At 61.4% G+C, this 57,412-nt stretch carries 55 protein-coding genes (1 of these 55 cut by a window edge); 32 read left to right on the top strand and 23 right to left on the bottom strand.

Annotated features, from left to right (window positions below; genetic code table 11):
- The 27 genes from fliF to EV688_RS05795 all read left to right on the top strand — a co-directional run.
- Window positions 1–764 carry the 3' portion of a flagellar basal-body MS-ring/collar protein FliF gene (gene fliF / locus EV688_RS05925; RefSeq protein ID WP_117314846.1) on the top strand. Its footprint begins 892 nt before the window's first position, so only the last 764 of its 1,656 coding nucleotides appear in the window; the start codon falls outside the window, past its left edge; its stop codon occupies window positions 762–764.
- Window positions 757–1,773, top strand: coding sequence for a flagellar motor switch protein FliG (gene fliG / locus EV688_RS05920; RefSeq protein WP_117314845.1), 1,017 nt, complete (start codon window positions 757–759; stop codon window positions 1,771–1,773). Before fliF ends, fliG begins: the two co-directional genes overlap by 8 nt.
- Window positions 1,766–2,440, top strand: coding sequence for a FliH/SctL family protein (locus tag EV688_RS05915; protein ID WP_162883781.1), 675 nt, complete (start codon window positions 1,766–1,768; stop codon window positions 2,438–2,440). Before fliG ends, EV688_RS05915 begins: the two co-directional genes overlap by 8 nt.
- Window positions 2,441–2,502: 62 nt before the next feature.
- Entirely contained in the window at window positions 2,503–3,834 is a 1,332-nt protein-coding gene (gene fliI / locus EV688_RS05910) for a flagellar protein export ATPase FliI (RefSeq protein WP_170144465.1), read from the top strand.
- Between the two features lie 157 nt (window positions 3,835–3,991).
- Window positions 3,992–4,441, top strand: coding sequence for a flagellar export protein FliJ (gene fliJ, locus EV688_RS05905; protein WP_117314843.1), 450 nt, complete (start codon window positions 3,992–3,994; stop codon window positions 4,439–4,441).
- 125 nt (window positions 4,442–4,566) lie between these two features.
- The gene (locus EV688_RS05900; RefSeq protein ID WP_131917566.1) at window positions 4,567–5,601 is read left to right on the top strand and encodes a flagellar hook-length control protein FliK; all 1,035 of its coding nucleotides are present in this window, start codon (window positions 4,567–4,569) and stop codon (window positions 5,599–5,601) included.
- Window positions 5,602–5,830: 229 nt separating this feature from the next.
- Window positions 5,831–6,361, top strand: a complete 531-nt coding sequence (locus EV688_RS05895) for a flagellar basal body-associated FliL family protein (RefSeq protein WP_162883779.1) — start codon at window positions 5,831–5,833, stop codon at window positions 6,359–6,361.
- A gap of 12 nt (window positions 6,362–6,373) precedes the next feature.
- Complete coding sequence (gene fliM / locus EV688_RS05890; protein ID WP_117314840.1) at window positions 6,374–7,357, top strand: flagellar motor switch protein FliM; 984 nt, start codon at window positions 6,374–6,376, stop codon at window positions 7,355–7,357.
- 19 nt (window positions 7,358–7,376) lie between these two features.
- Window positions 7,377–7,742, top strand: a complete 366-nt coding sequence (fliN, locus tag EV688_RS05885) for a flagellar motor switch protein FliN (protein ID WP_240624213.1) — start codon at window positions 7,377–7,379, stop codon at window positions 7,740–7,742.
- A complete protein-coding gene (fliO, locus tag EV688_RS05880) occupies window positions 7,739–8,155 on the top strand; it encodes a flagellar biosynthetic protein FliO (RefSeq protein WP_117314839.1) in 417 nt (138 codons plus the stop codon). The genes fliN and fliO overlap by 4 nt, the downstream gene beginning before the upstream one ends.
- Complete coding sequence (gene fliP / locus EV688_RS05875; protein WP_117314838.1) at window positions 8,156–8,908, top strand: flagellar type III secretion system pore protein FliP; 753 nt, start codon at window positions 8,156–8,158, stop codon at window positions 8,906–8,908.
- A gap of 1 nt (window position 8,909) precedes the next feature.
- Complete coding sequence (gene fliQ / locus EV688_RS05870) at window positions 8,910–9,185, top strand: flagellar biosynthesis protein FliQ (protein WP_117314837.1); 276 nt, start codon at window positions 8,910–8,912, stop codon at window positions 9,183–9,185.
- Window positions 9,182–9,970: a flagellar biosynthetic protein FliR gene (fliR, locus tag EV688_RS05865; RefSeq protein WP_117314836.1), complete on the top strand. Its 789-nt coding sequence runs from the start codon at window positions 9,182–9,184 to the stop codon at window positions 9,968–9,970. The genes fliQ and fliR overlap by 4 nt, the downstream gene beginning before the upstream one ends.
- A 21-nt stretch (window positions 9,971–9,991) precedes the next feature.
- Window positions 9,992–11,125 (top strand): flagellar biosynthesis protein FlhB, encoded by a 1,134-nt coding sequence (flhB, locus tag EV688_RS05860; protein ID WP_117314835.1) that lies wholly within the window; start codon window positions 9,992–9,994, stop codon window positions 11,123–11,125.
- 131 nt (window positions 11,126–11,256) lie between these two features.
- Window positions 11,257–13,281 (top strand): flagellar biosynthesis protein FlhA, encoded by a 2,025-nt coding sequence (flhA, locus tag EV688_RS05855; RefSeq protein ID WP_117315225.1) that lies wholly within the window; start codon window positions 11,257–11,259, stop codon window positions 13,279–13,281.
- Between the two features lie 27 nt (window positions 13,282–13,308).
- Window positions 13,309–14,610 (top strand): flagellar biosynthesis GTPase FlhF, encoded by a 1,302-nt coding sequence (gene flhF, locus EV688_RS05850; RefSeq protein ID WP_117314834.1) that lies wholly within the window; start codon window positions 13,309–13,311, stop codon window positions 14,608–14,610.
- Entirely contained in the window at window positions 14,597–15,463 is an 867-nt protein-coding gene (locus tag EV688_RS05845; protein WP_117314833.1) for a MinD/ParA family protein, read from the top strand. Before flhF ends, EV688_RS05845 begins: the two co-directional genes overlap by 14 nt.
- Window positions 15,460–16,194: an RNA polymerase sigma factor FliA gene (locus EV688_RS05840; protein WP_117314832.1), complete on the top strand. Its 735-nt coding sequence runs from the start codon at window positions 15,460–15,462 to the stop codon at window positions 16,192–16,194. Before EV688_RS05845 ends, EV688_RS05840 begins: the two co-directional genes overlap by 4 nt.
- Window positions 16,195–16,245: 51 nt before the next feature.
- Window positions 16,246–16,638: a chemotaxis response regulator CheY gene (gene cheY / locus EV688_RS05835; RefSeq protein WP_117314831.1), complete on the top strand. Its 393-nt coding sequence runs from the start codon at window positions 16,246–16,248 to the stop codon at window positions 16,636–16,638.
- A complete protein-coding gene (locus EV688_RS05830; protein WP_117314830.1) occupies window positions 16,635–17,372 on the top strand; it encodes a protein phosphatase CheZ in 738 nt (245 codons plus the stop codon). Before cheY ends, EV688_RS05830 begins: the two co-directional genes overlap by 4 nt.
- An 11-nt stretch (window positions 17,373–17,383) precedes the next feature.
- Window positions 17,384–19,339, top strand: a complete 1,956-nt coding sequence (locus EV688_RS05825; protein ID WP_117314829.1) for a chemotaxis protein CheA — start codon at window positions 17,384–17,386, stop codon at window positions 19,337–19,339.
- 11 nt (window positions 19,340–19,350) lie between these two features.
- The gene (locus tag EV688_RS05820; RefSeq protein ID WP_117315223.1) at window positions 19,351–20,091 is read left to right on the top strand and encodes a flagellar motor protein; all 741 of its coding nucleotides are present in this window, start codon (window positions 19,351–19,353) and stop codon (window positions 20,089–20,091) included.
- A gap of 11 nt (window positions 20,092–20,102) precedes the next feature.
- On the top strand, window positions 20,103–20,957 hold the full coding sequence (gene motD / locus EV688_RS05815) for a flagellar motor protein MotD (protein ID WP_117314828.1): 855 nt from the start codon (window positions 20,103–20,105) through the stop codon (window positions 20,955–20,957).
- Entirely contained in the window at window positions 20,954–21,745 is a 792-nt protein-coding gene (locus EV688_RS05810) for a ParA family protein (RefSeq protein WP_117314827.1), read from the top strand. Before motD ends, EV688_RS05810 begins: the two co-directional genes overlap by 4 nt.
- Window positions 21,742–22,281, top strand: a complete 540-nt coding sequence (locus EV688_RS05805) for a hypothetical protein (protein WP_117314826.1) — start codon at window positions 21,742–21,744, stop codon at window positions 22,279–22,281. The genes EV688_RS05810 and EV688_RS05805 overlap by 4 nt, the downstream gene beginning before the upstream one ends.
- Window positions 22,282–22,329: 48 nt before the next feature.
- On the top strand, window positions 22,330–22,857 hold the full coding sequence (locus EV688_RS05800; protein WP_117314825.1) for a chemotaxis protein CheW: 528 nt from the start codon (window positions 22,330–22,332) through the stop codon (window positions 22,855–22,857).
- Window positions 22,841–23,074, top strand: a complete 234-nt coding sequence (locus tag EV688_RS05795; RefSeq protein ID WP_131917564.1) for a hypothetical protein — start codon at window positions 22,841–22,843, stop codon at window positions 23,072–23,074. Before EV688_RS05800 ends, EV688_RS05795 begins: the two co-directional genes overlap by 17 nt.
- A gap of 49 nt (window positions 23,075–23,123) precedes the next feature.
- Here EV688_RS05795 and EV688_RS05790 read toward each other — a convergent pair whose 3' ends face one another.
- The 11 genes from EV688_RS05790 to EV688_RS05740 form a co-directional block, all read right to left on the bottom strand.
- A complete protein-coding gene (locus EV688_RS05790; RefSeq protein ID WP_117314824.1) occupies window positions 23,124–23,651 on the bottom strand; it encodes a hypothetical protein in 528 nt (175 codons plus the stop codon).
- Between the two features lie 9 nt (window positions 23,652–23,660).
- On the bottom strand, window positions 23,661–24,746 hold the full coding sequence (locus tag EV688_RS05785; protein ID WP_117314823.1) for a protein-glutamate methylesterase/protein-glutamine glutaminase: 1,086 nt from the start codon (window positions 24,744–24,746) through the stop codon (window positions 23,661–23,663).
- Between the two features lie 18 nt (window positions 24,747–24,764).
- The gene (gene cheD, locus EV688_RS05780; protein WP_117314822.1) at window positions 24,765–25,409 is read right to left on the bottom strand and encodes a chemoreceptor glutamine deamidase CheD; all 645 of its coding nucleotides are present in this window, start codon (window positions 25,407–25,409) and stop codon (window positions 24,765–24,767) included.
- Between the two features lie 14 nt (window positions 25,410–25,423).
- Complete coding sequence (locus EV688_RS05775) at window positions 25,424–26,284, bottom strand: CheR family methyltransferase (protein ID WP_117314821.1); 861 nt, start codon at window positions 26,282–26,284, stop codon at window positions 25,424–25,426.
- Between the two features lie 109 nt (window positions 26,285–26,393).
- Window positions 26,394–28,889: a methyl-accepting chemotaxis protein gene (locus EV688_RS05770; RefSeq protein WP_117314820.1), complete on the bottom strand. Its 2,496-nt coding sequence runs from the start codon at window positions 28,887–28,889 to the stop codon at window positions 26,394–26,396.
- Window positions 28,886–29,419 (bottom strand): chemotaxis protein CheW, encoded by a 534-nt coding sequence (locus EV688_RS05765; protein ID WP_117314819.1) that lies wholly within the window; start codon window positions 29,417–29,419, stop codon window positions 28,886–28,888. Before EV688_RS05765 ends, EV688_RS05770 begins: the two co-directional genes overlap by 4 nt.
- 10 nt (window positions 29,420–29,429) lie before the next feature.
- On the bottom strand, window positions 29,430–29,807 hold the full coding sequence (locus EV688_RS05760) for a response regulator (RefSeq protein WP_117314818.1): 378 nt from the start codon (window positions 29,805–29,807) through the stop codon (window positions 29,430–29,432).
- Between the two features lie 255 nt (window positions 29,808–30,062).
- Window positions 30,063–32,309, bottom strand: coding sequence for a carbohydrate binding family 9 domain-containing protein (locus EV688_RS05755; protein WP_240624230.1), 2,247 nt, complete (start codon window positions 32,307–32,309; stop codon window positions 30,063–30,065).
- Window positions 32,310–32,403: 94 nt separating this feature from the next.
- Window positions 32,404–35,532 (bottom strand): WD40/YVTN/BNR-like repeat-containing protein, encoded by a 3,129-nt coding sequence (locus tag EV688_RS05750; RefSeq protein ID WP_117314817.1) that lies wholly within the window; start codon window positions 35,530–35,532, stop codon window positions 32,404–32,406.
- Between the two features lie 130 nt (window positions 35,533–35,662).
- Window positions 35,663–37,144: an alpha/beta hydrolase gene (locus EV688_RS05745; protein WP_117314816.1), complete on the bottom strand. Its 1,482-nt coding sequence runs from the start codon at window positions 37,142–37,144 to the stop codon at window positions 35,663–35,665.
- 195 nt (window positions 37,145–37,339) lie between these two features.
- Window positions 37,340–38,365 (bottom strand): M14 family metallopeptidase, encoded by a 1,026-nt coding sequence (locus EV688_RS05740; protein WP_240624212.1) that lies wholly within the window; start codon window positions 38,363–38,365, stop codon window positions 37,340–37,342.
- 185 nt (window positions 38,366–38,550) lie between these two features.
- Between EV688_RS05740 and EV688_RS05735 the strand changes: the two genes are divergently transcribed.
- Window positions 38,551–39,750: an aminopeptidase gene (locus tag EV688_RS05735; protein WP_162883778.1), complete on the top strand. Its 1,200-nt coding sequence runs from the start codon at window positions 38,551–38,553 to the stop codon at window positions 39,748–39,750.
- A gap of 20 nt (window positions 39,751–39,770) precedes the next feature.
- Here EV688_RS05735 and EV688_RS05730 read toward each other — a convergent pair whose 3' ends face one another.
- The 5 genes from EV688_RS05730 to EV688_RS05715 all read right to left on the bottom strand — a co-directional run bounded on the left by EV688_RS05730 (window position 39,771) and on the right by EV688_RS05715 (window position 44,327).
- Window positions 39,771–40,637: a D-hexose-6-phosphate mutarotase gene (locus EV688_RS05730; protein ID WP_165876881.1), complete on the bottom strand. Its 867-nt coding sequence runs from the start codon at window positions 40,635–40,637 to the stop codon at window positions 39,771–39,773.
- 67 nt (window positions 40,638–40,704) lie between these two features.
- Complete coding sequence (locus tag EV688_RS17390; RefSeq protein WP_162883777.1) at window positions 40,705–41,058, bottom strand: GGDEF domain-containing protein; 354 nt, start codon at window positions 41,056–41,058, stop codon at window positions 40,705–40,707.
- Complete coding sequence (locus EV688_RS17385) at window positions 41,024–41,479, bottom strand: hypothetical protein (protein WP_162883776.1); 456 nt, start codon at window positions 41,477–41,479, stop codon at window positions 41,024–41,026. The genes EV688_RS17390 and EV688_RS17385 overlap by 35 nt, the downstream gene beginning before the upstream one ends.
- Window positions 41,480–41,648: 169 nt before the next feature.
- Complete coding sequence (locus tag EV688_RS05720) at window positions 41,649–42,710, bottom strand: HEAT repeat domain-containing protein (RefSeq protein ID WP_131917562.1); 1,062 nt, start codon at window positions 42,708–42,710, stop codon at window positions 41,649–41,651.
- Window positions 42,711–42,737: 27 nt separating this feature from the next.
- Entirely contained in the window at window positions 42,738–44,327 is a 1,590-nt protein-coding gene (locus EV688_RS05715; protein ID WP_131917560.1) for a hypothetical protein, read from the bottom strand.
- Window positions 44,328–44,768: 441 nt separating this feature from the next.
- Between EV688_RS05715 and EV688_RS05710 the strand changes: the two genes are divergently transcribed.
- From EV688_RS05710 to EV688_RS05695, 4 genes are all read left to right on the top strand, one after another.
- Entirely contained in the window at window positions 44,769–45,593 is an 825-nt protein-coding gene (locus tag EV688_RS05710; RefSeq protein ID WP_240624211.1) for a ZIP family metal transporter, read from the top strand.
- Window positions 45,594–45,756: 163 nt separating this feature from the next.
- A complete protein-coding gene (gene betB, locus EV688_RS05705; protein ID WP_117314809.1) occupies window positions 45,757–47,226 on the top strand; it encodes a betaine-aldehyde dehydrogenase in 1,470 nt (489 codons plus the stop codon).
- A 63-nt stretch (window positions 47,227–47,289) separates the two neighbouring features.
- Entirely contained in the window at window positions 47,290–48,975 is a 1,686-nt protein-coding gene (gene betA / locus EV688_RS05700; RefSeq protein ID WP_117314808.1) for a choline dehydrogenase, read from the top strand.
- 22 nt (window positions 48,976–48,997) lie between these two features.
- A complete protein-coding gene (locus tag EV688_RS05695; RefSeq protein WP_117315219.1) occupies window positions 48,998–50,221 on the top strand; it encodes a BCCT family transporter in 1,224 nt (407 codons plus the stop codon).
- A 62-nt stretch (window positions 50,222–50,283) separates the two neighbouring features.
- Here the strand turns inward: EV688_RS05695 and EV688_RS17380 are convergent, their stop codons facing one another.
- The 7 genes from EV688_RS17380 to EV688_RS05665 all read right to left on the bottom strand — a co-directional run bounded on the left by EV688_RS17380 (window position 50,284) and on the right by EV688_RS05665 (window position 57,109).
- On the bottom strand, window positions 50,284–50,439 hold the full coding sequence (locus EV688_RS17380) for a hypothetical protein (protein WP_162883775.1): 156 nt from the start codon (window positions 50,437–50,439) through the stop codon (window positions 50,284–50,286).
- A gap of 22 nt (window positions 50,440–50,461) precedes the next feature.
- Window positions 50,462–50,899: a BLUF domain-containing protein gene (locus EV688_RS05690; protein WP_276309850.1), complete on the bottom strand. Its 438-nt coding sequence runs from the start codon at window positions 50,897–50,899 to the stop codon at window positions 50,462–50,464.
- Window positions 50,900–51,324: 425 nt separating this feature from the next.
- Window positions 51,325–51,546: an RNA-binding S4 domain-containing protein gene (locus tag EV688_RS05685; protein WP_117314806.1), complete on the bottom strand. Its 222-nt coding sequence runs from the start codon at window positions 51,544–51,546 to the stop codon at window positions 51,325–51,327.
- 504 nt (window positions 51,547–52,050) lie between these two features.
- On the bottom strand, window positions 52,051–54,546 hold the full coding sequence (locus EV688_RS05680; RefSeq protein ID WP_117314805.1) for a DUF1800 family protein: 2,496 nt from the start codon (window positions 54,544–54,546) through the stop codon (window positions 52,051–52,053).
- A 104-nt stretch (window positions 54,547–54,650) separates the two neighbouring features.
- Complete coding sequence (locus EV688_RS05675; protein ID WP_117314804.1) at window positions 54,651–56,048, bottom strand: DUF1501 domain-containing protein; 1,398 nt, start codon at window positions 56,046–56,048, stop codon at window positions 54,651–54,653.
- Between the two features lie 544 nt (window positions 56,049–56,592).
- Window positions 56,593–56,886 carry a type II toxin-antitoxin system RelE/ParE family toxin gene (locus EV688_RS05670; protein WP_117314803.1) on the bottom strand — a complete coding sequence of 98 codons (294 nt, stop codon included), beginning with the start codon at window positions 56,884–56,886 and terminating at the stop codon, window positions 56,593–56,595.
- The gene (locus EV688_RS05665) at window positions 56,867–57,109 is read right to left on the bottom strand and encodes a CopG family ribbon-helix-helix protein (RefSeq protein WP_240624229.1); all 243 of its coding nucleotides are present in this window, start codon (window positions 57,107–57,109) and stop codon (window positions 56,867–56,869) included. The genes EV688_RS05670 and EV688_RS05665 overlap by 20 nt, the downstream gene beginning before the upstream one ends.
- Window positions 57,110–57,412 lie beyond the last annotated feature (303 nt).

The following is a 57,412-nucleotide window of genomic DNA, read 5'->3' as shown; positions in this document are numbered from 1 at the left end:
AACCGGCTGACGCGATGCGCGGCGGACGGGGCGTTCCCGGCGCGCTGAGCAACCAGCCACCGGTGGCCGAGCCCGAGGTGGCGGGTGCGGAGAACGGCGACGCTGCCGACGAGGAACCCATGGCGACGCGCAGCCTGCGCAATTACGAGATCAGCCGCACAGTGCGCTACGTGCAGGCGCCGGTGGGTGCCATCCGGCGGCTCAATGTCGCGGTGGTGCTGAATCAGCGCACGGTGGCCAATGCCGAGGGTGAGCCGGAATCGGTGCCCTACACGGAAGAGGAAATCGAGCGCTTCAGCGAGCTGGTGCGCAAGGCGGTCGGCTTCGAGGAAGCGCGCGGCGACGCCGTCACCGTGGTCGGGACGAACTTCCTGTATCGCGACAATCCCGACGAGCAGGAGCTGCCCGAGCCCTCCTTCCTCGACGATTTCGATCTGCTGGGGGCCCTGCGCGTGATTGCCGCCCTGGTGGTGATTATTCTGTTGATATTCATGATCATCCGGCCCACGCTGCGTCAGCTGCTCGCGGTGCCGCCGCGGGCGCAGATGCTGCCGCCGGCCTTTGCCCAGGGCTTGCCCGCCGGTGCTGGCGCACAGGGTGACGCGAGCGCTGAGGCGCGGGCGGAGCGCGAGACCCGGGAGGCGCCGAAGCGTGGACCCGCAGAGGAGTTCGAGGAGCGGGTGTCGAATGCGAAGCAGATTGTCAATCAGGATCCGAAGCGGGTTGCGCAGGTGGTGCGCGATTGGGTGAACGAAGGTGAGTGACGAGAAAAAAGGGGGCCAGGAGCCGCTATCTGGCGTCGATCGTGCCGCGATTCTGCTGATGTCACTCGGTGAGCAGGAGGCGTCCACGGTGCTCAAGCACATGGGTGCCCGGGAAGTGCAGAAAATCGGCAACTCCATGGCATCGCTCAGCGGCGTCAGCCGGGACCAGGTGAATCAGGTGCTGGATGCCTTCATCACCTCGGTAGAGGAGAAGACCTCGCTCGGCGTGGGATCGGATGACTACGTACGGCGCGTCATGCAGGAAGCCCTGGGCGACAAGGCATCCAACATGATCGATCGGATTCTGCTCGGTCGCGACAGCAAGGGGCTGGAGTCCCTGAAGTGGATGGATGCGCGCAGCGTGGCGGACATGATCCGCCAGGAGCACCCGCAGATCATCGCCATCGTCCTGTCGTACCTCGACAGCGATCAGGCGGCCGAGATTCTCAGCCTGCTCCCGGAACGCGCCCGGCCCGACGTGGTCATGCGTATTGCCACGCTGGACGGGATCCCGCCGTCGGCGCTCAGCGAGCTGGATGATGTCATTCAGAGGCAGTCGACCGGCAGCGAAAACGTAAAGTCATCCAGCGTCGGCGGTGTGCGCACGGCGGCCGAGATTCTCAACCTGGTGGACGGGCTGACCGAACAGGGCGTTCTGGACGCCGTCAGAAAATCCAATGAGGGCCTGAGTCAGCGCATTCAGGACGAGATGTTTGTGTTCGAGAATCTCGCCGATATCGACGACCGTGGCATACAGACCATTCTGCGCGAGGTGCAGACCGACCTGCTGGTGGTCGCGCTGAAAGGGGCCGATCAGACGGTGAAGGACAAGCTGATGAAGAACATGTCGCGGCGCGCCGCCGAGATGCTCAACGAGGACCTGGAAGCCAAGGGTCCGGTGCGGCTGGCCGAGGTGGAGGCCGCGCAGAAGGAGATCCTGGGAGCGGTGCGCAACCTTGCCGATCAGGGCCAGATAGAGCTCGGCGGCAAGGGCGATGAATATGTCTGACATTCTGTTTCGCGAACAGCTGCCGCCCATGGAGCGCTGGCAGCTGGAGGACGTGGCGATCGCCCGTGCGGCCCGCGTCGGTGGCGCACGACCTGCTGCCACCGCGCCAAAACCGAGCGCCGCCGATCTCGAGGCCATCCAGAAGCAGGCCTGGGATGAATCCTACGCCCGCGGGCTGGAGGCCGGCCGGGCCGCCGGCAAGGCGGAAACCGACCGTCAGGCGGCGCGCCTGGGCAAGATTGTCGACGCCATGGTCAGTCCGCTGCAGGAGATTGACGATCAGGTCGAGGAAGAACTCACCCAGCTGGCGCTGGCAGTGGCGCGCCAGATTATCCGGCGCGAGCTGGCGGTCAATCCCTCGCACGTGATCGCCGCAGTGCGCGAGGCCCTGGCCGAGCTTCCCTCGAGCACCCGCGATATACGGGTAGTGCTCAATCCCGACGATGCCCAGCTGGTGCGCGAGGCCCTGTCCCAGCCCAGCGGTCCCGCTTCCTGGGAAATTGTTGAAGACCCGGTGATTGAGCACGGCGGCTGCCGGGTCATCAGCCCCAATACCACCGTGGATGCCTCGCTGGAGGCGCGCATCCGCGCCGTGGCATCCCGGGTGCTCGGCGGCGACCGGGACGATGATGCCCTGGAGCCGGATCCGCCGCCGGATGCCCAGTGAGTGACATTCCTGTGAGTGACATTCCCGAGAGCGAGACGCGCAACGCCCGCTGGGCCGCCAGGCTGCGGCAGCGCCGGGAAGAGGCGGTGCCGGGCGCTACGCTGTGGGCGACCGGCCGGCTGCGTCGGGTGGTGGGCCTGACGCTTGAGGCCGTGGGTGTCGAGGCCGCATTGGGGGAGCGCTGCTGGGTGTTGCCCGACCGCGGACCGCGTCTGGAAACTGAGGTGGTGGGCTTCTCCGATGACAGTCTGTTCCTGATGCCGGTGGAGGAAATCCGCGGCCTGTCGCCACGGGCCCGTGTGGTGCCTGCGGGGATGGCGCTGGACGCGCCGGTGGGCAAGCGGCTGCTGGGGCGGGTGATAGACGGTGCCGGCAATCCGCTGGACAGGCTGGGCCCGCTGCTGCCGGACGCCCGCTCGCCCATGATGGGGCCGCTGATCAACCCGCTGGACCGCCACCCCATTCGCGAACCCCTGGATGTCGGGGTGCGAACCATCAATTCCCTGTTGACCGTAGGCCGCGGCCAGCGTCTGGGCCTGTTTGCGGGTTCCGGCGTCGGCAAGTCGACGCTGCTGGGCATGATGACGCGCTTCACCGCTGCGGATGTCGTGGTGGTTGCCCTGATCGGCGAGCGCGGTCGCGAGGTGCGCGATTTCATCGAGAACACCCTGGGGCCGGAAGGTCTGCGCCGGGCCGTGATTGTGGCCACGCCGGCGGACCAGGCGCCGCTGATGCGCATGCGCGGCGCCTGGCTGGCGACAGCAATCGCCGAGCATTTCCGCGATCAGGGCCTGAAGGTCCTGCTGCTGATGGACTCCCTGACGCGCTTCGCCCAGGCCAAGCGTGAAATTGCCCTGGCGGTGGGTGAGCCGCCGGCGACCAAGGGCTATCCGCCCTCGGTGTTTGCCAGCCTGCCGGCGCTGGTGGAGCGCGCCGGCACCAGCCAGACCGGCGCAGGGTCCATCACCGCGTTCTACACGGTGCTTGCCGAGGGTGACGATACCAACGACCCTATCGCCGACGCCGCGCGGGCCATTCTCGATGGGCACATCGTGCTGTCACGCACGCTGGCGGAGGAAGGCGTGTATCCGGCGATCGATGTCGAGGCCTCCATCAGCCGGGTCATGGCCGACATCACGTCCGAGGCGCATCAGCTTGAGGTGCGGCGCTTCCGGCAGATTTTTGCCGCCTACCGGCAAAATCAGGATCTGATTGCCGTGGGAGCCTATCGCAAGGGTGCCGATCCGCGGGTCGACGAAGCCATCGCGATGCGACCCGCCATGCTCGAATTCCTGCGCCAGGGCAGCACCGAGCCGGTGAATCTCGACGCCAGCTTCTCGGCCCTGGAGCAGCTGCTTGGCGGCGACTCCGATGCTGCGGAAAATGGCACATGACTTGCAGCCCAGGCCATAAGAGAGGATTCATTGTGCAAGTCGCCACAGCCATGCGCTAGACTGCAAGGGCCATGCGCTAGACTGTCAGCCGAGTCGCCTGACAGTGCAGGTATCGGGACGGGTGACCGCGTCGGGTTCGGACAACAGGAGTTGAGGGTTGAGCACAAAACGCTCGGATCGGTTGAAACGTGTTGCTGAGCATTTCGGCGGGGATCGCGACCTCGCCTCGCGCAGGCTTGGCGAACTGCGTGTCGCCATGGACCAGGCCGACGAGCGCCTGCGGGATCTGCGCAGCTACCTCGATGGCTATCACGCCGAGTTCGATCAGGTTCGCCGCGCGGGAACCAGCGCGGCAACGCTGCAGAATTACAGGGCCTTCCTTACGCAGCTCCAGGGCGCCCTGGAACAGCAGCAGAGGCACGTGGAAAATGCCCGGGCCGCTTTCGAGCGCCAGAAAGACGTGTGGTACCAGGCCCGCACCCAGGTCCGCGCCATTGAGCAGGCCGCAGAGCGCAAGGTCGAGGTCGAGCGCAGGGTGCTGGACCGGGCGGAGCAGCGGCAGCTGGATGAGCTGTCGCTGCAGCGCTTTCTCGGTAGCCGACGGTGATACCGCCGCTAAGTTCTTCGCCCGGCGCTGGGCCGGCACCCGCACGCCTGGCCCCGGCAGAGCCGTCTGGGGCCGGTGCGGAGCACTCGCCCCTGGCGCTGGTGTTTGGTGAGCTGTTGAGCGCCATGAGTACTGGCGAGATGCCGTCTGAGAGGCTGCCTGGGTTCGACCTCTCCACGGCGGAGGAGCTGCCCGGGTTCGACCTTGCCACCGCGGAGGAGCTGCCCGGGGTCGACCTTGCCACCGCGGAGGCGGCGGCCTCATCGGGCCGGGAAGGCGCACCGGAAACCCTGTCCGCCGCTATTTTGACCCTGCTTGCCGGTCTGGACCCCGACCTCACCGCCCTGCCTCACCCACTGCAGCAGGGAGAGGGGGGCAGCGCCCCGACCAACGATCTCCGGCAGTGGTTGCTGCAGCAACGGCTGCCGGCGAGCGAGGCTGCCAGTATGGCCGAGGAGCTGGCAGATGAGGCGGCGGGACAGTCGCCGACGCTGATTGCCGGTTTCGACAGCCGTCTGGCCGCTTCCGAGACAGCAGGGCTGGCGCCGGTGTCGACGTCTGCGGCCGGCGGCGCCCCCCCGGGCCTGCTCGACGCCTTGCAGAGCCTGGCCACGGCCGGCCAGCCGCCGGCGGGCACCGACGCCCAGGCCGGCAGTGCGCTTGCCGGGGGAATGCAGGCCTCCGTCCCTGAGCGGCAGCTGGATGTCGCGGCAAGTCGCCTGCCCCAGCCAGCGCCGCTGCCGCAGCAGGAGTTTCGCGCCACCGTCTCCCAGACGCTGGAGCAGGTGGCCTGGATGAGCCGGGAAGGTGTGCACCAGGCGCGGCTGCAGCTGGAGCCTGCCCATCTGGGCCGGGTGGATATCTGGCTGGATCTCGAGGCTGGCGAGGCCAGGCTGCATCTTGGTGCCCAGCAGGCGCAGGTCCGGGAGGCCCTTGAAGCGGTGTTGCCGCGTCTTCGCGATGCCCTCGCCGAGCAGGGCATGACCCTGACGGACGCCTCGGTGTCGCATTCGGGTCGCGACGATGCCTCGGGCGAATCCGGTCGCGGCGATCGCGCCGGGTCATCGGCCGGGTTTGCGGAGGATGCCGTCGCAGCGGATGAAGCAGCCTCCCCGCTGCACGACCTGTCCGCTTCAGGGCTGCTCGACATTTACGCCTGACGCCGCGGCCGTTACCATCACTCCTCCTGACGCGTCAGGCGCTTGTCGCCGCGGGCATCGTATTCTCATCACAAAGTCAAAAAGCTGACGCTTGACGCGCGGTTCAGTGTACGTGCGTGCCCGATACCCGCGGATTGCGCGACATTCGCGTATGGCACTTCCTGGCATGCCCCTTGCAGGCTAGCGTTTGCAGGGGCTCTTTTTTCATACCCTCAAGGAAATGACATCCATGGCTGACAACGAAATTGATGCAGTGACACCCGGTTCCGGGGCTTCGAAGAACAGCGGTCCCGGCATGGGCAAGCTGCTTGTGGTCAGTCTGCTGGCGAGCCTTGTCATGTCCGGCGGCGTCGGCGCAGGCCTGTATTTCGTGCTGCAGCCGCAGATAGCGGCCCAGCAGGCCGGCGATCCCGATGCCCCGGAAGCCCCCCAGAAGTCCAAGAAACCGCCCATCTATTTTTCGCTGGACGAGCCTTTCATCGTTAATCTGTCAAGCCAGGGCACGCGATTTCTGCAGGTGACCGTAGAGATCATGGCCCGCGAGGACGCGGTCATCGAGGCTGTGCAGAAACATCGGCCGCTGCTGCGCAACAACCTGCTGCTGTTGTTTTCCGCCCAGACCCCGTCATCCATCGGCAGTCCAGAGGGCAAGGAGGAGCTTCGTCGCTCTGCGTTATCAGAACTGCAGTCAATCCTCACCAACCTGGGAGAGCCGGCGGAGGTGGAGGATCTTTACTTCACGTCTCTGGTCGTGCAGTAGGGCAGCGGCCACATGAGCCAGGAAGACATCCTCAGCCAGGACGAGATCGATGCGCTGCTTTACGGGGTCGACTCTGGCGATGTGGAGAGCGGCAACGGCACCGCGGTAGAAGGCGAGGTCCAGTCTTTCGATCTCTCGAGTCAGGACCGGATCGTCCGCGGTCGCCTGCCGACGCTGGAAATGATCAACGAGCGCTTTGCCCGCTATCTGCGCCTCGGCATGTTCAACATGCTGCGCCGGACTGCGGAGATCTCGGTGGTCGGTGTCGACATGGTCAAGTTCCAGGACTACATGCGCACACTGCCGCTACCGACCAGCCTGAACATCATCTCTGTGCCGCCGCTGCGCGGAACCAATCTTCTGGTGCTGGATGCGCGGCTCATATTCGCAGTGGTGGACAGCTACTTTGGTGGCGACGGCAGCTTTTATGCCCGCATCGAAGGCCGCGAGTTCACCCCTGTGGAGACGCGCATCATCGAGCGGCTGCGCACGCAGATCTTCGGCGACCTGAAGGAAGCCTGGAAGCCCGTGATGGATATCGACTTTGATTTCCTCAGCATGGAGATCAACCCCCAGTTCGCGAATATCGTCAGTCCCTCAGAACTGGTGGTGGTCAGCCGCTTCGAGGTCGAGCTTGAGGGCGCCACCGGCGAGGTCCACTTCACTATTCCCTACTCCGCCATCGAGCCGATCCGCGAGGCGCTGGATTCCGGGATGGCCTCGGACCGCATGGAGAAGGACGAGCGCTGGATGAATGCGCTGCGCGAGGAAATTCGCGATGCCACCATGGATCTCAGCGTGGTGCTGTGTCGCAAGCGCATCACGCTCCGTGACCTGGTGCGCATCCGCCCCGGCGATGTGATTCCGGTGGACATGCCGGACCATGCGACCGTGCTGCTGGAGGGAGTGCCCTGCTTCGAGGGCAGTGTTGGCCTGTCGCGGAACAAGTACGCGGTGAAGATTGCCAGACGGCTCAGCCGTGGTAACAACCAATGACACAGATCGGGAGACTGCGGTGACCGCCGACGACGAGAATCAGATGGACGCACAGGAAGACCAGGCCGGCCCGGAAAAGGCCAGCTTTGACAGTTTTGAGCGCAGCGAGCCGCCGGCGCAGGGCGATGTCAACCTTGACCTCATCGTCGATGTTCCGGTGACGTTGTCCATGGAGGTGGGCCGCACCGCTATCAGCATCCGCAACCTGCTGCAGCTCAACCAGGGCTCGGTCGTGGAACTGGACCGGGTGGCCGGCGAACCGCTGGACGTCTTCGTGAACGGCACGCTTGTCGCGCACGGCGAAGTGGTGGTGGTGAATGAAAAGTTCGGCATCCGGCTCACGGACGTGATCAGTCCATCTGAGCGGATCAAGAAGCTGCAATGAACCGCTCCTACCTGCCGCTGCCCTGCCTGTCGCTGGCGCTCGCCGGTGTGTCTTTGCCGCTGCTGGCGGCGGAGGTGCCCGCGGTCGATTCCGCTGCCAACCTGGGGAGGACGATGCTGGGCCTGGGCGTTGTGATTGCGCTGGTGTTCGGGCTGGCCTGGGTGGCGCGCCGGGTGTCGTCGATGCGCGCCCTTTCGGGGAGCGGCGGCGGACCGATACAGGTGGTCGGGCAGCTGGCGCTCGGCACCCGGGAGCGACTTCTGCTGGTCGAGGTGGACGGCAAGCGGGTATTGCTCGGGGTGGTTCCGGGCGCGATTACCCGGCTGGATGCGGGCGATTCCGCCCTGGGAGAGGGGTTTTCATCGCGCCTGTCAGCGGCGCAGAAAGATGCCGCCAGACGGAGCGCTAGCTGAATGCGCCTGCTGATTGCGGTACTGCTGGTGCTGCTCCCGGCGCTCGCCCAGGCGCAGGGGGCCGGCGAGCTGGAGCTGCTGAAAGTCACGCCGGCAGAGGACGGCAGCCAGACCTGGAGCCTGACCATACAGGTGCTGGCGCTGATGACGGTATTGACGCTGCTGCCGTCAATTCTGCTGATGTTTACCTCGTTCACCCGCATTATTGTCGTACTGGCCATTCTGCGCCAGGCGCTGGGCACGGGCACCACGCCGTCCAACCAGGTGCTGATCGGCCTCGCCCTGTTCCTCACCCTGTTCATCATGATGCCGGTGCTCACGGAGCTTTACGAGGGCGCGGTGGAGCCCTATCTCAACGAGGAAATGGCGCTGACGGAGGCGCTGCAAAATGGCGTGGAGCCCCTGCACCGCTTCATGCGGCACCAGGTGCGCGAGAGCGACCTCGCCCTGTTCGCGTCGCTCGGCGGCTACGACGAGGGCTTCAACGAACCCGCTGACGTTCCGCTGACGGTGTTGATACCGGCGTTTCTCACCAGTGAACTGAAGACCGCGTTCCAGATCGGGTTCCTGATTTTCATTCCTTTCGTAATTATCGACCTGGCGGTGGCCAGCGTGCTCATGTCCATGGGCATGATCATGCTGTCACCGATGGTTGTGTCGCTGCCGTTCAAGCTCATGCTGTTCGTGCTGATTGATGGCTGGGGGCTGATCATGGGTACACTGGCCGCCAGCTTCTACACGGGAGTAGTCTGACGTGTCGCCGGATATGGTAGTAGAGATCGGTCGGCAGTCGCTGTGGGTGATCGCACTGCTGGTCGGGCCGCTGCTGATTTCGGCGCTGGCGGCGGGCCTGCTGATCGGCATGTTCCAGGCCGCTACATCGATTCAGGAAATGACGCTGAGCTTCATTCCCAAGCTGATCGTGCTGGCCATCGCGCTGATGTTTGCCGGTTCCTGGATGCTGGACCTTATCGTCACTTTCTCGCGGGATCTGATCCAGAGTATCCCGGAGCTGATCGGCCTGCCATGACGCCATTCGCTGTGGATGAGGCGGCCGTGCTGGAGTGGCTGGGTCAGTTTCTCTGGGCGCTGTTTCGCATCGCGGCAATGTTCATGGTGGTACCGCTGTTCGGTACCCGCTCGGTCCCGGTGCGGATCCGCATGGCGCTGGCCCTGGCCTTTGCGCTGGCACTGTTCCCTGTACTGCCGGATCCTCCCGGCGTAGACCTGTTCTCGCCCTCGGCGGTGGTGCTGGTGCTCCAGCAGGTGATGATTGGGATTGCGATGGGCTTCATCATCCAGCTGGTATTCGACGCCATCGTCATCGGTATACAGACGGTGTCGATGAGCATGGGCCTGGGTTTCGCCATCTTCATCGACCGGCAGAACGGGGTACAGGTGCCGGTGCTGAGCCAGTTCCACCTGATTATTGCCATGCTGCTTTTCCTGTCTCTCGACGGGCACCTGATGCTGGTTCAGCTGCTGGCGGAGAGCTTCCAAATTGTGCCGGTGGATGCCGGCGGTTTTGGCGCAGAGGCCTTCTGGTTGGTGGCTTCCTGGGGTAGCACTCTGTTTCTCGGTGCTCTCAAAGTGGCCCTGCCAGCGGCGACGGCCCTGCTCATTACCAACGTGGCTATCGGCGTGGTCAGCCGCGCGGCGCCGACCCTGAACCTGTTCGCGATTGGCCTGCCTATGACCATGCTGGTGGGATTCGTGGTGCTGTTCCTTACCTTGCCTACCTTGCAGCAGACCCTGTTGTTCCTGCTGGAGGAGGCCCTGGTCAGCATAGACCGGCTGTTGCTGCTGGCGAGCTGAGCGTGAGCGCGAGGACCATCCATGGCTGAAGAGCGCGATGACAATCAGGAGCGAACTGAGGAGCCGACCCCGAAACGATTGCAGGAAAGTCGCGACGAGGGGCAGGTACCGCGGTCGCGTGAACTGACCATGACCCTGGTCATGCTGGTGGGGTCGGGAACGCTGTTGCTGGGAGGACGTTGGTTTGCCGAGCGCTTCGAGGCGCTGATCGCCGCCGGTTTCACGATAGAGCGCGAGTCAGCGTTCGACGATGGTTTTATGATGCGTCAGCTAGTGGATCTGGCCGTAGAGGCTTTCCTGATATTCGGTCCACTGCTGCTGGCGCTGCTGGTGGCCGCGCTGCTGGCACCTGCGTTGCTAGGAGGCTGGTTGTTCAGTCGCAAGGCGATCGCGCCAAAGTTCAGCCGTCTCGATCCGATCAAGGGCCTGAAGCGCGTTTTCGGTACCCAGGGTCTCATGGAGCTACTCAAGGCCATGGGCAAATTTCTGGTGGTGGGAGCGGCCGCCGGGTTTTTCCTCTGGCTGATCATGGACCGCTTCCTGTCGCTGTCCCGGCTGCCGATTCTGCCTGCCATTGCTGAAAGTATCTGGTTGACCGGGCTGGCCCTGTTCGTGACCAGTGCGGCGCTGATCGTGATTGCCGCGATCGATGTGCCGTTCCAGTTGGCCACGCATTACAAGCAAATCCGCATGACCCGTCAGGAAGTGCGCGATGAGTTGAAGCAGACGGAGGGCAGGCCCGAGGTGAAAGGGCGTATCCGCAGCTTGCAGCAGGAAATGTCGAGCCGGCGCATGATGAATGCGGTGCCCGATGCGGATATCGTCATCACCAACCCCACCCACTTCGCAGTGGCGCTGCGTTTTGACGCGACGACAATGGCCGCGCCAGAGGTGGTGGCCAAGGGCTCCGAGCTGGTGGCGCTGGCCATTCGCCGAGTAGCCGAGGAATCCGGCGTTTCCCTGCTCGAGGCGCCGCCGCTGGCTCGCGCGCTGTACCGAAGCGTGGATATCGGCCAGGCCATTCCGGCGGATCTGTACGTTGCCGTGGCGGAGGTTCTGGCGTGGCTTCATCAGGTGCGCACCCGGCCACCGCATGCGCCAACGCCGCCAGCACCGAATCCCGAGGTCGGTGACGCGGATCCCGGCACGGCCTGAGTCGTTGGCTCAATAATTGCTTTACCCTCAGGGAACTTCTCTGACGGTGCCGATTCGTGCTCGATAGTGTCAAATTGCCGGCGTTTTTCCAGCGCTCCAGCCTGATTGGTATTGGCGGCCCACTACTGGTCATGCTGGTTCTGGCCATGGTGGTGCTGCCGTTGCCTGCAGCGATACTGGATATTCTGTTCACGTTCAACATTACGCTGTCCATCGCGGTGATTCTCAGCGTTATCTATATTCGCAAGCCACTCGAGTTCGGTGTTTTTCCCACGGTTCTGCTGCTGTCCACCCTGCTGCGCCTGGCGCTCAACATCGCATCTACCCGGGTCGTGCTGCTGGAAGGCCACACGGGAGGCGATGCCGCCGGCAAGGTCATCCAGGCCTTCGGCGAGTTCGTGATCGGCGGCAACTACGCCGTGGGCCTGGTGGTGTTTGCCATCCTCGTCATCATCAATTTTGTCGTGGTCACCAAGGGCGCCACCCGGGTGTCCGAGGTAACGGCCCGCTTCACCCTGGATGCCATGCCCGGCAAGCAGATGGCGATCGACGCCGATGTCAACGCCGGTCTCATCGACCAGGAGGAGGCCGGCGCCCGACGTGAGGAGATTCGCCAGGAGGCGGACTTCTACGGCGCCATGGATGGTGCCAGCAAGTTTGTCCGCGGTGACGCCGTGGCCGGCATCATCATTCTGGTGATCAATATTGTTGGCGGCCTTCTCATCGGCACCCTGCAGCGCGACATGAGCTTCGGCGCCGCTGTCGAGCGTTACGCCCTGCTGACAGTAGGTGACGGCCTGGTGGCCCAGATTCCTGCACTGCTGCTGTCGACGGCGGTCGCCATGATCGTGACTCGCATGTCGCGCTCCCAGGACATGGGCCAGGAGCTGTTCCAGCAGGTCTTCGGCCAGCCGCGCGTACTGACCTTCACCGCCGCCGTTCTTGGCCTGATGGGGATGATTCCGGGCATGCCGAATGTGGCGTTCCTGCTGCTGGCCGCGGTGGCGGGCTCGGCGGCCTGGCTGCTGCACAAGCGCCGCGAGGAAGTGGCGGCGGCCGTGCAGCAGGAGCAGCAGCGGGAGCCGCCGGTACAGCCGGAAGCGCCGCGGGAACTCGACTGGGGCGACATTGCGCAGGTCGACCCGGTGGGCCTGGAGGTGGGCTACCGGCTGGTGCCGCTGGTGGATCGGGCACAGGGCGGCGAACTGATGGGGCGCATCAAGGGCGTGCGCAAAAAACTCTCCCAGTCACTGGGTTTCCTGATATCCGCGGTGCATATCCGGGACAATCTTGAGCTCGCCCCGAACCAGTACCGGATTTCCATTTTCGGGGTGCCCTGTGCCGAGGCCGAGGTGCGGCCGGACCGGGAGCTGGCGATCAACCCCGGCGGCGTCAGCGGCACGGTGCAGGGGCAGGAGGCGGTGGATCCGGCTTTCGGCATGCCCGCGGTGTGGATCGATCCCGCGTCCCGCGAGCACGCCCAGACCATGGGCTATACCGTTGCCGATTCGGCAACGGTGATTGCCACGCACCTGAGCCAGACCCTGAAAAAACACGCCCACGAGTTGCTCGGTCACCAGGAGGTGCAGAACCTGCTCGATCAGCTGGCCAAGTCGGCGCCCAAGCTGGTGGAGGACCTGACGCCGAAGACCCTGCCGCTGTCGGTGATTGTCCGCGTGCTGCAGCAGCTGCTGGCGGAGCAGGTACCTATCCGCAACTTCCGCGGTATCTGCGAGGCGCTGGCCGAGCACGGTGCTCGCAGTCAGGATATTGACACCCTGCTTGGCGCCGTAAGGGTCGCGCTGGGACGACAGATCGTCCAGGAGCTGAACGGCATGGCCGAGGAGTTGCCGGTGGTGACGCTGGCGCCTGATCTCGAGAGCCTGCTGGTGCAGCTCACGCAGCAGGGCTCCGCGGCGCTGGAGCCCGGGCTCGCGGAGCGCATCCAGGAGTCGCTGCAGGCCGCAACCCGCGACCAGGAAATGCGGGGCGAGCCCGCCGTATTGTTGGTGCCTGGCGAAATACGGCCGATGCTGGCGCGGTTTGCGCGCCAGGGCGTGCCGGGTCTGCACGTGCTGGCACACAGTGAAATTCCAGAAGACAAGCAGTTGCGATTGGTTCAGTCGGTTGCCCGTAACACGACCCAGGCAGCCTGATCAGGATTTGAAAGGGGAGTAACACGCATGCAAATCAAGCGCTATGTGGCCGAGGATATGCGCCAGGCGTTAAAGCAGGTCAGGGATGAGCAGGGACCCGATGCCGTCATCCTGTCGAGCCGTCAGATTCCCGACGGCCTGGAGGTGGTGGCCGCGGTCGACTACGACGAAACACTGATCGATCCGTCGCTGCAGGGCGCAGGCGCGGCAACGACGTCCCGACCCCGATCGCCCCTGTCCAGCGCGCGACCCGCGTCGGCACGCGCGCAGACGGCCGATGCCGGTCGTCGGGCGTCGGCCCATGCCGAGCCGGTCCCATCTGCTGCGCCACGGTCGCCGCTCAGGCCGGCATCCCGGCCGGCGTCGATGCGCAATGACGTGGCTGCGCCGGAGGAATCCCTGTCTGGCATGCGCGACGAAATCAAGGCGTTGCGCCGCATGCTGGAGTGCCAGCTCTCCAGCCTTGCCTGGAACGATTTCTCCCGGCAGAGTCCGGTACGTGCCGACCTGCTGCGCAATCTCCTGCAGCTGGGCCTGCCATCCCCGCTGGCGCAGGATATCACCGCCCGGGTGCCCGCCGACGAGCGCGATCCCGCTCGCGCCTGGCGACAGGCGCTGACGGACTTTGCCCACATGGTGGCGGTGGAGCCGGAGGATCCGTTGATGCAGGGTGGCGTCATGGTCCTGGTAGGGCCCACGGGTGTCGGCAAGACAACGGCGATCGCGCGTTTTGCTGCTCACTATGCCGAGGTTCACGGTTCCGAGCACGTGGCGATGATCAGCACTGACAACAGCCGTCCGGGCGCGCAGGAGTGCCTTTTTTCGGCCGGACGGCTGTTGAATATCCCCGTGTATCAGGCAAATACAGCCGCGGAAGTGCAGGAACGCCTGAACCGGCTGGCGCATGTTCGCGTGGTATTGGTGGATACCGCGGGTGCTGCGCGGGATGACCATGACCTGGGGCAGAGCGCAGGCCTTGGACGCCCGGATGGCCGCATTGTGACCCGTTACCTGGTTCTGGCGGCAAATGCACAAATTCAGGCGCTGGAAGAGGCCGTGATGTTGTACAGTAGACAGTCGCTGAACGGAATTATCGCGACCAAGCTGGATGAAACCGCCAGTCTGGGTGGACTGCTGAGTGTTGTCGCCCTGAGCGGCTTGCCACTGGTCCGGGTTTCGGACAGCGCCGATCTGTCGCGGCCACTGCGAACGCTCAGCAGTCGCAGGCTGGTGAAGCGAGGCGTATCGTTGATGCGGGAGTCGCCGCGGCGTATGGACAAGGAGTCTGTGGCCCAGCACATTGGAGAGATGCACTATGCGCTCGGATAACCGCCCGGAAATCTGCGCCGCGAGTCCAGGAGCGTCAGGTTCCGGACACCCCGGCCTGGTCATCGCGGTCGCCAGCGGCAAGGGCGGCGTCGGCAAGACCAATGTGTCGGTCAACCTGGCGGTGGCCCTGGCCATGAAAGGCCGCAAGACCTGGATCATGGATGCGGACCTTGGGCTCGCCAATGTCGATGTGCTGCTCGGCCTGAGCCCCAAACGCAATCTGTCGCACGTGCTGCAGGGGGAATGCGACCTGAAGGATATCGTGCTGGAGGGACCACAGGGCGTCAAAGTGGTGCCGGCTTCCTCCGGCATCCAGAGAATGGCCGAGCTCACCAGAACCGAATCCAGCGGCATCATTCATGCCTTCTCCGAAATGGCGACAGACATCGATGTGCTGATCGTCGATACCGCCGCCGGCATCAGCAGTTCGGTGTCCATGTTTGCCGCCGCCGCGCATCAGGTGCTGGTTGTGGTGTGCAACGAGCCGGCGTCCATCACCGACGCCTATGCCATGGTGAAAGTGCTGTCGCGCGACCACGGCATACGTGAGGTCCAGGTGTTGTCGAATATGGTGCGCAGCCAGCTGGAGGGACGGGATCTCTACCAGAAGATTGCACGGGTGACCGATCGCTACCTCGATGTCACAGCGCGCTACGCCGGCTTTGTTCCCCACGACGATTTCCTGCGCCGCGCCCTGCAGCGGCAGGAGCCGGTGGTGACAGCCTATCCTGCCTGCCGGGCGACAGAAGCATTCAAGAAACTGGCCGGCGTGGCCGATACATGGATAGGAGCCCCGGGAGGCAACGGGCAGGTGGAGTTCTTCCTTGAGCGGGCGCTGGGTATCGCGCAATGAGTGTAGACTCCCGAGCCTCATCCCGGGCGGCGGAGTACACGGCGGTTCGCGAGCTGTCGGCGGACGCGCTGGTGGAAAAGTACGCCCAGCTGGTCAGGCGCATTGCCTACCACCTGGGTGGACGTCTGCCCGACAGTGTGGATGTCAATGACCTGATGCAGGCAGGCATGCTGGGCCTGATGGAGGCAGCGAAAAAATATGCGGGTGATCGGGGAGCCAATTTCGAGACCTATGCGGGTATCCGCATCCGCGGCGCCATGCTCGACGAATTGCGGCGCATGGACTGGATTCCCCGCTCGGTACACCGCAGGGTACGGAGCATGATAGAGGCCATGCGCATTGTAGAGGGACGCAACGGTGGCAAGGCGAGCGATGCCGAAGTGGCCGCTGAAATGAACGTGTCACTGGCGGAGTATCACGACATTGCCCGCGAGGCATCGCACTCCAGAATGTTCAGCGTAGAGGAGCTTTCGGGGGACGATAACGACCTGCGTGGGGTCAACGAGAATATCGCGTCTCCCGAGGAGGCGCTGGAGCAGGACTCGATCACCGCGTTGATCGCCAGCAGCGTAGAGAGCCTGCCGGAACGCGAGCGTCTCATTATCAGCCTGTATTATACGGATGAACTGAACATGCGGGAAATTGGAGAGGTGCTGGGCGTCAGCGAATCGCGCGTCTGCCAGCTGCACGGTCAGGCCCTTGCGAGAATACGGGCGCGATCGTCGTTTTAATCAACCCGAGGCTGCGGTGTCGGGCGTGGACTGAATCATGGAGTAACGCTTTTGAACAAGGATATGCAGATTCTGGTGGTGGATGATTTCTCCACGATGCGGCGAATTGTCAAGAACCAGCTCAGAGAGCTGGGCTTCAGCAACATGCGCGAGGCCGATGATGGCTCTGCGGCGCTGGACGTCCTGAAATCCACGCACATCGATTTCGTCGTGACAGACTGGAACATGCCCGGCATGGCGGGCATCGATCTGCTCAAGGCGATTCGCGCGGACGACAGGTTCAAGCACCTGCCGGTTCTCATGGTGACCGCAGAAGCGAAGCGGGAGCAGATCATTGAAGCCGCACAGTCCGGTGTCAATGGGTATGTCGTGAAACCGTTTACCGCGGCGGCGCTCAAGGAAAAGATCGACCGTATCTTCGAACGCATAGAGCAGGGCTCATGACCGACTCCAGCAAGGCCGCCAGCGGCCACGATGATGGGGCCGCGCAGAAGGCGCCGGCAGACTATATCGAGGCGCTTGAGGCCCTGCTCGACGCGGCCAGGCGCGATGACGCGCCCCGTTTCACTGCCCTGCTCGATGACCTGGCGGCGGCGCGTGAGCAGACACTGTTCCAGGATGTCGGCAGGCTCACGCGACAGCTGCACGAGGCCCTGACCAGCTTCCAGGTCGACTCGCGGGTTGCGGATTTTGCGAGTGATGAATTTCCGGACGCGCGGCACCGGCTGGATCAGGTCATTACCATTACCGAGCAGTCGGCGCACAAGACCATGGATCTGGTCGAGGACATGCTGCCCCGGGCAGAGGCGCTGATTGACCGCGCCACGTCACTGGGTGGGTCGTTCGATAACGCCGGCGTTGCCAGTGGCAGCGCCGCTCCCGAGCTCGCGACTTTCGTCAACGATGTCGGCGAGCAGGTTTCCAGTATCCGCTCCGGCTTGTCGGAAGTGATCATTTCGCAGAACTATCAGGACCTCGCCGGACAGGAAATCCGCAAAGTGATCCGGCTGGTGACGGAAGTGGAAGAAACTCTGATCAACATGATCCGGGTTGCCGGCAAGGGGGACATGCTGACCGAGCGCAGGCGAGCGGGAGCGTCCGCAACCCTGCCGGAAGGCGAGCAGCGGATTACCAGTCAGGACGAGGCTGACGAACTGCTATCCAGCTTGGGATTCTGACGGAGACAGCTATGAGCTTTGAACTGGACGATAGTATTCGCGAAGACTTTCTGGTCGAAGCCAATGAAATTGTGGAAACGCTTGGCTCCGAACTGGTGCAGCTTGAGCGGGCGCCGAATGACCGGGAATTGCTCAACAGCATTTTCCGCGGTTTCCACACTATCAAGGGTGGCGCGGGATTCCTGAATGTCGAGCCGCTGGTGCTGATATGCCACGGTGCGGAAGAGGTTTTCGACTGCCTGCGCAACGGCAAGCTGGCGGTCGACAATGCGATCATGGATACGGTTCTGCAGGTGGCGGACGTGGTATCCGGCATTCTGGCCCAGGTGTCAGCAGGCCAGACCCCGGACCCGGCGCCCCCGGAACTGGTCGCGAGGCTGCAGGACTACGTTCGCGCTGCCAATGGCTCCGGTGCGGTGGCAGTTGAGGCGACGGAGACAGCGTCTACGCAGGAAGAAACCTCGGAGGACGCCGCCGATCGTGAGTTTGACGCGATCATCGACGGCGTTCGCGCAGGTCTTTTCGAGGACGACCCGGGCGACGAGCACGCGGCAGAAACGCAGGGTGCTGGTGGGCCTGCACCAGGCAGCGACGAAATTACCGATGACGAGTTCGAGGCGCTGCTTGACCAGATGCAGCAGGGTGCCGCCAAGCCGGCGGCGGCTGCCCCTGCGGAGGCGCCTGCCCCGGCGGTGACGCCGGCACCGGCAGCGCGTGACGAGAAGCCCGCCGTTAGCGGCTCTCCAGCAGCGCCCGCCGCAGTCGACGGCAAAGGGGAACCCGGTCCTTCGGCGGCGGCCGAGGCCACCATTCGCGTCAGTGTTTCGCGGCTGGATACCGTCATGAATCTCGTGGGTGAGCTTGTGCTCGTGCGCAATCGACTGACCAATCTCGGTGCTGACCTCGAGAACGAAGAGCTGAAAAAAACCGTTGCCAATCTCGATCTGGTGACGGCGGACCTGCAGAACGGCGTGATGCAGACCCGCATGCAGCCAATAGGCAAGGTCTTCTCCCGATTCCCGCGGCTGGCCCGGGACGTGGCCCGCAGTCTGCGCAAGGAAATAGAGCTGACCATGCGCGGGGAAGACACCGACCTCGACAAGAATCTGGTCCAGGCGCTCTCCGATCCACTGGTGCACCTGGTGCGCAACGCCATGGATCACGGCATTGAAGACCCCGATGTCCGTGAGGCGAACGGCAAGCCTCGCACCGGCAAGGTGGAGCTGTCGGCGGAACAGGAAGGCAACAATATCGTCATCCTCATCCGCGACGACGGTGCAGGCATTGACCCCGAGGTGCTGCGCGAGAAGGCGGTCAGGAAAGGGCTGTTCACGGCAGAAGCCGCAGCCAGGCTGAGCGACCCCGAATGCTTCGACCTGGTGTTTCTGGCGGGCTTCTCGACCAAAGAAGTCGTATCAGACCTGTCGGGTCGCGGTGTCGGCATGGACGTGGTCAAGACGCGCATTGCCGAGCTGAATGGCAATGTCGAGATCCAGTCGGAGCTCGGCAAGGGGACCTCCGTGCGGGTTCGAGTGCCGCTCACGCTGGCGATCATGCCGACGTTGATGGTGCGCCTGCAGCAGCGCACCTATGCCTTCCCGCTGTCGCAGGTTCTCGAGGTATTTTCCCTGGATAACGATAACGTGCATCAGGTTGCGGGTCGCCCCGTGGTCATGGTGCGCGGCAAGCCGCTGCCTCTGGTTTTCCTGCGCAGCTGTCTGGCGGCCGAGGGTGACGAGGGCGGTACCCGCGCATCCTATGTGGTCGTGCTGCAGGTTGGCAGCGGCATGGTGGGATTTGTTACCGACGATGTGCTTGGCCAGGAGGAAGTGGTGATCAAGCCGCTGGGGGCCATGCTGCACGATGTCCCCGGGTTTGCGGGCGCAACGATCACGGGGGATGGAAACATCGCCCTGATTTTTGATGTCAATGGCTTGATGAAGCGGGTCAGCAAAGCTGCAGCCTGACGGGAGCCTTGGTGGACAAGTTAAGCATTATCGGCGTTATCCTGGCCCTCGTCTCCGTGTTGCTCGGCTCCACGCTGAAGGGGGCGGGAATAGCGGCGCTGGTCTCTGGCGCTGCCTTTGTCATCGTCATCTGCGGCACCCTGGCGGCGACGCTGCTGCAGACATCCGTCCCGGTCATGAAGCGTTCCATGAAGATCGTGGGCTGGATATTCCGCCCCCCGGGTGTGGACGCCGACAGCATGATCGAAAAAATTGTCGGCTGGAGCCAGCTGGCACGCAAGGAAGGTCTGCTGGGGCTGGAGTCGGTAGTGGAGAACGAGACTGATCCCTTCGTGCAGAAACTGCTGCAGCTGCTGGTGGATGGCAGTGAGCCCGAGGTCATACAGAGCATTATGGACGTGGAAATCGGTACCCGGGAAGAGATTGATACCGCGGCGGCCAAAGTGTTTGAGGCCATGGGTATCTATGCGCCGACGATGGGCATCGTCGGGGCGGTGCTGGGGCTAATGGCGGTCATGCAGAATCTGGCGGACCCCTCAAAACTGGGTACCGGTATTGCCGCCGCGTTTGTTGCCACGATTTACGGGATTGGCTCCGCCAATCTTTTTTTCCTGCCCATGGCGGGGAAGCTGAAGGGAATCATCCACGGGCAGACGACCGCCCGCGAGATGGTGGTGGAGGGCGTTGTGTCGATTGCCCAGGGTGAGAACCCGCGCAATATCGAGACAAAGCTGAAAGGTTACCTGGCCTAGGGCGGAAGGGAATGGGACGCAAAAAACGCCATGAGGACCATATCAACCACGAAGCCTGGGCGATCCCTTACGGGGATCTCGTGACGCTTCTACTGGCATTCTTTGTGGTGATGTACGCCATCTCCTCGGTCAACGAGGGCAAGTACCGCGTCCTCTCGGACTCTCTGGTGGCGGCGTTCCGTGGCACGCCAAAAACCACCCGGCCGATCCAGATCGGGGACAATCCGCCCTCGGGCGGAGCCGAGCAGGGCAGGGACGACGCGCTGCCCCAGGGCTCGGTCGACAGAAGCACCCTGTCGCTGCCCCTGGACAACCCCCCGGGCGGCATTGCAGGTATCACCAGCGTGGGGGACGACGGCACGCGCGCGGGGCTTGCGCGCATGGCCGAAGAGATTCGCGAGGCGCTGTCCGAGCTTATCGATCAGGACCAGGTACGCGTTCGGGAAACCCCGCTGTGGCTCGAAGTCGAGATCAAGACCGATCTGCTGTTTCCGGTCGGGATAGCGGAGGTAGCCGATCCGGCGCTGCCGACGCTTCAGAAAGTCGGCGATATCCTGGAACCGATGCCCAATGCGCTGCGCGTGGAGGGACATACCGATGACGTTCCCATCAGCACGACACGCTTCCCCTCCAACTGGGAACTCTCATCGGCGCGCGCCAGCAGCGTCATTCGTCTGTTCCAGGCCAGGGGAGTAACGCCGCAGCGCATGGTTGCCGTCGGGCTTGGTGAATATCAGCCGGCGGCCAGCAACGACAGCGCCGAGGGGCGCAACCGCAACCGGCGAGTGACTATCGTGATACTGGCAAACGATGAGATGCCGGAGCCACTCCCCGGCTCCCTAACAGAGGCCGAGGTCGGAACATGAAAATCTGGACGGTTGCGAATCAGAAAGGCGGGGTTGGTAAAACCACCGCCGTCGTCACGCTTGCGGGCTGGCTGCAGGCGAGAGGACATCGGGTATTGCTGGTGGATCTCGACCCGCAGGCCTCACTCACCAGCTATTTTTCCCAGGATGCGGAGGCGGCCTCGCGCAGTGTCTACAACCTGTTCGACGACCGGCGAACCCGCGCGGCCGATCTTCTGCTGCCTACCGCGGGCGATGGTCCGGCGTTGCTGGCAGCGGTGCCGGCACTGGCGACACTGGATCGGCAGCTGGGCAGTCAGAAGGGGCAGGGGCTGATTCTGCGTCAGGCGCTGGCGCCACTGGCGGGACAGTTCGATAACGTGTTGCTGGACTGCCCGCCCACGCTGGGGATACTCATGATCAATGCCCTTGCCGCTGCGGATCGCGTCGTGGTGCCAACCCAGACCGAGCACCTGGCGCTGAAGGGGCTTGAACGCATGACGCGCACACTGGAAATGGTCAACCGTTCGCGGCCACATCGCCTCCAGCACCTTATCGTTCCTACCATGTTTGATCGCAGGACGCGGGCCTCGAACCACGCGCTGGAGGAACTGCGCAGCCGCTATCAGGGTACCGAGCTGTGGTCCGGCGTTGTGCCGGTCGATACGCGCTTCCGCGAAGCGAGTGAGCAGGGCAAGTCGCTGTCGCAGCTGGCGCCGGGCAGCCGCGGCGCCGAGGCCTTTCTCCGCCTGCTGGATGATCTGCTGGCGCTGGATCACAACGAGGCCGACCAGCGTGTGGTGGCATGAGCCCGGCAAGCGACCCTCTTACCGCCTCGGAGCGGGCGATAGACAGCTACCTGGAGGCCTTGCTGGAAGAGCCGGGTGGAGAGAGCGATGGCGCGCAGGCATCCACGTCGGAGCGGTACTGCATCTTCGATGTGTCCGGACTGGCGATAGCGGTTCCCGAGGGCAGTGTCCGCGGGGAAATGTCCTGCCCGCCACTGCAGGCTTCACCGTCAACGCCGCCGTGGCTGCGGCGGACCGCGGGCGGCGAGCCCGGGCAATGGATAGTCGATCTAGCGCTGCTGACGCTCCCCCACGATCTGTCGCCAGATCAAATACCGCTCGAGGAGCGCTGCGACAGGGTGCTTGTCCTGGGAGACGGCGACTGGGGTGTTGCCGTGGAGGGGGCGACGCGGCCCACGGTTATCACCACCGACGAGGTTTGCTGGCGTGGCCCCCTGGGCATACGCCCCTGGCTGGCGGGAACGGTGGTCGAGAAGCGCTGTGTACTGCTCGACCTTGACAGTATCAGACAGCTGGGCCGGTTCGGTGGCAAGTAAGTCCGGCGACATCGTCGGGCGTGACAGTTAATCAGGGAGTCAGACACAATGGATCTGGATAGACAGGAATACCAAGACCGCAACAGTCTGCGTGACGACGCGCTGGATGACCTCAACGAGCGCGTGAGCGAAAACCGCAATGAATGGTTGCGCTTCGTGGTGGATCATCAGGACTACGGTGTCAGCGTGCTGCAGGTGCAGGAGATCCTGTGCGCAGGCGATATCACGCCTGTCTCCGGCGCAGCGCATTTCGTGCTCGGCGTTATTAACGTCCGCGGTAACATCGTCACCGTCGTGGATGCCAGACGGCGCCTGCGCCTGAAGCCGAGGGAGCCGGGAGACAGTATCGACTGGATCGTGATTCTGGATGTCAATGACGAGCACGTTGGTCTGGTGGTGGATGAGGTGCTGGAGGTTCAGGTCCTCAACAATAATCGACTGGAAAAACTTCAGGGAGAAACCTCCTTCGATGTCGAAGGCGTGATCGAGACAGAAACCGGCATGATGATCCTGGTGGATGCATCCACGATGTCCGGTATCAACGAGCCCGCCGCGCAGCATGGCGCAGCCGCTTGATCCGGTAAGCCCCACGGTCCCTGCGCGACCTCCGCGACGTCACCGGGTGCCGGGGCAGGGCTCGCAACCGCGCCGCGGCGGGGACGACGGAGGGGACAACTCGCGAGATGACAGTGACGTCACGCGTGAGCAGCGTGAGGACGGGTCGGTGCCGGAGATGCCGTACAGTCCTGATGACCCGGACGATCATGAGCCCCTGGTGGACGACTACGCCTGACATGACGCATGGACGCCGGTGCTACCGTTACCGCGCCTGCTCGAACGCGTCAGAACAGATCGACCGAGCCCTGGTCCAGATTCTTCTGCAGCACTGCCTTGCGCCGCATCTTTGACCAGATGCGGTGCTGTTCACTGATGCGGGTTGCCAGCTCACCCGCGTCGTGAACGGTCTCTACCTGATCTGCCACGCCGCGCAGGTAGGATACGCTTCGCAGCGCTTCCGCAAGGGCCTGGGTTGCAATGTCCTCGAATTGAAGCGCGCGTATTGCCGTCGATATTGCCAGCTCCAGTTCCTCGGCTGCGGCGCTCTGCGGTTCATGTCGCTCGTGACTGGCCAGCCTGTGCAGCTGGTCGAAACTGGTCGACAGCGCCGTCGCCCCCTCGGAGATGATGCCGGTAACACGCTCGATCTCCTGCTCGACCTCGGCAAGTTCGTTAGCAAGCAGGGCGCCGAGCTCATTGCAGGCGCGGATCTCCGGAGCGATGCCTACGTCCGTGGCTCGCGCTCGCGCCGGTTCACCGCTGTCCGGAGCCGCGCCTGGGGATGTGTCGCTGGTGCGGCCGGAGTCACTCATATTGGGGTGTCATCCTGACGCCGCGCGCGGCTCTTTCCACACGGCTCTCAGCAGGTGCCTGGCGATGGCCTGCAGAGGAAGCACCTCGCAGGCGCCGCCGCGCTTGAAGGCTTCGCCAGGCATGCCCCACACCACGCTGGTCCCCTCATCCTGGGCGATCGTATGCAGACCGGCTTCGCGCATCTCCCGCAGCCCCTCTGCACCATCCGCGCCCATGCCTGTCAGAATGGCGCTGACGGCGTTGATACCCGCGGCCTGCAGAACAGAGCGGAACAGCACGTCGACACTGGGTCGGTGACGGTTTACCGGCTCGCCATCATTCAGTCGGCAAACATAGCGCGCGCCGTTGCGAACCAGCAGTAGATGCCTGTCTCCCGGTGCGACAAAGGCATGCCCGGGAATGACCACATCGCCATCCTCGGCTTCCTTGACATTGAGCGGCGTCAATCGGTCCATGCGGTCGGCAAAGGCCGCGCTGAAGCCGGGGGGAATGTGCTGGGCAATGACAATGCCGGGAGCATCGCGAGGCATGCCCATGAGAACGCTTTTGATCGCCTCGGTGCCGCCGGTGGATGCGCCAATGGCGATAATCTGGTCGGTGGTGCGCAGATGATGCGCCGGCCGCCGGGGAATCACCGCATCCGATGACTGCATCGGCTGGGGTGATTCGAGACTCGCCAGTCGCCTTACCTTGGCGACCGAGGCGGCCCTCACCTTCGTCACCAGTTCCTCGACATAGTCGTTGAGCGCGCGGGAGACGTCCAGCTTGGGTTTGGTCACGAAATCCACAGCGCCGATTTCCAGTGCCTGCAGCGTCACGTCGGCGCCCTGCTCGGTCAGGGTCGATACCATGACCACGGGCATCGGTCGCAGGCGCATGAGATTGCGCAAAAAGGTAATGCCGTCCATCCTTGGCATTTCGATATCGAGCGTGAGGACATCCGGCTTCAGGCTCTTGATCTTGTCTCTGGCTATCAGGGGATCGGCTGCGGTGCCCACGACCTCGATGTCGGGGGCGCTGTTCAGCATGTCTGTCAGCAGACGGCGGATCAGTGCCGAATCGTCCACTACCAGAACGCGAATCTTGCCTGCCATCAACCTCGATTCCTGTGTTCAGAAAAGTTCGACATTGCCTTGCACCGGCGCCTCGACCAGCTCCTCCATATAGCGGCTCTCGCGCTGTACGATGGTGTCGTTGTGCATGGAGCGCAGCTTCTTGACCTGGACCCTGCCGCTGTCGGGGAAAAAATTGACCTTGCGTGGATGTAGGCTTCCCATATCCTCCGCCGTGAGCCTCAGGCCCTCAATTTGCAAAAACTCGTGCAGAAAAGCAATGTTTTTACGCCCAACGTCGGTCATGCCCGACACGATTCTGCCACCGCCGAAGGCCTTCACCTCAAGGTTTTCGCGGCGCCCCCCGGCTTTCAGGATCTCGTTGATCAGCTTCTCCATGGCGTAGCTGCCGTAGCGTGCCGAGCTTGAGCTTCCCCCCCAGTCGTCCAGCCTGGCGCTGTGCGGCAGCATGAAATGATTCATGCCCCCGATACCCAGCTTGCGATCCCGGATGCACGCAGAGATGCAGGAGCCGAGAACCGTGGTGATCATTTCGCCGCGCATGGAAATGTAATACTCGCCCGGCAGCAGCTTGGCCACGTGCAGATTGCGCGAGGGATCCCAGTAGCGCTTGATATGCTCAAACCCCGGGATGACTGGCGGCGAATCGGGAGTGCCCGGGCGTTTGGCGAAGAGATTTGCCATATCGCAGCGCTGGCCTAGTTCACGCGCTGGTAAACGGTACTTCCCAGCAGCTTGAAGCGGTCGCTGACCCGGTAAAGGGTTTCAGAATGTCCGATAAAAAGATGGCCGCCGGGCGTCAGCTGCTCGGCAAAGCGATCGAACAAAACGCGCTGGGTATCCTTGTTGAAGTAGATCACGACATTGCGACAGAAGATGAAGTCAAACTTGTGCCGCAGCGGCCACGGATCCTGCAGGTTGAGGCGCCTGAAGGTAATCATGTCCCTGAGCTCCTGACGCACACGGACCTGGCCATCATGGGCGCCCTTGCCGCGCAAAAACCAGCGCTTCCGGCGGGCCTCGGTAATGCCGGTAATGCGCTCGAGGGTGTACTGCCCCGCGGTGCCGGTCGCGACAACGGAACTGTCGAGGTCGGTGGCGAGAATGCGCACGTTCCAGCTCTCAGGCACGCGCTCGGCCAGAACCATGGCCAGAGAATACGGCTCTTCACCGGTAGAGCAGCCCGCCGACCATACGCGCAGTTCCCTGTCGCGCTTCTGTTTCAAGAGCGTGGGAAGCAACTCGCGCTCGAGAAAATCAAAGTGATGGGACTCACGAAAGAACGAGGTGAGATTGGTCGTCAGCGCATTGACGCAGTGTTCGAGCTCCGTCTCGTCTCCGCTTTCCAGATGGCTGCAGTAGGCGCTGAAGGTCGGCAGGTTCAGAACGCGAAGGCGGCGTACCAGACGGCTGTAGACCAGGTTGCGCTTGGCATCGCTCAGCTCGATGCCCGCCGCCTTGGCGATGAATGCCTTGATGAAGTTGAAATCCCGGTCCGTGAGCTGAAACTCACTGTCCCGGGGTGCGGCGGTGGCTTTCGGTTTCTCGTTTGGCTTCATAGTCTCTTCTGTCGTTAACGGCCATCTGGATACTGTGTCGCCACCGGGTTACTCCGTTGCAACGCGTCGCAGCAACTGCGAACGCGTTGCTTGCCCAGCCTGCCGGGCCTTAGAACTCCTCCCAGTCCTCGTTATCGGCGCTGCTGGCACGGGGGGCGGGACGCCGCTGTGCCGCCGGAGCCGGGACGGCTCGTGGGCCATTGCTGCGGCGGTTGTCACTGGCGTGAGCCGGCGCCTGTGGCCTGACGCGGGGTGCCGGCGCCATCGCGGCCTGGTCTCCGACGTTGAAGATGGCCACCAGCTCCTGCAGCGAATTCGACTGGTCATCCATCGACTTGGACGCGGCCGCCGCCTCTTCCACCAGGGCTGCGTTCTGTTGCGTCACCTCATCCAGCTGCGTGATGGCCTTGTTCACCTCTTCGATACCGGAGGACTGCTCCTGGGCTGCCGCGGCGATTTCGGCAATGATGTCGCTGACTTTCTTCACGGCGGTGACAATTTCGGCCAGCGTGGTGCCGGAATCATCCACCAGCTTGCTGCCGTCTTCTACCTTGGCCACGCTGTCCTTGATCAGGGTCTTGATTTCCTTCGCGGCCTGGGCGCTTCGCTGCGCCAGGTTACGCACCTCGGCGGCCACCACGGCAAAGCCACGACCCTGTTCGCCGGCTCTCGCAGCCTCTACCGCTGCATTCAGTGCCAGCAGGTTGGTCTGGAAGGCGATTTCGTCGATGACGCCGATGATCTCGGAAATCTTGCCCGACGACTTGTTGATCTCTGCCATGGCGGCGACGGCCTCGCTGACCACGTCGCCACCTTTCTCAGCCTGTTCCCGGGCCGTGGTAGAGAGCTGGTTAGCCTGTCGAGCATTGTCGGCGCTGGACTTCACGGCAGAGGTCATCTGCTCCATGCTGGAGGCGGTTTCCTCAAGGGACGAGGCTTGTTCCTCGGTGCGCTGGGACAGATCGATATTGCCCTGGGAAATCTCCGAGGCAGACGAACCGATGCTCATGGCACCCTCACGTATCTGGCCGATCATGTCGCGAAGATTGAGGACGGTGGTATTGACGTCGTCCTTCAGCTTGCCGAACAGGCCTTTGTAGTCGTCGTCGATGGTGCTTGTGAGATCGCCCTCGGCCAGCTTCTGGGCGACGCCAGCCACCTCCGTGAGGCTCTTCTCGCTGACGACCATCAGGCTGTTGACCAGATCGCCGACGTCCTTGAACAGGCTCTCGGCTTCGCTGGTGTCTATTCTTTGGGAGAAGTCACCCTCAGTGGCTGCGAAAATGACGTTGCGGATATCGCGCATATCGGTGATGTCTTTCCACTCGACCACGTTCCCCATGTCTTCGCCCTTGGGGCCCTTGATCATGTTCGCGTTCACTTCGAGCTCGATCCCCGTGATATCCATCGTCGCTCGCGCGGGCATGCGACTCGCGTCGCGCAGCATGGAGCGCTGATGGGCCGGGTTCTTGTGGAACTGGTCAATGTTCTGTCCAACAAGGTTCATGGGATCAAAACCGGGGAAGCGCTGGCGCATTTCGGCGGCCCGGTTCTTGAACATGTTGGTGACGGCCGGGTTGGCGTAGACAATGTTCAGGTCGGCATCACACATCATGATGTTGGTGGTGACGCTTTCCACAGCTGACTTGAGGCGGCTTACCTCCACCTGAGTTTTATGCTCGAGGGTGGCATCGGTGGCGAGCTTCAGCACCTTGTACAACCTGCCGTCGCTGTCCACGACTGGATTGTAGGTAGCACGAATCCAGAACTCTTCACCTTGCTTGTTTCTGCGCGGGAAGATGCCTGAGTGGAAGTCTCCGCTGTTGAGGATGCGCCAGAATTCCTTGTACTCACTGCTGCGTGCGTACTCCGGGTCGCACAGCTTGCTATGGTGCATGCCCTGTAGTTCGCCTAGCGTGTAGCCGACGATGTCAAGAAAGTTCTCGTTAGCCGTGATAATAGTGCCGTCGAGATTGAATTCGATGCGTCCTTGCGATCGGTCCAGGGCATCAATCTCGGCTCGCAGCGCCTCCAGTTGCTGTGCCATGGCAGACTCTGCTGCCCCTGCGCCCAGAGCCTTGCCGCCGATGTGGACATTTTCCTGTGCACCCGGGGCTGCTTTCATTACGTTGGTACTGTCCGTCATCGGGGTCTCCTCCACGGGTTTGTAAGCACTTAACATCACGTCGCCGACCAGATTCAGCGCATCGCGCCAGGCGTTTTCATACTGTGTATTCCAGGCGCCGCCGGCGGTTTCTGCCATGGCATCCAGTAGGGTCGAGGCAACCGCCTCGTAATGCGCCGGCTCCGCGCCGTAGGCCTGGTGCCGGGCGCCCATCTCGACCAGTGCCTGCTCGAGCTGCTCCGGCTTGCGCAGGCTGTTGACCACGAGCTTCAGTGCCGCCAGCAGCTTGGTCTGCTGCTTTGCGGTGGTCGTGTTCTGGAAGAGGGGTTTCACCGAGGGGTAGTCGGTGAACAATTTGTCGTAGAATCGGCCGACGACCTGCTCTCCGAAGGGCTCCAGAATTGCAAAGCTTTCCTCGAGAAGACTGAGCTGCAGCGTGTCGTCGGCTTCCCCGGCGGGCACCGTGGCTTCTATATTCATGCCTTTGCCTCTTGTTTTATTGTTCTGGCGATGTCGGACCCCGGCGTGAGTATTCCCTCCCGCAGTCTGTCCATGTCAAGCAGCACGATCATCTTGTCATTGATCATGGCGATCCCTTCAATCAGCTGTTCGTCTATCGCGCTGCCGACATTGGGAGCGGATTTGACGGACTTCGGCGCTACGCTGTAAACCTCGGAGACGGCGTCGACAACGATCCCCAGATCGCGCTGGTCCCGGTTCTTTTCGTCGTGAAAGCGCACAACAATGACGACCGTGTTCGGGCCGTACTCCAGCGGCGCAATGTGAAAGCGTTCCCGCAGGTCGATGATCGGGACAATACTGCCTCTCAGATCAATGATCCCTTTCAGCCAGGATGGCGAGTTGGGAATTGGTCGGGTCTTGCTCCAGCCGCGGATTTCCTGCACCTGCAGGATGTCGATACCGTACTCCTCATCGTCGAGGATGAATGTCAGGTACTGGTTGGTGCTGTCGCGGCTGCTGCCGATGCCGTACGCCTCCACTGAATTCATGACGGATCCCTCACGCTGGACTGGTCCTGCCCAGGACTTTCTCCACGATCCCCAGAAGTTGCTCCGGGCTGAAGGGCTTGACGATCCAGCCGGTGGCACCGGCCTGTCGACCTTCCTGCTTTTTCTCGTCGCTCGACTCGGTGGTCAGCATGAGAATCGGGGTTTTCGCATATTCTGGCAGCTTGCGCATCTCCGTCACCATTTCGATACCCCCCATTGATGGCATGTTCACATCCACCAGGGCCAGGTCGATTTTCTGTTCCCGGATTTTTACCAGGCCGTCGCTGCCGTCAACCGCCTGCACCACCTCGTGTCCGGCCTGCTTGAGGGTGAAGGCCACCATGCGCCTGAGAGAGTTGGAGTCGTCTACCGTGAGTATTCGCGCCAAGGGTCAATTCCTTACTGTCTGGTCTGCCTGATGTTGTCTACCCGGTAGTATCAGTCTGCAGCCGCCGGAGAAGCAATCAAAAATCCTGCTGGGTTCTTTATCGGCACGAGCGACGATACCTTGAGGATTTCAAGGGGGGAGCCGGAAATTATTGTTGCCCCGTCGCGCCCCCCGAAACCCCGTTCCTGCAAGAGGCGCCTGGACGGGCGGTCCGGGCTCGCGGCTGGAAAGGCGAGCCGCCGCGGTTCTCTGGTATCAGTTCAATACATCCAGGATATGGCTGTACTTGAGCACGAATTCGCGTCGGGGCTTGCGAAAGCCCATTTCATCGACCTCGTTGTAGACCACGAACAGCCCGGCGTTGGCCTGCTGCAGGACCGAGAAACGCACGTTCATGCCCACGCGATCACTCCTGTTGTCATACTGGAACAGCGCCTGCAGCAGCACCTTGGGGGTGAAGGAGTAGGTCAGGCGCAGCTGACCGGCGTTGATGCTGAAGGCGCCGTCTTCCGTCGGCAGGTCAATGCGGTTGTAGTTCCAGGCCAGCTCCGTGGAGAAGGTCTCGCCGACGCGGTAGCGCAGCGTGGGCTGCAGGGTGTCGCGCTCGCCATTGAAGAAGCCGCCGTGAAAGCTGCGCAGCTCGCCGTAGAGGGCTTTGCCCTCGTCGGACATGAACACCAGCTGCACCTCCGAGTTGTCGTATTCACCCACCGGCACCTCGACACCGTCGACCAGCTCGAAGGGTTCCTTGACGCGCTCATAGGTGAAGTTCATGCCAGTGTGGATTTCGGCGCTGGTGCGCCACTCGAAGTGGTTGTCCACGTGCAGAAAACCGGACTCCTGCTCACCTTCGAGGTCCCACCAGCCGCGGTAGGACACGTGTGGCCGCAGCTCCAGCAGTCCCGCAACGTCACGCGGCCGGTAGCGATAGAGAATGCGGCCCTCCACCTTGCGGTAGTCGTCGCGGCTCAGGAAGCCTACTTCCGGGTTGAAGTCCTCCGAGACCTCGGTGAAGGCGAAGTTGTTCGACCACTCCGGCGAGTCGTAGTCCACCCGTATGTTGTAGGCGTGCTCGTCACCGTCGAGCCCCGGTGTGTCGGTCATCCCGGCCCAGCCGCTCACGGTGCCGTAGTCGCCGAACCCCCAGCGGCCGTCAACGCCGTAGGTACGGTTGTAGTCGTCCTGGTCCGCCGGCAGCAGGCTGCCATCGCCTTCGCGATTGATGAAGACGGCACCGAAGGACGAGCGGTTGTCCAGCTCGCGATTCATCCGCACCACCGAGAAGTCATTCTGTGGCGCCTCGCCCGGCACGTCTTCCGTGCGCATGTGCAGGAGCCCGACATTCGTCGACTGTCCGATCTTGCCGGACAGGCGCGCGCCACCGACGATAGGCGTGGGCAGTCCATTGGCGTCGATGCCGATGTTGCGGCTGAAGAAGAACTCCACTTCCTGCGGTGTGCCCACTGTGTACTGGCCGGCATTTTCCAGGAAGAAGGGGCGTTTTTCCGGGAAGAACAGGTTGAATCGGTTCAGGTTGACCTGTTGGTCGTCCACTTCCACCTGCGCGAAGTCGGTGTTGTAGGTCAGGTCCAGCGTCAGGCTGGGTGTGAGGGTGTACTTCACATCGACGCCGAATTCCTCCTCCTGAATCGTGCCATCAAAGCCCTCGCCCTTGCCGGCGCGCCCCAGCGCGTAGGGGGTTACCAGCAGGCTGCGCTGGGGCGGTGGCTCGATACCGGCCAGATTGCCCGCGTCGTACACGCGCAGGATTGAGAACTGCCGGTCCAGCGGTGCCCAGAACACGATTTCATTGTTGTTGCGGCGGATATTGCGCTGAAAGTTGATGCCCCAGTCCTGCACCTCACCGCCACCGTAGCGCAACGAGCGAAAGGGAATCTCGAACTCCGCGGACCAGCCGTAGGTGCCGGTCGTGGCCGCCACTTCCCAGGGGGCGTCCCAGTTCAGATTGAAGCCCGAACCGCTGGCGCTGGTGAAACCGGTCGATTCCTTCACCAGCTGGCCATCGTACTGGATGCCGGCGGGATTGGTGCCGAAGACCAGTCCATTCTGGCGGTCCTGGAAGCCGTCGATGATCATGCGGAAGCTGTCCGAATCATCCAGGGAGGCGTCGCGGCGACTGTCCGACGCAACGATGGCCGCCGGATCCGTATCGTAGGCGATAACCGCAACGTAGAGCGTGTCGTCGGTGTAGCCCACGAACACTTCCGTGCGCTGGGACGCCGGCGCTCCCTCGTCGGGCTGGGTCTGGCGGAACCCGGTTGCCGGCTGCAGGCCGCGCCAGGCCGCGTCTTCGAGAACGTTGCCGTCAAGGGTTGGCACGCTGCTCAGTCGCTCCGCGCCCAGGGTGGGGCGGTCGCCCCGGGCGGCGTCGGCGTCCGGGGCCAACAGGTGCAGGGCAGCGATCAGCGCGATGGGGAGGACGCGCCTTGGGCGGAAATAGACGCCAGGCGACGCCTCATGGCGTCGCATCAGGAGGTTCATCACGGACGGGGATATCCTTTTGTTGTTATTGTCAGTGTCATCGGGCCTGTCGCGGCCCGGCCTGTCGCGGCCCGGCCTTTCGCGGCCCGGCCGTTCAAGGAACCGGGAGAACCTCGATATTCTGCTGTTTCATCATCCGGTTGATCTCGGGCAGCGAATCAGTCAGCAGTGTCTCCAGCGTGGCCAGCTCCTCATCGATCTGCGCTGACACCTCTGCCTTGTACTCGACCGCCTGGTCGGTCGGGCGGAAGTCGCCGGCGGACTCGTGCATCGCCAGGTACGCCAGGCGGTTGTTGAGCTTGATGCCGAAGTTCAGCGGATCCTGCTGTGCCTCATTGCGGGTTTCGTGGATATTGTTCTCTATGACCCCGAGTTCTTCCTTCAGGGCCGCAATCGCCTCGATGATCGCCGCTGCCCCGGCGTTGCCTTCAGACCTGTCATCCAGCTTGCCCTGCAGGTAGTCCAGATCTGTCCGCAGGCTGCGGATGTCGATCACGGCCTGGTGCGCTTCCGAGAGCTTGTCGCGAACCTCTATCAGGAAGTCGAACTGCGCCTGCAGGTCCGCCAGTGAGCTGTTGACCCGGGGGTCTTTCAGAATCTCGAAGTCCTGCTCCACGCTGTTGCCACCGGCCGTCAGTCGTGCCCGGTAGGTGCCCGGTACGGCGGTGGGTCCCCGGGTGTTGGAGGAATAGAGAATCAGTCCATCGAAGGCGACGGCATCCGGGTAGCGCATGTCCCAGACGAAAAGATTCGTCCCCGGCTGTGCCTCCAGCTTGCGGTCTTTCTCATCATCGCCGGCATCGCTGGTGAAGGCTTTCACCAGCGTGCCATCTTCCTCCAGAATCTCCAGGCGAACCGGGTCGGACGCCGTGGGCGCCTCCTTCAGGCGGAAATAGAGCATGACGCCCTGTGGGTGGTTTTCGCCCTCCAGCAGGGGATCGCGCTCGCCGCGGCCACCCTGGCGGAGGCGGTAGCTGGGCTTGGGCTGATACAGGTGCACGTCGGCACTGGCCACGGCGTCGTTCAACTGGTGCAACGGTGACAGATCATCGATGATCCAGAAGCTGCGCCCCTGGGTGGCGACAATCAGGTTGCGGTCGCGAACCTGCAGGTCGGTGATGGGCACCTCGGGCAGATTCAGCTGGAAGGTCTGCCAGCTGTCGCCGTCGTCAAAGGACACGTACATGCCGTATTCGGTGCCGGCATAGAGCAATCCCGCCCGTTCCGGATCGGCGCGCACGACCCGCGTGAAGTGCAGCGGATCGATACCGGCGGTGATTTTTGTCCAGGTCTTTCCATAGTCGGTGGTCTTGTACAGGTAAGGCGCAAAATCACCGGTCTTGTACAGGGTTCCCGCCAGGTAGACGCCGCCCTTCTCGGTGGGGTGGATATCTATCGAGTTCCACATCAGCAGTTCCGGCGCTCCAGGCGGCGTGACGTCCTGCCAGCTTTCGCCGCCATCGCGGGTAAGGTGCACAAGCCCGTCGTCGGAGCCGGTCCACAGCACGCCCTCCTCATGGTGGCTCTCATTGGCGGTGAGAATGGTGGCGTAGAACTCCACCCCTGTGTTGTCCTGCGTGATGGGACCGCCCGATGACACCAGCGTTTCGGGTATGGCGCGGGTGAGGTCCGGACTGATGGTGTCCCAGTTCTGCCCTTCGGTGGTGGAAACGTGCACCTGGTTCGAAAAAGCGTACAGCCTGTCGTCATCGTGGTGCGAGAAGAAGGTCGGGAAGTTCCAGTTGAAGCGATACTTCATGACTTCCACGCCGGAGCCCGCCGGGTTCAGCGGCCACACGTTGATGGATCGGCGTTGGCTGTTCTCATGGTTGTAGCGGTAGAGGTAGCCCTTGTAGTTGCCGCCATAGATGATGTCGTTGTTGTCGGGGTCGATGGCGTGATACGCGCTTTCACCGCCGGCCGTCACCTCCCAGTCGCTTTCCGTAATGGCGACGCCGTCGCTGCGATGGGGGATGCGAATGGAGGAGTTGTCCTGCTGAGCCCCGTAGATGCGGTAGGGGAAGTGATCATCGGTGGCGATGCGGTAGAACTGAGCCGTGGGCTGGTTGTGATAGGTGGTCCAGCTGTCGCCGCCGTCTGTGGAAACCTGGGCGCCGCCGTCATCGGCAATGATCATGCGGCGGTTGTTCTCGGGGTCTATCCACAGGTCGTGATGGTCACCGTGGGGAGCGCGGTGCAGGCTGAACGTCTTGCCGCCATCGGTGGACTTGCCGTACGAGACATTCATGACGTAGACGGTGTTCTCGTTCTGTGAGTCGGCAATGATGCGCGTGTAGTACCAGGCCCGCGAGCGCAGCGCCCGGTCGCTGTTGATTTTCTCCCAGCTTTCTCCGGCATCGTCCGAGCGGAAGACGCCGCCGTCCTCGGCCTCGATAATGGCCCAGACCCGGTCGGAATTCACCGGCGAGACGGTGACCCCGATGATGCCGCGCGGCTCTTCGGGCATGTTTGGCAGTGCCGTGAGGTTTTCCCAGGTCTCCCCCGAGTCGGTGCTCTTCCACAGGTCCGATCCGGGGCCGCCGCTGGAGAGGCTGTGCGGCGTGCGGCGCACATTCCAGGTGCTGGCGTAAAGAATGCGCGGGTTGCCGGGATCGAAGGTGAGGTCAACCGCGCCTGCATCTTCGTTCGCATACAGGATTTTTTCCCAGGTCTCGCCGCCGTTGGTGCTCTTGTAGACGCCGCGTGCCTCACTGGGCTGCCAGAGGTCGCCCATTGCGGCCACGTACACGATGTCGGGGTTGGTGGGGTGAACGCGGATGCGGCCGATGTGGCGGGTGTCCTCAAGGCCAATGAACGACCAGCTCTTGCCGGCATCGGTAGACTTCCAGACGCCGAAGTTGGAGGAGACGTTACCGCGGATGGTTTTTTCGCCGAGGCCGACGTAAATCACGTTGGGATCCGACTCGGACACGGCAACCGATCCCACGGAGCCGCCGAAATAGCCATCCGTAATGTTCTCCCACTTGCTGCCGCCGTCATGGGTTTTCCAGACACCACCGCCGACCGCGCCGAAGTAATAGGTATTGCGATCGCCGGGGACGCCGGTCACGGTGGCGGAGCGGCCACCGCGGTAGGGGCCGACAAGACGATATTCCATCGCGTCGTACAGCGCTTCATCGTAGGAATAAGCCGGCTGTGCAGTCGCCAGCAGCAGGGAAACAGGAACCAGTAAGGCGACAAAAAAACTGCGTAGGTATGTCATGATGCTCCGCCGTTTTGTTGGGTGATTGGGCTGTGGGAAAAACAGAGCCCGTTGGCCGGGCGTGTCCCGAGTATAGACAGGGTTTTTTTTCATGACCAGCGGCCGCATTGCGCGCCTTCAATGCAGCCGGTCAGGGCGCGCTGCAGGCGGGCAGGGCCGAACGATCCCGCGTTCCGTCGTTAGCGGTAAACGCGCAGCCGTAGTCAGCGTCAGCCACGACCTCCGCGTCCAGCACCTCATCGCCAGCCGGCGTGGGGCCGCCGTTTACCCAGCGCAGCCAGTCGCTGAGTGCAGTGACGATCTCAGTCCCGGTAAAGTCGCAGTGTCCGGGTGCCCGGATAGCGCGCTGTACCAGCAGATCCTCGGCACCACTATCGATCGCGCGCTCGCGGTAAAGCTGCTGGTGGCGGAATGGCACGTAGAAATCCCCGAGCGTGTGCAACGTCAGTACCGGCACATCGAACTCACCGTTGACCAGGGGCAGCCAGCGAACGCCGTCCTCGCGCGGCGCGTTGACGTTATCATCTGCAGCCACGCGCTCAATGCGGTCGTTCAGTTCCTGCTCATCAGCCTGCGGTTCCCCGCCGCGGCGAAAGCGGTACTGACGCTGCTGGTTGTTGTAGATGTTGCCCGCGAGGATACCGTCAATCGTTCCGTCGGCCCCACCGGTAGAAAGCACGGCCTCCTGCCACGTGTTCTGCACGAAGCCGAAGTCGGCGAAGATCGGGCGCTCGCCGCCGGTCAGCTGTATGGCGGCCTGCCGCAGGCGTTCGCCCTCGGCATTCGCCGGGACCCAGGTCGGATTGCCGTTGTCGTCAAGCTCGAACAGTGTGCCAATGATCTGTGGCGCCAGTGCCGGAAAGTCTTCGCGTGGCCGGTCGCCGAGCCCGGCAAGGGTCTGTGCCAGCAACGGGTAGTCACCCAGCCACTGAAACTGATTCTGTTCGGACTGACAGAAAGGTGCGGCACCGGCGTAGTCTACCCTGAAGCGGGCGCTGTCCCGCGCCTCGCGCTCAACCGCGGCGGCCGCGATGTGTCCGCCCATGGAGTAGCCGGAAATCAGCCGCTGGCCGGGCTCGTCAAAGCGCTGGCCAAAATCGCGCTCAATGTAGTCCATGACCTCGGTGGCCAGCCGGTTGGTGTCTTCCACGCCGGCTCGCACATCATAGTAGTTGGCAGAGAACGACGAGGCTGCCCAGGCATACCCGGCACCGAGCACAGTGCCACGCCAGGCGGGGTCGGGAATCGATACGGTCAGTGTCTCGCCGTTTCCGCGGAAGCCGTGCGTGTACATCACCAGGCCGCCGTTCCAGGTATCGGGAATTTCCGCCGAATAGACCGCGTCGCCCTGAATGCCCTCGTAAACGCCAAAAAAGGCCTGCGCGCCAGCCTGGGGCTCGAACGACACATCCTCGGCGGGTGTAAACACGCGGTCATCGTGGACGCGCGTGATTTCCGGGGTTTCTTCGGGGGGTGGTTCCGGTGGCTGGGGGGCTGCCGGTGGCGTCACCGATGGCAGCGGTGCCGTACTCTCGCTACCCGAGCAGGCGATCAGTGTTGAGGTGACTGCAATGAGAATCAGGGCACGCCCCAGGGTGGTGTGTTGACGCATAATCAGGCCTCTTGGTTTTTATTCTGCATTTTTATCGATGACCGGCAGGTCACGGGACGAGTATATCGGCTGCCACTGTCGTGACCAAGTCTGCATCGGATACGTTCATACCGCGCACGAGCGAGGTGGTCGAATCAGTGGCAGTCGATCACGACACCCCTCGCAATGGCGTGCTGTCTCGATGCGCTGGTCTCGTCAATCTTCGCGAATCTTGCTCAGCATCGCGACAGGCTCGCCCTGGCTTACAGGTGGCGTGCTGATCACGTAATTGACGACGCCGGAAAACGGGGCGCGTATTTCCGCGATCTCATCGCCGAAGAAATCCACGAGAACGCCCAGCAGCGCGCCCTCCGACACGACATAGCCATCCTTCGTTACCGCCCGGAAGATGCCAGACTGCGGGCTGGCAATGACCTGGTAATCCCCAAGCCAGGTGACGCCTTCGTTGATGTACTCATCGCCGGGCAGCATGTTCAGGTGTCGCAGCACGTTCTGCACCCCGTTTTCCGCAAGTCCAACCCAGTACGGATCATTGGAGCCTGACTGACCGGTCTCGGTGGTGATTGCCGGGATACCGCGGACCAGCGCGGTCTGGTCAGTGAAGCGGGCGGGCCCGGAGGTATCCGCCGCGCGCTCGTCAATGACAATATGGTCAAGGCCGAAAGCCAGGGCCAGGCCCTTTGTTTGTGCGTCCAGCTCGGCGTCACCGATCACTGGCATATAGACATAAGGACGCAGCGCCTCGTTGCCATCGCCTGCGTGCAGATCAATCAGGTAGTCCGACGCGTCGATGACTTTCGTCGTTATCTCGTGAGCGATGCGCTGACTGAGGGTTCCGGTTGGATCGCCGGGGTACATCCGATTGAGGTTCTGGCCATCCACCGGACTGTAGTAAATGGTGCGCCCCAGGAAGGATGGCAGGTTGGCAACATGCACCATGATGATGGTGCCGCTCAGCGCTGCCGGGTCTATCTCGTCGCGCAGGGACTGCAGCGCCGTAATCGGCGGGTATTCGTAGCCGTGGGTTCCGGCAATCAGGGCAAGGACCGGACCGTCCTCGGCCCCGTGCAGGATGGTTACGGGAATCTGGCTGCCCTCGTCGACACCTTCGGGCACGGGAAGGAAGCCCGAGACACGCTGGCCTCGCGGCGCCTCCAGCTCGCCGACCCTGAAGGTCTCGGCGCCTGTGGCGAACGCCGGCAGCGCGGCCAGCAAAAACATGCAAATAGTCCGGTTTATTGTCATAGTGCATCCGTCCCTGAAGCCGGGCCCGTCTGGCGCGGCAGAGTGAGAGTATCGCCCGATGTCGTGCTTTTCCCGAGTCATCGCTATTCAACCATGAAATTGCGCAAAGGGGAGAGTCGAGCAGGACACTGGATCAGTAAGCGATGTCAACAAGGACTCCTATGATGCGAATTCCCGTTTTCTTCATGACGCTGTTCCTCGCCGCCGCTGCGGTTCACTCGCAGACGGCGCTGCGGGATGTTTCGCTGGACGTTTCATTGGACTACGAGGCAATGGCCGGGCGCATGGTCGAGCAGCTGGACCTGCAGCCCGGTGAAACCTTCCTTGCGGTGGCGCACCCCGGTGAGTTTGAGGGCCTGATTCCGCATTTGCGCTATGCCGTCATGGAAGCCGGCGCGGTCGACCTGGGGGTTATCCATGTGCTTGGCGAACCGATACCTGAAAGCTGGCGGTCGGATGTGATAGAGAGTGCGGACGCCGCGGCAAGGCCCGCGCTGGCTGAGCTGCTGAAGGACGTGGATGCCTCAGTCATGCTGCCTGGCTCCACGCCTGATCACCCCGCGTACGCGGCCATACAGGACAACCTGCGTGCCGGCCGGGGGCGCACGGTGCATTTCCACTGGCTTGGCAATAACAGCGCGGTTCCCCTGCCCGGGCACCCCCTTCCGCCTGTCCACGTGCTCGAGGCGACCTACGAGCGTGCTGTTCTGGAAACGGATTACGCCGCCCTTGCCCGCACACTGCAGGGCTTCGAGGCGGCCATGCGCGGCAGCGAAATCCGCGTGACCAGCCCTGCCGGCACCGATATCCGCTTTCGTATCGGCGATCGACCGGTGAACCTTCAGGATGGCGATGCCTCCGGTGCGCGCACCGACGCTGGCCGCGTGCTCGTCGATCGCGAAATCGAGCTGCCCGCCGGCGTCATGCGTGTGGCACCGATAGAAGATAGCGTCAACGGCACCATCGCCTTTCCGCCGTCCCAGTGGTCCGGCGAGCCGGTCTCGGGCCTCGTGCTGACCTTCGACAAGGGCCAGGTGATCGACGTGACCGCCGGGGAAGGCGAGGACGCCGTCAAGGCTGAGATGGCCGCTGCCGGTGGCGCTGGGCGCGCCTTCCGCGAGTTCGCCCTCGGCTTCAATCCGCTGCTCGCCGTGCCCGAGGAGCAGCCATGGATTCCCTACTACGGCTATGGCGCGGGCGTGGTTCGCCTGTCACTCGGTGACAACACGGAACTGGGTGGTGAGGTGGGAGGCGGTTACGTGCGCTGGAACTTCTTTGCGGATACGACCGTGACGGTGGATGGAGATGTCTGGGTGCGCGGTGGCAGGCTGATTGGTGGCGGTCTCGACGACACGGAGTAGCGCAATTGGGAATCGTGAGCTTATGCGCCCTTTTGGGCAGAGATTGCCTGACCCACCGCGAAGCTCGCACCGGCCGCCAGGCGCCTGCGCCGGTCGAGGGCGAGAGCAGGCTCCAGGCAAACCATGTTGCGGTAGCCACCGTCGTCGAAATCACCCAGAGCCCGCGCGATGTCCGGCCCCGGATTCCAGACCACCAGGTCCGTATGCCCCCAGGCCTGAATACGCAGGCGGCTGGGGTGGCCGGGATCGTGAAGCTCAATCATAGAGGGTGGGTCGATGTACACCCGGTCAACCTCGCCGTCGATCCGCAGCGGAGCGGTCTGCGTCCTGCGCGCGAAATCCGCAGTCTTGTCCTGGTAGTCGAGACCAGTGACAGCCGGCAGGACAGCGGCAAGGCAATCAGCGACCCGGAAATAGCCGTGCAGGCCGACGCCGACGGCCAGCTCTCGATCCGATACATTGGTCGTGCGCAGTTCCATCCACAGGTGACCAGAGAGGCGGATCTCCACCTCGAGTCGCGCGGCGCCGTCCCACTCTGGAAACTCCGACGACGCATCAAGACCCAGAATCACGGACGCCTGCTGCGTATCGACCTGTTGCGAGAGAACCTCGAAGCGTCTCGTTCTGGCAAAGCCGTGCTGCGGGCGCACCGGCAGGTCCGGGTTGGCGCCGAACCAGGGCCAGCACAGGGGTATGCCGCCGCGGATCGCAGTACCCGGCTGATAGCGTGCGGAGTTGCTGACCCACAGGAGGTTGTCCTGACCCGCAGGTGAGTAATTGGTGATATGGGCGCCCTGGAGAGAGAGGCGAAGGTACGCGTCGCCGTGACGGAGGATAAGCTCGGGCAGACCGGGGCGATCTTCAATCCGTGTGATCGATGCAGGCATCATGCGTTCCAATTTAGATTGTTATCGTTGGCCCCTCGGGGTTTTTATCACGCAACAGGGTCAGCGGTTACCCTATTGCGTCCTGCACGCTTGCCCAGGTACAGGCGCTCGTCAGCGGTGCGTAAAAGCCGACTGCGGTCGTATCCCGGATGCATTTCTCGTGATTGAAGGTGTCATTCACGAGTTTGAAGTGATCGAGATCCACCAGTGCTATCGAGAAGTTGCGCTGCTGCTCGATGAAATCGGTTATTCCCTCCTCCAGGAAACGCTCGGCGAATCGCCGGTTGAACAGCCCGGTGAGCTGGTCATGCGTTGCCTGCTGCTCGAGCTCAGTGGCCTGCTCGCGCAGGAGACGCGTTCGCTCATTGACGATTTCCTCAAGACGGTTACGCATGCGCGCAAACTGGCTGATCACCAGCATGCCAGTCGCGAACAACGCCAGCATCAACAGCACCACGGGAAATTCCATCCGGTTTATCACAATTGCGACGAAGATGGCGCACAGGCCTGCAGCGCCCTCCACGAACCCAGGGAAAAAGCAGCGACGCACAACCGTTGACCCAGGCGGCAGGGAGGGGACCCAGCACAAGGATGCCAGACACCTGCGCAATGCGAGCGAACGACAGATAACCGGCATCCGCGTGGCGGTAGCCAGTAAGAATGGTAAATATGCCGAACACCACGAAGAAAAGAATCGCGCCCGGCGATGCATGCGCCCAGGCTTCGGGGTCACTCTGAAAGGTCGCCACACCCAGGGCTGTGAGCGCAAACCCGAAAAGCGCGGCGGCGTAACCGAGTTCCCGGGTGTGCCATGATGGTTCGGTGATCTCCTGGCCGGTCATGGTGACGCCGTCGAGAGGGTTGGCTGAGACGGCGACAACGGTATTACCTCAGGCATCACGTGTAGGCAAAATAGACATAAAGTCGAAAGCCGTTGTCTCGGGCCGCCAGGCTGAGCGGAATGCGTGGTCCCTTTATCCATGCGGCTTCCCGGTCTTCTGACCTAGACCGCTAACCCCGGTCAAGTGACGCCCGCAGGCGTGCGGTGACCATACGTCTTACTCTTTTGCTGGCATGACTCTCGGCAGCCTGTCGCAGCATCGCATCCGCGGCGGGACTCCCAATTCCGAGTAGGCCCGAAATCGCCGCGTAGTTCAGGCGCAAGTCGTCATCTCTCAGCAGCGTCTCCAGCAGCGGTTCGACCCCTGCATAAGTGGGATGAGCCAGCGCTCGCGCCGCGGCCCCTGAGAGCACGAGGGAATCGCTGCCGAGAGCTCGTACGAGATAGGGCTGGAAGTGCTTGTGTTCGCGTCCACGCGTTGCCCTGACGAGAGCCAGCAGGTTGTCTCCGTCCTCTGACTCAAAGAGGGGGTCCCAGGCCGTCTGCGCCACAAGCTTCTGGGCCGTGAGCGTTTTCAGAATCGACAGTCGCAGATGAATCGGACATTCCGCACTCCGTGTCAGTCCGGTTAGCGCATCAATCTGCGTTTCGCTGAAATCGACAGCAGCACCGAGATTCTGCCAGTCAATGAGAGCCGACTGCGCAAGGCTGATCGAACCAGAAGCGAGCATATAAAGCAGTGTTTCAGATACCGCCGGTTTGGTCTGCTTCCCTCCCCAGCGAGGTGTTGCGTAGGTGCCGAGCACCCTGCGATAGTCTTCGACTTCATCAACGGTTAATCGATGCTCTGTGTTTCGCACCTGACGGGAAACGAACACCTCTGGCCCCTCGGGGCTCAGTTGATGAAGAGGATCCGCAGGGTCTGTTGCCTCGAGAAAGAGCGCCGCGAGGTCGCCCGCCCGGTAGTCCGCGGGGCCATGAGCGTCCAGAAAAAAATGTACGTGCTGTCGTGGCTCGCCCTTGTACTGATGCAGCATCGTCGCGCTCAAAACCTCCCGCAGGGCCGGCGGCCCTCCATGGGAGAAATCATGGTCTTCGACGGAGTCGATACGCACGATACCCGCGACCTCGGCTCCCAGATAGAGCTGAGCAAGCGATATTCTCACCACATCGATATGGGCAGCGCTCGATGCACTGATCAGCACGGCGCCAAGAAGTGCGGCGACCTGCATAGCGAGTTTTGTAGCAATTCTGTGCATTCAGGGCTTGACTTTGTTGATGTCTCCGATGCTCTCCATAAGAGCGTCGCTGATCAGAGGATCGAGCTGGCTGCCAATGTTGTTCTGAAACACCGTGCCGCAATCCGGGTTCACGACGGGGCAGAATTCCGGTACCCCAGCCAGAATGAAAGGTGCGCATTGATTGCAACTGGGATCAAACTTCTCACTGGGAACCTGGTAGCCGATCTCATCGTTTCCGAGCCCGACAATAAGCTTGTGCTCGACGCTTTCAAGCGCCGCCCGGTATCGCCTCCCGATCTGCGGATCGAGCTCTGTCGGCACGACAATCAGACCCACATCACCGATGCGGGCCACGCCCACCTCAGTCTCAAGGCCTTCTCCCAGGGCCTGTGGGATAACGTCAAAGGGAGGTGGGAATGGAAACCCTATCGACGTATCGGGCTGACCGTCGGTGACGAGTGTTCGTCCGTTGCCGAGTACGCCGGTCGCAAAAAAGAACCGGAAGTACGGATTCTCCAGCGGCACGGCAACCGGCTTCTGCTGCGAATAGGCGATTACGGGAGCCGGATGCCCGGGCTTCCTGTCGAGCGCGGCTATCGCACGTTCAGCGAGCTGGTTGCCGTGAACGCGTGCAAAATCGAAGGACCGCTCAATCACGGGATTGATCCCATCCTCGGAAACGTCTATGCGATCCGGCCCCTGCAGTGCGCCCAGCGCACCGCTGACCCAGATCGCCGTTCCTCCGTACTCCTGCTCGAGTCGCTCGCGGACATAGTGCGGAAAATCCGACGTCAGCACGGTGTTGGCAGACCACAGCACTTCCGGATGACTGGCAAAGTTCACCACAGTGGCTATCACATTTTTTTTGCGTGCGCGTTCTGTGAACTGCAGCACAACGAGGTTGGGATCAACGATGCGGCCGTTGGTGTCCGGCGCGAGAAGGTGGTCGTCCTTCAAGACCACCTGATCGGCCACCCCAAATCCATCATCGTCGACACTGATGCCCAGGCTGAGACCTTCTGTGGTGATCGTGCCGGCTTTGACTCGGGCGGCCACAAGCGACGCGGATGCCTCGGTGATGCAGTCTGCGATGGCATCGTTGACAAAGTCGAGGTACAGCGGGTCAACCCCCGACGTTGTCGGATCGGGGCCCCAGATACCCAGCGTGTCCGGACCTTCATGCTGATGGGAGCTGTGCACCACGAGATAATCGATGCCTTCGACCATCTCCCGCACAATATCCACTTGATTATTGAAGTACCCTATCAGGTCAAGCGAGACCAGTGCGAGCGTGCCCCCGCGCCCTTTGACCACGACGCCACGCGCCCAGAGACGGTCGTTGTAATCCGTTGCTTCACGCCCTGTGCCGAAACCCGCCATGTAGATCGGGTCGCTATGATTCAGAGCCGGCGTTTCGCCAAACCTGTCCTCGTAGGCTTCGGCAAGCCCTTCGCTGACCGGTGTGATATCGCGCGCGCACGCGGCAACAGAGAGGTTGCCCGGCGGTTTTGCGTGTGTTGCGTGTGTAAAGGCTGCTGCTGACAAGAGCAGCGCGGCGAGGAATGCGCGACGCATTCCCCCATTATTGACCGTTATTGTTTTCAGCATGAAGAAAACCCCGAGTGTGGCATCATCCGTAAAGGTAGTAGAGGTATAGCCGTTGTTCAAACCTCACAGCAGTCCCGGCAGCGTGGCAGTGTCTGCCAGCGCATCCTGATCCCGCAGGCTTATATGACCACGTCCGCCCGCACGAGGTTTTGATTTCCCCGCAGCCCTCGTCAAACAAACGGTTCTGCATTAGCCTGAGGAGATGAGTACCCGCGTGACAGGAAAAGCCGGGGTGAAAAGCGCTTTACGGCGGCAGCAGGACACATGCAAAGCACCACCGGACCCGCCAAGACACGTGCCTGCCGATACTGGTATGACGCTCGTGATCGCGCAGATCCGCGACTGCTCGCAGGTTGAGCCGGGGCCTGCCCGATCGAGGTGTGCTGCTGTGAAAACCCTGTCTGCGGGAAGATCTGTCACACAGGCTGCAGGAAGCGCTGGATGGAACCCGTCTGTGGACGCCGTTACGCGATGACAGGCGTGTCCGCAGCCACTAACGTCATCTGGCTTGGCTTTCTCGGCAGCCTTGGCGCCGGGCTCGCCACCGGCATCGGTGCCGCCGGTGTGTTTTTTATCCGTCGCCTGTCGGACTGGCTGGAAGATATGATGCTGAGCTTCGCCGCCGGTATCATGCTGGCGGCGACCTTCTTTTCGCTTCTTTTGCCGGCTATTGATCACGGCGAAGCGCAGTTCGGTGGTCGCGTTATCGCGGTATCCGTGGTGACTGCAGGCCTGCTGCTGGGAGCGATTACGCTGCAGCTGGTCCACCGATGGGCTCCCCATGAGCACTTTATTACCGGCCGCGAGGGGCCGGAGGTGGCTGCCGTGGCGCGCATCTGGCTGTTCATTGTCGCCATCACCCTGCACAACTTTCCCGAGGGCATGGCCGTGGGGGTAGGCTTCGCCGACGGCGATGTCTCCAACGGCATCAGCCTCGCCACCGGTATAGGCATGCAGAACATCCCCGAGGGCCTGGCGGTCGCAGTGTCACTGCTGGCGGTCGGCTACACGCGCATGCAGTCGTTCCTGGTGGCCTTTCTTACCGGGCTCGCCGAGCCTTTGGGCGGCCTTTTCGGCAGCGCGGCAGTGTCGCTGGCCGCGCCTCTGATGCCCTGGACACTGGGCTTCGCGGCGGGGGCCATGCTGTTTATTATCAGTGATGAGATCATTCCGGAAACCCACCGCGGCGGTTTTCAGACGGTGGCGACCTTCTCCCTGATGGTGGGTTTCGCGGTAATGATGTTTCTCGATGCGACCCTTGGCTAACGGGCCCGGGGGGTAGCCTGGTCAGCGCCGCCGTGGAACAGACCGCTTTTGTTTGCCGACGTCGCTCTGTGAGATGATACGAGCCTTTGGGTGTGGACTGGCGGTTCTCTGCATCCTTTCTGTCTGAGCGCGTCCACACGCCATGTCAGGGTGATTGTTCTGTATGTCTACTGCGCTGCCGGTCTTGCAAAATTTTGTGCACGGACGTTTTCTTGCCAACGATACCGGTGAGCGCTTTCCGGTAGTCAATCCTGGCACCGGTGAAACCATCTACACGGTAGAGGTCGCTGATGCCCTTGTGCAGCAGGCCGCAATCGACAGCGCCCGGGCAGGTTTTGCGGCGTGGTCTGCGATGACGGCCACAGAGCGCAGCCGCATCCTGCTCCGCGCCGTGGCCCTATTGCGCGATCGTAATAGCGCGCTGGCGGCGGTGGAGGTGCGCGATACCGGAAAGCCCCTGCAGGAAGCAGAAGCGGTCGATGTGGTTACCGGCGCCGATGTGATCGAGTTCTTTGCGGGGCTGGCGCCGTCCATCGAGGGTGTTCAGCAGGACCTGGGCCCTGATTTTTATTACACGCGCCGGGAGCCGCTTGGGATCTGCGCCGGCATTGGTGCCTGGAATTATCCACTGCAGATCGCCTGCTGGAAGGCGGGTCCGGCACTGGCTTGCGGCAACGCGATGATCTTCAAGCCGTCGGAGGAAACGCCGCTGGGTGCGGTCAGGCTGGCGGAGATCTTCATCGAGGCCGGCGTCCCGGCCGGTGTCTTCAACGTGGTGCAGGGTGCCGCAGACGTCGGCCAATGGCTGACTGGCCATCCGGACATCGCCAAGGTATCCTTTACCGGCGAGGTGGCGACCGGTCGCTCAGTGATGGGGGCTGCCGCCAATACGGTCAAGGATGTCACCATGGAGCTGGGTGGCAAGTCCCCCCTGATCATTTTTGATGATGCCGATCTGGAAAATGCCGTTTCCGCGGCGATGCTGGCCAATTTCTACACCCAGGGCGAAATCTGCACCAACGGCACCCGGGTATTCGTGCATGCGTCGATCCACGCCGCCTTCATGGCACGTCTGCTTGAGCGTACACGCGATAACATCCGGGTGGGTGACCCGATGCACCCGGACACTAATTTCGGCGCATTGATTTCCGCCGGGCACCGGGCGCGGGTGCTGGATTACATCGCCGCCGGCATTGCCGAAGGCGCCACGCTGAGTTACGGGGGTCGGGCGCTGGCGCCGGCCGGCGCCGCGGGCGGGTTTTTTCTCGAGCCCACCATTTTCTCCAACTGCAGTGATGACATGACAATCGTCAGGGAGGAGATCTTCGGGCCCGTCATGTCCGTGCTGGTTTTCCACGAGGAGGATGAGGTGATCGCCCGCGCCAATAACATCGACACCGGTCTGGCCGCCGGGGTGTTCTGTCAGGATATTCGCCGTGCCCATCGGGTGATCCATCAGCTGCAGGCAGGCATCTGCTGGATCAACAGCTACGGCATCTCGCCGGCGCAGGTGCCGGTTGGCGGCTACAAGCTGTCCGGTATCGGGCGGGAAAATGGGCGGGAGACGCTGGCCCACTACACGCAGATCAAGTCGGTATACGTCGGCATGCAGGATCTGGAATCGCCCTTTTGACCAAGGCCAACAGCCCGGTGGGCAGGCCCAGACCACACGCTGCCAGAGCCTGAGTCATCCGTTATGCAGACACAGAACTACGACTACATCATTGTCGGCGCCGGTTCCGCCGGCTGCGTGCTTGCCAACCGGCTGACCGAGACTGGCGGGCACAGGGTGCTGCTGCTGGAGACGGGCGGCAGCGACCGCAGCCCCTTCATCCAGATGCCATCGGCACTGTCCATTCCGATGAACACCCGCAAGTACGCCTGGCAGTTTCAGTCGGAGCCCGAGCCGTATCTGGATAATCGCCGGATGCATTGCCCGCGCGGCAAAGTTCTGGGCGGCTCCTCCTCCATCAATGGCATGGTCTATGTGCGCGGTCACGCGCGCGATTTTGACGAATGGGACTCAGGTGGCGCGACCGGCTGGCACTATCGGAACGTTTTGCCCTACTTCAGGCGGGCCGAGTGCTGGGCTTTTGGTGGTGATGACTATCGCGGTGATGCCGGGCCGTTGGGCGTGAACAACGGCAACAACATGCAGAATCCACTTTACGAGGCCTTTATACGCGCCGGCGCGCAGGCGGGCTATTTCGAGACGGACGATTACAACGGCGCCCGACAGGAAGGCTTTGGCGGAATGCACATGACGGTGAAGCACGGACGCCGCTGGTCCACCGCCAACGCCTATCTGCGCCCCGCCCTCGGGCGCGAGTCGCTGCGCCTGGTCACGCACGCGCTGGTGCAAAACGTGCTGCTGACAGGCAATACGGCAACGGGTGTGCGCTATCAGCGCCGCGGTAAAGTGTACACGGCGCACGCAGCACGTGAGGTCATCCTCGCGGCGGGTTCCATCGGTTCACCGCACCTGCTGCAGCTTTCCGGCATCGGCTGTCCTGAAACACTGGCCGGTGCCGGCATTGAGGTAAAGCACGCGCTGCCCGGCGTAGGTGCCAACCTGCAGGATCATCTGGAGTTCTACTTCCAGTATCGCTGCCTGAAGCCGGTGTCATTGAACGGCAGGCTGGACTGGTGGAACAAGCTCGGCATCGGCCTGCGCTGGTTGCTGTTCAAGGATGGCCTGGGTGCCACCAATCATTTCGAGTCCTGCGGGTTCATCCGTTCCGGCGCGGGCGTTGAGTGGCCGGACCTGCAGTATCACTTTCTGCCGGCGGCGATGCGCTATGACGGCAGAGAGGCATTCAACGGCGACGGTTTTCAGCTGCACGTCGGGCACAACAAGCCACAGAGCCGGGGCTCCGTGCACGTGCGCTCCGCGGACCCGCGGCAGCCCCCGGCAATCCGTTTCAATTACCTGCAGCACGAGGCTGACCGTCAGGGCTTTCGCGACTGCGTGCGCTTTACCCGGGAAATTATCCAGCAGGCAGCCATGGACGAGTACCGGGGTGAAGAAATCCAGCCCGGTGCACAGATCCAGTCGGACGAGGCCATCGATGCCTTTGTGCGGCAGGCGGTAGAGAGCGCCTACCATCCTTCCTGCAGCTGCAAGATGGGTACTGACGCGCTCTCCGTGGTAGATCCTGAGACCCGCGTACACGGCCTGCAGGGTCTGCGGGTGGTGGATTCGTCGATTTTCCCGACGATACCGAACGGCAACCTCAATGCGCCGACCATCATGGTGGCAGAGCGCGCGGCTGACATGATTCTTGGCCGGGAGCTGCTGCCGGCCGCGGATGTGCCGGTGCTGATGGATGCGCAGTGGCGCGAGCGCCAGCGTCCCGGGTCGGCGCAGCGCAGGCCTGCGTGATGCCCCTCGGGCGAGACAGCGCGTGACGCTCTGGCTCTCCGGTGGACTGATATTCACCTTCAGTGCCATTGTGCTGATTCTGTGCAAATGGTGGCATGTGCGCTGCATTGGCGTGATGCCGGTTTCGACCGCAACCTTCCTGGCGATCCTGTTCACATCCGGTCTGGATGTGGGCCTGATCATGTTCCCGCTGACCGAGTTTCGCGGCTATGCAGACCTGGTGCAGAATCCCGAGTACGGGTTTGCCAACCCGCTGGCCATCGAGTTCGGCTTCTGGGCCTTCCTGATCTGGAGCTTCTATTTCCTGACCTGTTTCTACTTTGCCATGATTGAGCCCCGGGTCGGCTTTTTTGCGCTGCCCATCGTCCGTGTGATCAACAACGCCGTTATCATCGGCACCTGCGCCTTCACCGCCTATCTGTTGCTGGTGAATCTGCCCTGGTACCTGCCGCAGTTGGGTGACGGGGAGACGGTGCAGCCGGGGTTTTATGCGCTGGTATTCACGGCAATCGGTCTGGCTGTCTATTCCAGTTCACAAATCCGCTATCTGCGGCTGCTGAGCGTGGGCTCCAGCCTGCTGTTTATCGGGCTGATTGCCGGCATGTGGCTGCGCGCGTTCGCTCTGGGTGATGGCGCACCGGCGGACTTTATCGATACGGCGCGGCTGCTGGGCGATTACTTCAGGCATATTCAGCAGTTCATGCTGCCGATCAACGATTACCACGCGTTCTATCTGTTCTGGTGGTTCTCCTGGAGCATCATGATCGGTCAGTTCACCGCGCGCTTCGTCAGCGGTCTGCGCACCTGGCAGCTGCTGGTCAGCATGCTGGCTGTGCCGTCCATCGCCATCGGTGTCTGGTTCGCAGTACTGTACCGCTATCACACCGAGGGGCTTGAGATTACCGCATGGAACAGCATGGCGATGATCAGCGTCGGCGTGCTGATGGTGATCAACTCGCTCGACTCGCTGATTCGCCTGTACACGGATAACCTGAGGCTCACGGCCAGCCGGCTGGGTATGCCGCGCTATCTGGCGCTCAACGTGCTGGCGCTGGTGGGGCTGACCCTGCTGTTCAAACTCGACTTCCTGCGCATTGAGTGGGTGGGAGCGCTGGTGATTGGCCTGTATTTCGCGTGCTTTCTTTATATTGTCGTCAGGAAGTGGTCTGCGGTAAGGGCCATACAGGCAGCGCCGGATCGGGCTGCAGGCGCGCTGGCCGCGCCTGAGCCTGTCAGCCAGCGCTGACTGCGCGATCAGCCGACGCCAGCGGCATGTGTCCCCGAGGCACCGCGTGCGATAGCACCCCGTTACGCAGTATTGCGTTCCATCATGTCCCGGCGCAGTCGTTCCACCGTGTACTGGCGCTCACGCACAGTGCTGACGCCGATAAAATCCGCGGTGGCCTGCGTGCGCGTGAGCACAAGACGCAGATAGCCGTTGTGCGAGCCGCTGGTCCAGAGCACTCAGGGAGAATGCGGCGCTCCTTTACAGAATATTTGCCCATTTAACCGTCGAGTCTTTCTGTCCGGCAAACCAGAGGAAAACCTGTTCAATCTCCTCGCGACCAATCACCGGCTGTTCCTGCATATCTGCCTGAAAAATCGCCTTCAGGTAGGTCTCGCCCTCGGGATAGGCGCTCGATCTGGCCGCGGGTAAAGATCCCATCGACCACTTCTTAAACAGACGCGAATCCACCGCATGAAAAAGCACAAGTCGGACATCGTAGTGGCGGTGGTCTTTATAGATTTTTTCGAACAGGCCGGATAGTACGGCTAACCTGCCTTCCAGTATCTGAAGGAAATACTCTTCGTCAGATATCAACAAACCGGTTACTGCCCTGCGCATATTCCGATCCGAAGCTTCCTGCAAAATTTCCTTGAGCACATTATGCCCCTGCAGGGTGCGCCTTCGGCTCAAATACATTGCTCGATATAATGACATATCCAGATATCCAAATAGTCACGGTAGTCTAAAAGAATCAGCTCTGGCTAACGCTTGTACCCGCGCAACTCACGTATGTTTGCGTTGTGTTTTCATCTCACTAGCATAAGAAGACAGGCTTGGATCGGGCTCTGGCGGGCACGTCTCGAGCAGAATACCACTCGAAGAATGGCAAAAACCAGCTTGTGGATTCGCCATCGGCATGGTCGGGTTGGGACCGGTTTTGATTGGACTGGCGGAAAAGCATGTGGACGCAGACTTTCTCAAAGCGGTGTGCTGGCTCGCCTTGCAGCGACCACTGAGCGCTGGTACCAGAGCTACTCCCGGCAGCGGCTCTTGATTACCGAGCGATGTTATCGAATACTGGTCCATCCCCATCGGGTGGGAGAAGCACCTCAGGGAATGAGTCAGACAGCCGCCCGCAATTGCAATTGAAGCTCCTCGCCCCGAAAGCCAATAACATCACCGTCGACCATCTGGCGCCGCCGACGGGTCTCGGTTTCACCATTCACAGTGACCTGACCGTCACCGATGAGGAGCTTCGCTTCGCCGCCGGTAGTGGTCAGTCCTTCAAACTTCAGAATTTTGTAGAGCTCAACGGGCTCCCTGGTTATTTCGACTTTTCTCATTTACTGCCTCGGGAGATGTGTTTTGTGCCAGGCTGATCCAGAGCCCACCCGGCCCCTTCCGTTCAGGGGCCAAGCGCCATCATCGCATGCTCTCAGCGCTTTCATGACATTGAAATACAAACAATGGCAGGAGCATGTCAACGGCAACATAAAACTGACCCTCGGGACCGTCTGTCCGGCCTGGTTAAATCGTTCATGGATCATTGCTCAATTCGATGCTGACGGGTCAGTTATCCAGGTTCTCCGGGACAGCGACGGTGAACTGGGAATCACCAGAGGTGCACGAATGGTGGGGAGCTATCTATATCGGCTTGCTGGAAGGTGGTTTTGCCGCCAGATTGCAACTAGACCAGAGCAACCGATTTAACGTCTGTGTTGCCTCGACCCGTTGAATTCGCAGCCGATTGGTCAAACCGATAGAAAAGCTAATAAACCTGAGCTGGCCAAGACATCGTGCGTCGCATAGGCCTCTCAAGCGGGGCCCGGTGCCCGTCAAAGGTTATTTTATTGGACCGCGAATTCCGGCGAAACGAGTATTAAAAAAACCGCTTCTCGAACACGTCGTTGTTGCCAGATTTCTACTTGCTCGCTGTCGGCGTCGGGGCTCGGCCCTGGGCCGTAAGCGTCCATGAGCCGTCGAATTCCGTCACGTAATTGCGGGCTTAGTTGATCCGAATCCCCAAAGAGTGTTTCTGATAAGGCATTCATCAAGGCATCTGGCTCACCGGCCATGTCGATATACGGACTGAAGTCGAGGTGCAGAAGGTCGCCTGCACCGGAGTGGAACTTGTCGTCGGGTAGGAGTTCGTCGCTGGAGTTTGGCCTGGAGCGCCAGATTGACTGCACGGCGTAATATGAAAGTTGCTGGCCCAGCAAGCTTTCTAGCGCAAGCTGCATCTCCGGGGACACCAGGCCCTGTTGCGCTATCTCGCCTCCAGGCGAATAAAATGGACTGTAAAAGTTGAAAACCGAAGGCGATTGATTAGGGCTTTGCCCCAGTACGGATCTGGGGTCCCCTGCGCCGGGGCAGCAGAAGGCCTGGGTTGTAAACCTGCCATTCGCTGTCCTTCCGTTAAAGGCACGCCAGGTCTGCAAAACCTTTAACAATGGCTCTTTTAGCTTGCCTGCCTTTTCAGCGCCAGGTTGAGGTCTCGCCTCAGGATCCAGGAGAATGGCTCTTGCTACGGCAAACAGATTCCCACGCACGCCTGTTCCGTCATCCTTGAACATGTCCGCGACCCGCTGAACATAGCCAGGTGAGGGGTTGCTCGTGACTAGTCGCTGAATGAGTTGCCTCGAGATGAAAGGGGGAACGTTAGGATGATAGAAGAGATTATCAAGAGCCATGCCAAGAGCCCTGGGCCCGTCAGTGCCGGCGGGTATCACACCCCCGATGGGAGTTACTCCGCTGTACGTGAGCAACTGCTTTTCGTCCGAGTCATGGTAATTTTCATAATGCGCCATCGGCTTGACTTGATTGCTCGTGCCACCGTTTTGATCAGCGCCGTCGTAATTTTCGCCCGATACTTCCTCGAAGTTGCAGCTTCCTTCTGTCGCGTACCACCAACACGCCCAATTCCATCCGGTAAATGTACGTGCAAAGGAGGAAACCTCGGCCTGTCCATATGTCGGAATCTCAGCTCCGGTTGCGTCCTCGACCCTGGTGCCATCCTGGTTCAGTAGAGAAAGACCAATGCTGAACAACTGCATGGATTCTCGCGCATAATTTTCATCCGGGCGCAGCGTTGTGCCAGGGAGTGACTTCCTGTTGCCCATCATGGAAAGGTACAAGCCCATTGCAGGATGAAGCGTTACCGCTTCAAAAAGGTCACGATAATTTCCGAGTGCGTGGGCGATAAGCGTGTCATAGAAGTCGGCTACCATTAGCGGATATTTGCTCGGTGCACCTTGATCTGAAATTACGAAAATTTGTGAAAGCGCGAAAGCCATTCTTTGCCGCAGCTGATCTTCGGCTGTCATCGCAATTTGCATCCAGACATCCGTCCGAATGCCATGTACCTCAGCTGTGGCGGACGCAACTCCTTGCCGCCTGATTTCATCAATTACCAGCTTCAGCGAGAGGGTGGGAGGGAGTTTCGCTTGTTCTTTCAGCCATCGATCATAGGCGAGCTGTCCGGTTCCATTGCGCAAGAGGGCATCGATATCTCCCGGGCGCACGCCATATGTTGATTGAGATAGAAAGCGGAACGCGTCCAGTGCTACCGCGGGACAGCCAGTCGAGTCGACCCCAATGCCAGTGGACGTGCTCGGGCAAAGGTCATACACATCCACGACGTTATCACTATCGCCGTCATTGTAGATTGAAGATATGGCGTTAGTGAGACTGTCAGGATCCATTGTTACCGTGCTAAGAATAGAACTGAGCGCACTTGCCTGTTCATCACCCTCGTAGGTCAGTAGCCCATCGCTCACCGCCCGCACAAATGTGCCGGCAAATTCCAGCCTATTATCGATTAAACTGTCGTCGGCGCTTCCTCTGGGAACGCCGTCAATAATTCGCAACGCAATTGATGCAAGAGACCAGCCAGGCTCATTCGACTGGAGTTTACCAACGTAAAAATTCAATCCCTCGGGGTCGGCAGATCGTCCGAGTAGCTGAAGATAAATGTTATCCACCAGCTCTGAGTCACTAAGGGAGCCAAATCTATCGGTGAACTCTTTTGAGTTTCCGAAATTTTCAGCGATAAGCGTCAGGTCCCCATTCGCCTCGCGGATTTTGGATGACCAAAATGTTAAACCACCTGGATCGCCTGGACGGCCGTAGTAGGCGATATACATTTTCTGTACGTCTTCGATGAAGTCCTGCGCCAGAGATGGAGCGGGTCCGAGCGCAGATAGCATAGATAGGACAAAAAATAGAATAATTTGCGAGCCGCACTGTTTCAAAGATGCACGTGCTCTGTCTCCGTTATGGCGGTCGGAGTCGTCAATGCCGTCATGAGCTGCTGAGGCTGCCTCGAGCGCCAAGGCATTGGGCATATTGCCAGTGTGATCCTGGCCGCCCGGTCGAGAACGCCGGCTTCCCCATGTGGCTTGCGAACAAAAAAACCGAGTATTCTTGTTGATCCTGCGGCTTGCAGCGTTCACGCGAGGAACTCAAGATTTCGGACAGAAAAATTCTCAAGGTTTGGAGCAATACTAGGTAAGAGATCGTTCGGGACCCCAAACCATCGCGCGAGAGTTGCCGCGTACTGATCAGCTGAAAACCCAGGTATGAATATTCCGCTCCCAATTTCAGATTCGGAATCTAGCTCAAGTATCGGATAGGACCCGTACATTCGTCGGCCGCGAACAGATCCGCCCATCACGAACTGAAGGCCAGCCCATCCGTGATCCGAACCATCACCATTGGAGGTCAGTGTTCGCCCAAAATCCGAACTGGTAAACAGGGTGACGCTCTTGGCAACGTCCAATTCCTCCATAGCGCCCTGAAAAGACTGCATTGCGTCACCAAGCTGCTGGAGTAGCAAGGGATGATCCGTCATTAGCGCATCATGATTGTCAAAGCCGCCCATCGAAACGAAAAAAAGTTGCCGCGTCATACCGAGCTGCTCGCGCATCGCAATAAGTTTCGCTACTGAGCGCAGCTGTTGCTTTAATCCGGCGCCCGCTGGCAGGAAATCAGGTAGTGATGGGATATTTGGCGCGCTCTGAAGTGTTCGACCAAGCACCTCGGTGTATCGAAGCGTGCGCATATTCGCACCGCCGTATGCTCTTCCGTAGATTGACGACAGTTCAGAAGACGAAGTGAAAATATCCTTAAGAATTTGCCCGCGCACTGAAGACTTTGCTCCCCAGGTTATTAACGGCAGTTCTCCTTCGCCAGAATAACCGAGTACTAGTGGGACGCTTCGGTTGCCGGTGATCAGTAACGATTGGGTGCCGACTGCCAGCGCCGTTGGCAAGGAGCCTACAGGGTTTGCGGACTCGTACTGGTCGACCATTCGACCGCCCCACCCCGTTCGACCGTCAGTTCCGTCATTCAGCGATTGCCATTGATCCTGCTGATTGTTGTGGGAGAAGAGTTGTACAGGTAGCCGGTGTCCAGTCCGCTTGGCGTCGACGTACTGTTCTTTTGTGGTCGGTTCAAGAAGTGGCCCCACAGAAGGAATAATTGCCAGTCGCCCACTGTCGTACAATGGTTGGAGGGCGCGAAGATTCGGATTAAGTGCGTACGTGGCGCCATCGCTTCCCCCTGCGTCAGACGTGATGGGTAATAGCTGCGATCGCTCTAACGCCAACCCCCAGGTCTCACCCAGACCACGAGATCGTGCATATGCGCTGTATTCTGCCTGGCTGTAAGGTACGAGTGTATTCCAGGAGTCGTTGCCGCCGTAAAGAAAAACGCACACCAGTGATTTATAGTCGGCAAGTGCCGGCATTTGCGCGTAGGCGTAAGGGCTGAATGATGTTGAGCCTGCGGCCATTGAGCCAAACCCAAGGGTCGATAATCCATGCAGGAAGCCTCGTCGATTCAGCATGAGCGCGTGCCGCTGAATACCTCGCCAATCCCTTGGAGAGACCGGATTGTCGGCAACGAGGGCAGTCCGATAAGGCGTGCTGCCGACTTTAGGGAGACACTGAATTTCATTTATTTACCATTAAAGAGCGTGATCGTCATGAGTCTATTGTCAGGACGGAGCCTTGTCCAACATGAGGTGAGTCTGGAGCGGGTACAAGGTCCGTTCATCACGGGGAGATGAAAACCGTCGGGAAAGCGCAAGACCCCAGCATCGTTGATTGGCTGCAGGAACTTCTCTCAGGAGCGCGATCCGTGTGCCTCTCCGTGATCAGCGGCAAGGATGAATGGGGTGTTACCCTCGTGGATTTACACCAATTCTCGGGACACTAACTATTCATGACAAATCGTAGGCTGGCGTACTGCCCGTTTAATGATCGGCGATATCCCGCCTTCGGAATACGAAGCATCGTATTATCAACAGGAAACCGAGCTGGCCATGGCGGCCTGACTCAAACCAATGAGCATCCGGAATTGCCAGTGTGATTCACTACCGAACCCCGTTGCTAATTCGCAGGCGGCCATTGCTGTGCATCGTGAAGTACGCGGATAACCTGCAACCGGTCAGAGCCGACTTGTCTGTAGATGACGATGAAGGGCATGCTTTCAATTACGAACTCACGGGTACCGGTAACTCGACCTATTCGGCCTGCCCGCGGATGAGCTGGCAATACGATTTCTATTGTCTCGATAACTCCTAGTACGACGTCGGTCGCAACTATTGGACTATTCTCTCTGGAAATATATTCCTCTATTTTATCGAGATCTTGCGTCGCCGGCTCAGTCCATTGAAGCTGCACGTTTGGCCTCCCATTTGGCCTTTACGTCAGCATGTTCCTCTAGTTGTTCCTTATCGGCGGCTTCGATACCAAGCTCCACTTCCCGGATAAACCACTCTTCCTGTTCAACAAACTTTTTGATGGCGTGTGCCATGAGCCAGGCACGGGGCCTATCCATGGCCTCCGCCATACGACCGACCCGTTCGAGAGTTTCATCATCCAGCCGAACTGAGGTTGCTTTCATTGACACGGAGAACCTCCAAGATGTTTTAAGAACCTTGTAGAGTTTAACTATAGCGACGATGGTTAGATCTGACAATCATGGTCTGGTGTATGAGTGGTCAATACCCGGCAGAAACGATGAAACAGGTGAGGCGCAGGTATGATGGCACTGATGTGTAGAGCGACAATTAACGTTACCGGTTAGCGACAACTAAGATGGCCGGTTCGGGGTAACCGTTCATTCTGAGGCGTTCTATTCTATCCGCTAAGCCAGCGGTACCGTTCTCCTGGTCGACCACAGGAGAACACGCATGACAGCTTCCAT

The sequence above is a fragment of the Chromatocurvus halotolerans genome, assembly GCF_004340525.1.
Lineage (GTDB): Bacteria > Pseudomonadota > Gammaproteobacteria > Pseudomonadales > Halieaceae > Chromatocurvus > Chromatocurvus halotolerans.
Note: the sequence above shows the minus strand (reverse complement) of the source record. Positions and strands in the feature narration are given on the sequence as shown.

What these genes read in the sequence shown, in the direction of transcription:
- EV688_RS05675 (WP_117314804.1), bottom strand. Translation starts at nt 56,048, where the DNA reads ATGCTGAATCGACGAGGCTTCCTGCATGGATTATCGACCCTTGGGTTT.
- EV688_RS05775 (WP_117314821.1), bottom strand. Translation starts at nt 26,284, where the DNA reads ATGAAGCCAAACGAGAAACCGAAAGCCACCGCCGCACCCCGGGACAGT.
- EV688_RS05715 (WP_131917560.1), bottom strand. Translation starts at nt 44,327, where the DNA reads ATGCTGAAAACAATAACGGTCAATAATGGGGGAATGCGTCGCGCATTC.
- motD (WP_117314828.1), top strand. Translation starts at nt 20,103, where the DNA reads ATGGGACGCAAAAAACGCCATGAGGACCATATCAACCACGAAGCCTGG.
- EV688_RS05750 (WP_117314817.1), bottom strand. Translation starts at nt 35,532, where the DNA reads ATGACATACCTACGCAGTTTTTTTGTCGCCTTACTGGTTCCTGTTTCC.
- EV688_RS05795 (WP_131917564.1), top strand. Translation starts at nt 22,841, where the DNA reads ATGGCGCAGCCGCTTGATCCGGTAAGCCCCACGGTCCCTGCGCGACCT.
- EV688_RS05740 (WP_240624212.1), bottom strand. Translation starts at nt 38,365, where the DNA reads ATGTTTTTGCTGGCCGCGCTGCCGGCGTTCGCCACAGGCGCCGAGACC.
- EV688_RS05790 (WP_117314824.1), bottom strand. Translation starts at nt 23,651, where the DNA reads ATGAGTGACTCCGGCCGCACCAGCGACACATCCCCAGGCGCGGCTCCG.
- EV688_RS05915 (WP_162883781.1), top strand. Translation starts at nt 1,766, where the DNA reads ATGTCTGACATTCTGTTTCGCGAACAGCTGCCGCCCATGGAGCGCTGG.
- EV688_RS05840 (WP_117314832.1), top strand. Translation starts at nt 15,460, where the DNA reads ATGAGTGTAGACTCCCGAGCCTCATCCCGGGCGGCGGAGTACACGGCG.
- EV688_RS05825 (WP_117314829.1), top strand. Translation starts at nt 17,384, where the DNA reads ATGAGCTTTGAACTGGACGATAGTATTCGCGAAGACTTTCTGGTCGAA.
- EV688_RS05665 (WP_240624229.1), bottom strand. Translation starts at nt 57,109, where the DNA reads ATGAAAGCAACCTCAGTTCGGCTGGATGATGAAACTCTCGAACGGGTC.
- EV688_RS05895 (WP_162883779.1), top strand. Translation starts at nt 5,831, where the DNA reads ATGGCTGACAACGAAATTGATGCAGTGACACCCGGTTCCGGGGCTTCG.
- EV688_RS05800 (WP_117314825.1), top strand. Translation starts at nt 22,330, where the DNA reads ATGGATCTGGATAGACAGGAATACCAAGACCGCAACAGTCTGCGTGAC.
- flhF (WP_117314834.1), top strand. Translation starts at nt 13,309, where the DNA reads ATGCAAATCAAGCGCTATGTGGCCGAGGATATGCGCCAGGCGTTAAAG.
- EV688_RS05755 (WP_240624230.1), bottom strand. Translation starts at nt 32,309, where the DNA reads ATGAACCTCCTGATGCGACGCCATGAGGCGTCGCCTGGCGTCTATTTC.
- EV688_RS05900 (WP_131917566.1), top strand. Translation starts at nt 4,567, where the DNA reads ATGAGTACTGGCGAGATGCCGTCTGAGAGGCTGCCTGGGTTCGACCTC.
- flhB (WP_117314835.1), top strand. Translation starts at nt 9,992, where the DNA reads ATGGCTGAAGAGCGCGATGACAATCAGGAGCGAACTGAGGAGCCGACC.
- EV688_RS05685 (WP_117314806.1), bottom strand. Translation starts at nt 51,546, where the DNA reads ATGAGAAAAGTCGAAATAACCAGGGAGCCCGTTGAGCTCTACAAAATT.
- EV688_RS05735 (WP_162883778.1), top strand. Translation starts at nt 38,551, where the DNA reads ATGATGCGAATTCCCGTTTTCTTCATGACGCTGTTCCTCGCCGCCGCT.
- fliM (WP_117314840.1), top strand. Translation starts at nt 6,374, where the DNA reads ATGAGCCAGGAAGACATCCTCAGCCAGGACGAGATCGATGCGCTGCTT.
- flhA (WP_117315225.1), top strand. Translation starts at nt 11,257, where the DNA reads ATGCTGGTTCTGGCCATGGTGGTGCTGCCGTTGCCTGCAGCGATACTG.
- fliO (WP_117314839.1), top strand. Translation starts at nt 7,739, where the DNA reads ATGAACCGCTCCTACCTGCCGCTGCCCTGCCTGTCGCTGGCGCTCGCC.
- EV688_RS05765 (WP_117314819.1), bottom strand. Translation starts at nt 29,419, where the DNA reads ATGAATTCAGTGGAGGCGTACGGCATCGGCAGCAGCCGCGACAGCACC.
- fliR (WP_117314836.1), top strand. Translation starts at nt 9,182, where the DNA reads ATGACGCCATTCGCTGTGGATGAGGCGGCCGTGCTGGAGTGGCTGGGT.
- EV688_RS05690 (WP_276309850.1), bottom strand. Translation starts at nt 50,899, where the DNA reads ATGTATTTGAGCCGAAGGCGCACCCTGCAGGGGCATAATGTGCTCAAG.
- EV688_RS05805 (WP_117314826.1), top strand. Translation starts at nt 21,742, where the DNA reads ATGAGCCCGGCAAGCGACCCTCTTACCGCCTCGGAGCGGGCGATAGAC.
- betA (WP_117314808.1), top strand. Translation starts at nt 47,290, where the DNA reads ATGCAGACACAGAACTACGACTACATCATTGTCGGCGCCGGTTCCGCC.
- EV688_RS17390 (WP_162883777.1), bottom strand. Translation starts at nt 41,058, where the DNA reads ATGCTGGTGATCAGCCAGTTTGCGCGCATGCGTAACCGTCTTGAGGAA.
- EV688_RS05785 (WP_117314823.1), bottom strand. Translation starts at nt 24,746, where the DNA reads ATGGCAGGCAAGATTCGCGTTCTGGTAGTGGACGATTCGGCACTGATC.
- cheD (WP_117314822.1), bottom strand. Translation starts at nt 25,409, where the DNA reads ATGGCAAATCTCTTCGCCAAACGCCCGGGCACTCCCGATTCGCCGCCA.
- EV688_RS17385 (WP_162883776.1), bottom strand. Translation starts at nt 41,479, where the DNA reads ATGACCGGCCAGGAGATCACCGAACCATCATGGCACACCCGGGAACTC.
- betB (WP_117314809.1), top strand. Translation starts at nt 45,757, where the DNA reads ATGTCTACTGCGCTGCCGGTCTTGCAAAATTTTGTGCACGGACGTTTT.
- EV688_RS05770 (WP_117314820.1), bottom strand. Translation starts at nt 28,889, where the DNA reads ATGAATATAGAAGCCACGGTGCCCGCCGGGGAAGCCGACGACACGCTG.
- EV688_RS05745 (WP_117314816.1), bottom strand. Translation starts at nt 37,144, where the DNA reads ATGCGTCAACACACCACCCTGGGGCGTGCCCTGATTCTCATTGCAGTC.
- EV688_RS05720 (WP_131917562.1), bottom strand. Translation starts at nt 42,710, where the DNA reads ATGCAGGTCGCCGCACTTCTTGGCGCCGTGCTGATCAGTGCATCGAGC.
- EV688_RS05830 (WP_117314830.1), top strand. Translation starts at nt 16,635, where the DNA reads ATGACCGACTCCAGCAAGGCCGCCAGCGGCCACGATGATGGGGCCGCG.
- EV688_RS05845 (WP_117314833.1), top strand. Translation starts at nt 14,597, where the DNA reads ATGCGCTCGGATAACCGCCCGGAAATCTGCGCCGCGAGTCCAGGAGCG.
- EV688_RS05730 (WP_165876881.1), bottom strand. Translation starts at nt 40,637, where the DNA reads ATGCCTGCATCGATCACACGGATTGAAGATCGCCCCGGTCTGCCCGAG.
- EV688_RS05810 (WP_117314827.1), top strand. Translation starts at nt 20,954, where the DNA reads ATGAAAATCTGGACGGTTGCGAATCAGAAAGGCGGGGTTGGTAAAACC.
- EV688_RS05710 (WP_240624211.1), top strand. Translation starts at nt 44,769, where the DNA reads ATGGAACCCGTCTGTGGACGCCGTTACGCGATGACAGGCGTGTCCGCA.
- fliP (WP_117314838.1), top strand. Translation starts at nt 8,156, where the DNA reads ATGCGCCTGCTGATTGCGGTACTGCTGGTGCTGCTCCCGGCGCTCGCC.
- EV688_RS05680 (WP_117314805.1), bottom strand. Translation starts at nt 54,546, where the DNA reads ATGCCCAATGCCTTGGCGCTCGAGGCAGCCTCAGCAGCTCATGACGGC.